Origin of the sequence: Streptomyces sp. NPDC058457 (assembly GCF_042720695.1) — a bacterium.
GTDB lineage: Bacteria > Actinomycetota > Actinomycetes > Streptomycetales > Streptomycetaceae > Streptomyces.
This window is the reverse complement of the sequence record NZ_JBHXLU010000100.1, coordinates 1-42,241: the sequence shown is the minus strand read 5'-3', so window position 1 is coordinate 42,241 and position 42,241 is coordinate 1. Positions and strand designations below refer to the sequence as shown.

The window sequence follows — 42,241 nt, the reverse complement described above, 5'->3', positions numbered from 1 at the left end:
TTCGTCACCGACGGCTACGCCTGGCAGATGGGCCAACAGGCCGCCTCCTACCAGCGCATCCGATCACTGGTTCAGTCCCTGCAGCCGGACTGCGTCATGGTCGACATCGGCGGTCTGTCCGTGCCGTTCCTCAGTGACGCCATCTTCTTCGAGGAGCCGCTGGGCATCACGGCCCCGGCCGGGAACACCTACGCCGGCCTGCAGGGGCAGACGATCAGCGACGGCTGGTTCTGGCACCCCAGCACACCCACGACCGACCCGATGAGCAAGGCGTCGATCCTCTCCCACCTCGCCGACCTCGAACCCAAGTACACCTCCTTCATCCTCAACTGCCCGCCCAACCGCGACGGCCGCCTAGACACCAACATCGTCACCCGCCTCACCGAAGTCGGCGCCGCCTGGAGCCCCAACACCGCCCGCGCCGCCCTGCCCACCCAGCCCCTGCGCGCCGAACACCCCGTCACCCCCGTCAACGCCTACGCCACCGCCTTCCACACCGGCGAAGGCCCCCTCAACGCCATCGACGGACTCAGCGACAAGAACGTCGAAACCTGCTGGTCCACCTGGAGCCTGGCCCTCCCCCAGACCCTCACCATCGACCTCGGCGGCGTCTGGAACAACATCACCACCTTCGAGTACCTGCCCAAGCAGTGGAACCGCACCAACTCCACCGACGGCGACATCACCTCATACACCATCTCCACCAGCACCGACGGCACCACCTTCACCCAGGTCGCCGCCGGCACCTGGGCCGGAGACCGCACCCTCAAGACCGCCGAGTGGGCCGCCCGCGACGCCGGCTTCGTCCGCATCAAGGCCGACGCCGCCACCGGCGACTACGCCAACATCGGCAACCTCCGCATCGGCGGACGCATCCGCACGCCGACGCTCCAACGCACCACTTTCCAGGGGAAGAACACCACCTACCGCATCACCGCCCGCCACAGCGAAAAAGCCCTCACCACCACCGGCACCACCAACGGCACCCCTCTCGCCCAGTCCGCCTGGAGCAAGACAACCGCCCAGAAGTGGACCCTCGTCCCCACCGGGGACGGCTACTACAAGATCCGCAACACCGCCACCCGCACCCTCCTCGAAACCGCCGCCCTGTCCCGTGCCGACGGCGGCCCCACCGACATCTGGACCGACGCAGACGCACCCCAGCAGCACTGGGCCATCACCCCCACCGGCGACGGCCACTACCTCCTCGTCAACCGCTTCAGCGGACTCGCCCTCAATGTGGACGCGGCCTCCACCGGCGACAACGCCACCATCAACCAGTGGACCTATCAGGGCGCCCCACAACAGCAATGGCAGATCACCAAGGTCTGACCCGGCCGTGCACGCGTCACCGTGGAGCACGGCGGGAGGGGGCCGTATACGAGCGACGGGCGCGGTCGAAAGGTGTGCGGCCCGCGTACGTGTACCGACCGAGCCCTTGGGTCGAGGCCCCACGCCCGTGCCGGCGCGGCGGCGCGAGGAGACCGGCGCACGGGAGGGGCGCGTCGGTCCCCGCTCGGGGCGCCCGCCGAAGCTCACCGGGTGCGGATCCAGACCGTCTTCTCCCTGGTCCACTGCGCGAAGGCGTCGGTGGACTTCTCCGCGCCGCCGAACCCGGACTGCTTCCAGCCGCCGAAGGGGGTGGTGATGTCGCCCTCGCTGTAGGCATTGACGGAGATCACGCCCGCCTCGACGCCCCGTGCCAGCCGGAGCGCGCTGTCGAGGTCGCGGGTCCAGACCGAGGCGGCGAGTCCGTACTCGGAGGCGTTCGCCATCCGTACCGCCTCGTCCTCGGAGGTGAAGGTCTGGACGGTGACGACCGGCCCGAAGAGTTCCTTCGTGGGCACGTCGCTCCCCGCCGGCGCACGGCTGATCACAGTGGGCGGGTAGTAGGCGCCACGGGCCGGAAGACCGTGCGGCAGGCCGCCGGTGTGGATCTGGGCCCCGGCGGAGCGGGCCGCGTCCACCGCGGCCGCGACCCGGTCGAAGGCGGGCCGGCCGATGAGCGGTCCGACCTGGGTGCGTGGGTCGGCGGGATCGCCGATGACGAGGCCCTTCGCGGCGGTCGCGAACCGGTGCAGCACCTCCTCGGCGATGGGCTGGTGGACGAGGACGCGGGAGCCCGCCGTGCAGTTCTGACGCATCGCCAGGTACGCGGCCTCGACCATGTCGTCGATGAGTTCGTCGCCGTAGTCGAGTGCGTCGGCCATGAGGATCTGCGGGCTCTTGCCGCCCATCTCCAGCGAGACCCGTTTGAAGTTGGTCTCCGCCGCGTCCGCCAGGATACGGCGACCGGTGGCCGTGGACCCGGTGAACGACAGCGCGCGCACCAGCGGATCGCGGGCCAGCGCGGTGCCGGTGACCGCGCCGTGGCCGGTAAGTACGGTCAGTACGCCGTCCGGCAGGCCCGCCTCCGTGGCCAGTTCGGCCAGCCGCAGGGCGGAGCGCGGAGTGGCCTCGGCGGGTTTGAGCAGCAGGCTGTTCCCCGCGGCCAGGGCGGGTCCCACCTTCCAGGCGGCCATGGCCAGCGGGTAGTTCCACGGCAGGATCGCCGCGGCCACCCCGACCGGCTCCCGGCTCATCAGTCCGAGGCTGCCCCGGCCGGTGGGGGCGACCCGGCCGAAGACCTTGTCCGCCGCCTCCGCGAACCAGCGGACCGACTCGACGGCCGCGGGCACGTCGCCGGTACGGCACTCCGTGATCGGTTTGCCCGCGTCCTCGCTGTCCAGCCGGGCCAGCGACTCGGCGTCGCGTTCCATGAGGTCGGCCAGGCGCAGCAGCACCTCGGCGCGCTCCCTGGGGTCCCGTCCGGACCACACACCGCTCGCGAAGACGCGATGCGCCCGCTCGGCCGCCGCCGCGACCCCCGCCGCGCCGACGGCGGGAACGGTGGTGATCAGCTCGCCGGTCGTCGGATTGACGACCCTGAGCGTGGACGTGCTCGTGGTCATGCTTCCTCCACCAGTTCCCATCGGTCGCCGGTCCGGCGGGCCAGTCCCCTGCGGCGCAGGTCCTCCAGATAGCGGGCCATGCCACGCTCGCCCCGCTTGCGGAACAGGGGGAAGAGCCGGGGCAGGAGGTTCGGCACCAGCATCGCCAGCCGCACGAAACGGGACTCTCCGGGTTTGACGTAGGCCTCCAGACGGGGTCGGTCCAGGAGGCTCACGGCCGCCCTGACGACGTCCGCGGGCTGTTGCGGCCGGTCCTGGAACTGGAGGGAGTTGCCCCCGTCCACGGCTTCCTGCCGCAACATCCTCGTGTCGGTCGCCGAGGGCAGTACGGAACCCGCCCTGATGCCCTTGCTCCGCAGGGCGAGGCCGATGGCGAGCATCGCGCCGCGCAGCCCGAACTTCGACGCGGTGTAGATGGGAGTCTCGCCCAGCGGGAAGATCCCGCCCAGGGAGACCGTGGTGACGACCCGCGGGTCGCCTGACGCCTTCAGCAGTGGGACGGCGAGCCGGGTGGTGACGAGCGGCGAGAGCAGGTTGAGGTCGATCTCCCGCTCGATACTCTCGACGCTGCGCACGTCGAAGCGTTCCGCGCTGGTCATGCCCACGTTGTTGACCAGGACGTCGATCCGGCCGTGGGTGACGGCGACGCGGTCGACCATCCGTTCCACGGCGGCCCGGTCCAGCAGGTCGCAGCCCAGGCCGGTATGTCCACCGCCGGGCAGGCCATCGGCGGTCCGCCGGGCCCGCACCTCGTCGATATCGACCACGACGAGGCGGGCACCGCCGGAGGCGAACCGGTCGCACAGGGCGCTGCCGATGCCACGGGGTGCTGTTCGTCACCGAAGTACCGCTGTGCGACGGGGACCTTGTGGACGTACCCGGTGGCCAGCAGGATCAGGTCGATGTCGTCGCTCGTGCCGTCGGTGAAGTGCACCGTCCGGCCCTCGGTACGGGCGATCGCGGGCCGTGCCGTGATGTCGCCGTGCTGGAGGTGGTGGATCAGCATGGAGTTGAGGGCGGGGTGGGTCTCGAACAGTCGGTGGTCGGGCTTCTGCAGACCGAGCCTGCGCGGGTCGCCGCTGACGAGCCGCAGCAGCGCGCCGAAGAGCCGCTGCTCCAGCCACATCGGCAGATGGGGGCCGCTCGCGGCGATGGTGTCCACAGGGCGGCCGAACAGGTGCTTGGGGATGAACCAGTAACCCCGGCGCATGCTGATCACCGCGTGGTCCGCGGCCCGCGCCGCGTCGCAGGCAATGTCCAGGCCCGAGTTCCCGGCGCCCACCACCAGTACCCGCTTGCCGCGCAGTACGTCGGCGCTGCGGTAGGTGACGGTGTGACGGACCTCGCCCGTGAAGTGACCCGGCAGGTCGGGGACGTTGGGGTGCCACTGTGCCCACGTACACACCACGACCTGCCCGTGCGTGCTCTGCCGCCCGTCGGCCCGGGTGACCGTCCAGGTGCCGTCCGCGTTCTTCATCACCTCGCGGACCTCGGTGCCGAACTCGATCCGTTCCCTCAGCCCGTACGCCTCGGCGAACGACGTCAGGTGGGAGAGGATCTGCCGGTGCGGCGGATAGTCCGCGAAGTGGTCCGGCATGGGGTAGCCGCCGAAGCCGGAGAGCGTCCTGCTGGAGATGAAGTGGGCCGACTCGTACATCGGGCTGCCGGGGTTGTCGATGTCCCAGAGCCCGCCGGGTCCCGTGTGCCGTTCGATGTGGGTGTACGGCAGATCCCGCTCCGCCAGCGCCCTGGCCACCGCGAGGCCCACGGGGCCCGCCCCGATCACACACGTGTCGTACTGGATCCGCTTCACCAGTCCGCCTCCCTTGCAACGACGTCCCAGGTGTTGCAGCGAACCTACGTATCAGCGAACGGGCGGGAACTGACCCGCGCGGCCAGGAAGGGGACCTCAACGGCCAGCCGGCTAGCCGCTCCTGCCCGGCACCCCTGTCGAAACGGAATACGGGCAGTGAAGACTCAGGGATCCCGGCTCGATCCTCGTGGCCCGGCCCGGAGGGCGGAGATCGGTGATCTAGGCTCCGATCGACACCGGGCACGGGGAGAACAAGGACAGCCAAGGCAGAGCACGAGGCTCGGCGGCGCCCGTCACGGAGAAGCGAGGGACGCGCTGCCCCGGGGCACGTCCTGCGACAGCACCGGCGAGCGGCTGTCCGCCGGCCACCCTCCTCGACCTGTGCGTTCCGTTTCCGTCATCGAAGACCGACCGACTGATCCATGTGAAGGAGTGGCTCGTGACCGAGCTGAGCATCTCCACAGACAGGACGTGCGTGGGAACGGCAGATCGAGGCGTTGGCCGCGCAGGGCCACCGTGGCGTGGCACCGGACCAGCGCGGCTGCTCCCCCGGTGTCCGCCCCGAGCGGCCCGAGGACTACCGCATCGACATCCTGGCCGACGACGTGGTCGCGATCACGGAGGAGTTGGGCTGGGCGACGTTCGACCTCCTCGGCCATGACGGGGGAGGCGCGGTCGCGTGGTGGGTCGCCAGTGCCCACCCCGGTCGTGTGCACCCTGACGGTCGTCTCGACCCCGCACCCCGACGCTCTCGCCGAGGCCCTGGGCACCGACGAGGACCAGCGCAAGCGTTCCCAGTACATGATCGACTGGCGGGAGACGCCGACGACCGAGAACCGTATGCTCGCGAACGACGCCGAGGAACTGCGTGCCGCCTACGCGGGCAGGATCCCGCAGGCCAGCGCCGACGCCCACGCCCGGCACCTGTCCGAGCCCGGCGCGCTCATCGCTGCGCTGAACTGGTACCGAGCCGGCCGGCCCGACGGCGCGGTCGGCGTCATCGACCTCCCCACCCTGTACGTCTGGAGCACGGACGACGCCGTGTTCGGCCCGGTGGCCGCACGGGACACCGGGCGGTGGGTCAGCCGGCCGTACCTCTTCGAGACCCTCGAGGGCGTCAGCCACTGGGTCCCCGAGGGGGCTCCCGAGACGCTGAACAGCCTCCTCCTCGAACATCTGAGGTCACACGGCTGACAGGGCGCGGCGCACGCACACCCCGCCGACTGTTTCCCGCGGCGCCGGTACGACAGTCTCGGACCGGACGCAGGACGCGGGGTACTCAGCCGGCGGTGGAGTGCGAGCGCCAGAACGCGACGGCGTGGCCGAGCCAGCCGTCGGCGGGTGTGCCCGTGCCGAGACCGTATCCATGCCCGCCGGCATCGGTTCTGCGATACTCCACGTCGACGCCCTGCGAACGCAGGTCGTCGACGAGGTGGTCGAGCGCGGCCACGGAGATCAGCTCGTCGTCCGCGGCGACAGTGACGAAGTACGGCGGAAAGGACGCTGAGTACGGCCCGAACGGGGTGCCCGGATACGCGGTGATGATGACGGCGGGCGGGTGGAACCCGTGCGCGCGGGCCCCCAACGGTCCGTCGGTGCCCCAGCTCGACACCAGCCGTCCGCCGGCCGAGCTGCCCCAGACCGAGTAGTCGTCCAGGCCGATGTCCCACGCGACCGCACGTTCGGCGAGCAGACTCATGGCCCGGGCCAGGTCCTCGTTCGCGCGTGCCAGCGGCACCGACTTGTCATCGTTCTCGTCATTGCCGTCCTTGCTGATGCGGTACTTGAGGACGGCGACGTTGTATCCGAGCGCGTTCAGGGCCTTGGCGTGGGGGAAGCCCTCCTGGATCGAGGCGACCGAGGTGAAGCCGCCGCCCGCGGCGACCAACGCGAGCGGCCTGCCCGGGACGCCGGGGACGAAGAACAGGCCTGCCGCGGCCTTGTCCGGTTCGGCGGCGATCTCTCCCTCGCTGTAGAGGGGATGGAAGATGGTCCTGCCCTGGTTGACCAGGTCGATGAGGAAGTTGAGACCGTCGACCATGGTCCTGGGGTCCCAGGCTCCCAGGTGCGGCGCGAGGGCCTCGACGGTGAGGGGGCGCGTGATCTCGGCGGTCTCGCCGGACTCCCAGGGCACCATGTAGTCGCCGAAGCCCGCGAACGCCGGGTGGTTCACGATGTCCGCGAAGGTCGAGCCGGTCGACAGGTGCTCGAACGGACGGGCACTCCCGGTGGCGGGTACGAGGTCAGGATCGGTCATCGGGCATCTCCAGTTCGTGGCCGCGGCGTCCAAGCGGCCGGTCATACGGTGGGGGTGCGGGGGGGTGGGTACGGGGGTGGGCCGGGGTGTGATGCCGGAGGTTCCCAGGCCCGGCAGGCTCGGGCTGCGGGGCCATCGCCGGAAGGACACGTTCCCGACGGGCCACGTACCCCACGGAGACCGCTTCGGCTCCGCGACGGCCGGCTTCGGCACCCCGACCGCTCATTCCGGCGAGCGCAACGTCTCGCTCCGACATCCAGAGAAGTCGCCGCCGATCGACACCATGGGCACGGCTTCGGCCGTCGGGCGCCCGGCCGGCTCCGAGCGAAGTGGCACCCGGTCGGCTCCAAGCCCAACGCACGCGGCAGCCCCGCAGGCGCCCCTCCTCCACCGGTGGCGACGCCAGGCGGTCGAGGACACCGGGTTCGCGGTCGATGACGCAGGTCCGACGACCCCACGTTCACGGGCGACGGCACCGCCGCCCGCCTCGAAAGGTCGGCCACGGATGTACCGAGCGGCCTCGCCTCGCAGCGTCACATCCGGTGAGCCGCTCTCACAGAACTTCTTCGAGGCTCGCCGGGCCGCCGAGCAGGGACGCCCCGTCGACGAAGCGGCCGTCGGCGACTCGCCGCACGAACGCGGCGGTACGGGCCACCGCCTCGGTCGCCTCGGGCAGGAACCCGGTCGCCGTCTGCCATACGTGGAACATCTTCGGCCACACCTCCAGGTCGACCTCCACGCCCGCCCGGGCCGCCCGGTCGGCCACCGTCAGCGAGTCGTCCAGAAGGCGCTCGGCGCCGGACACCTGGATGAACAAGGGCGGCAGACCGGTCAGGTCGGCGACGACGGGACTGGCCAGAGGGTCGTCAGCGGGGTGGCCGGCGAGGTAGTCGTCGTGCATGGCCTGCCCGAGTTCGTGCGGCAGCAGCGGGTCGGTGTCCGCGTTGCCGGTCCAGCTCCCCTCGGAGAACCGTTCCTCGCGCAGGTCGAACACACCGGCGTAGAGCACCCCCGCGAGGATGCCGGGGTGCTTCTCCGACAGACGGCGCAGCAGCACCGCGAGCGCGAGGTTGGCACCCGCCGACTCCCCGGCCACCACGACCCTGGGCGCGATCGACGCAGCATGGTCGAACGCGGCCAGGCAGTCGTCGAGTCCCGCCGGGAAAGGATCCTCGGGAGCCAGCCGGTACTCCGGCAGCAGCACCCGCGCCCCGGTCGCCAGGGCGAGGTGCGCACCCAGCCCCCGTGACCCCCTGGCGAGCCCGGAGCGGAACCCACCGCCGTGGATGAACAGGACCACCAGGTCGTCACGAGCCCCGTCCGGAGTCATCAGGTACGAGCCCGCCCTGAGCGCCTCGGCCGGCTCTTCGACGACACCGGGCAGCGGACGGTACATGTCCGCGAGGCCGGCCGCCTGCTCACGGTCCGCCGCGAGGTTCATGGGCCCGCGCTGGGCGGCGGCGTCCTGGAACCAGCCCTCCATCAGGGCATAGGTGGCACTGGGCATGGCGGGCGGCTCCTTGTCGGCACCCCGGACGGGGGATCCCTGTCGTCACGTGGCCGTGACGTCGTACACGAGGGATCGTAGCCTTGAATCCCGAACATTAGTAGGTTTCTATTGCCTGGGAGAACAGCGGTAGCGATGCGGAGATTTGAAATGTTTCAACTCGCCAGCGAGGGGCCGGAACCACTATCATCGACGACCCCCAAGAGGTGAGTGCTCCGCCATCGACGAGCAGGTCGGCACCCCGTCGGCGCACCGGATACACGCCGTTGAAGTGCTGGTACGCCGCAATCTCACGGATCGATCATCGCCGCCCGACGGCGCGACGAGGCCCGGTCAGGCCGTCGGGCGTCGCTTGACGGGAGCCGCCGCAGAGGCTACCTTCCAGCCCGAAAATGAATCGTTTCATCACACTGCCAATCCCGGTCCCGCTCTGGGATTGCTTCGCGACCCGAGGTGGACATGTCTGACATCGCTGCGGTGAAGGCCGCACTCGTCGGCCAGCGGATCGAGACGCCGTCCTGGGGCTACGGCAACTCCGGCACCCGCTTCAAGGTCTTCGCCCAGGACGGCGTACCGCGCACGCCCCACGAGAAGCTGGACGACGCGGCCCAGGTGCACGCGTTCACGGGCGTGGCGCCCAAGGTGTCGCTGCACATCCCCTGGGACAAGGTGGGCGACTACGGCGCCCTGGCCAAGTACGCCGCCGAGCGCGGCCTGGAACTGGGCGCGATCAACTCCAACACCTTCCAGGACGACGACTACAGGCTCGGCAGCGTGTGCCACCCTGACGCCGAGGTGCGCCGGAAGGCCGTGGACCATCTGCTGGAGTGCGTCGACATCATGGACGCCACGGGGTCCACGGACCTGAAGCTGTGGTTCGCCGACGGCACCAACTACCCAGGCCAGGACGACATCCGCGGGCGCCAGGACCGGCTGGCCGAGGCCCTCTCCGAGGTGTACGACCGGCTGGGCGACGGACAGCGGATGCTGCTGGAGTACAAGTTCTTCGAGCCGGCCTTCTACACCACGGACGTGCCGGACTGGGGCACCGCGTACGCCCACTGCCTGAAACTGGGCGAGAAGTCACAGGTCGTGGTCGACACCGGGCACCACGCGCCCGGCACCAACATCGAGTTCATCGTCGCCATCCTGCTGCGCGAGGGCAAGCTCGGCGGATTCGACTTCAACTCCCGCTTCTACGCCGACGACGACCTCATGGTCGGGTCCGCTGACCCGTTCCAGCTGTTCCGCATCCTGTACGAGGTCTCCCGGAACGGCGGTTTCGAGGCGGCGACGAACGTGGCGTTCATGCTCGACCAGTGCCACAACATCGAGGCGAAGATCCCCGCGGTCATCCGGTCGGTCATGAACGTCCAGGAAGCCACCGCCAAGGCACTGCTGGTCGACCGCGAGGCGCTGACGGCCGCCCAGCGCGCGGGCGACGTGCTGGAGGCGAACGCCGTGCTGATGGACGCGTACAACACCGACGTACGACCGCTGCTGCGCGAGGTCCGCGAGGAGATGGGCCTCGGTCCCGACCCGCTCGCCGCCTACCGCGCCTCGGGATGGCAGCAGCGGATCACCACCGAACGTGTCGGTGGCACCCAGGCCGGCTGGGGCGCCTGATCCCGCCTCTCGCACACCCGCAAGGTCCCGACCAAGCAAGGAAGAGATCCGCTCATGGCACCCCATCCCGAAGCCGCCGCCCTCCTCGGCCGTACCCATCGGCTGGGCTCCGATCCCCGTAACACCAACTACGCCGGTGGCAACGCGTCCGCCAAGGGCACCGACACCGATCCCGTCACCGGGGGTGATGTCGAGCTGATGTGGGTCAAGGGGTCCGGGGGTGACCTCGGGACGCTCACCGAGGCCGGGCTGGCCGTGCTGCGGCTGGACCGGATGCGGGCGCTCGTCGACGTGTACCCGGGGGTGGAGCGCGAGGACGAGATGGTCGCCGCGTTCGACTACTGCCTGCACGGCAAGGGCGGGGCCGTGCCATCCATCGACACCGCCATGCACGGGCTCGTCGAGGCCGCGCACGTCGATCATCTGCACCCCGACTCCGGGATCGCGCTCGCCTGTGCCGCCGACGGGGAGAAGCTGACCGTCGAGTGCTTCGGGGACACCGTCGCCTGGGTGCCGTGGCGGCGGCCCGGGTTCCAGCTGGGCCTGGACATCGCCGCCATCAAGGCCGCCAACCCCCAGGCCATCGGTGTCGTCCTCGGCGGGCACGGCATCACCGCCTGGGGCGAGAGTGCCGAGGAGTGCGAGAAGAACTCGCTGCACATCATCCGCACCGCCGAGACGTTCCTTCAGGAACGCGGCAAGGCCGAGCCCTTCGGGCCCGCCATCGACGGGTACGGCGCCCTGTCCGAGGCCGAGCGCCGGGAGCGGGCCGCCGCCCTCGCGCCGTACGTCCGCGCGATCGCCTCCCAGGACAAGCCTCAGGTCGGGCACTTCAACGACGCCGAGCCGGTGCTGGAGTTCCTGGCCCGGGCCGAGCACCCCCGGCTCGCCGCCCTCGGCACCTCCTGCCCCGACCACTTCCTGCGCACCAAGGTCCGCCCGCTCGTCCTCGACCTGCCGCCCACCGCCCCGCTGGACGAGGCGATCGCCCGGCTCGAAGAGCTGCACGCCCAGTACCGGGAGGAGTACGCCGCCTACTACCAGCGGCACGCCCTGCCCGACTCCCCCGCCGTGCGCGGCGCCGACCCGGCGATCGTGCTGATCCCGGGTGTCGGGATGTTCTCCTTCGGCAAGGACAAGCAGACCGCCCGGGTCGCCGGCGAGTTCTACGTCAACGCGATCAACGTGATGCGGGGCGCCGAGGCCGTGTCCTCGTACGCGCCGATCGAGGAGTCCGAGAAGTTCCGCATCGAGTACTGGGCCCTGGAGGAGGCCAAGCTCCAACGGATGCCCAAGCCCAAGCCGCTCGCCACGCGGGTCGCGCTGGTCACCGGCGCGGGCAGCGGAATCGGCAAGGCCATCGCCCAGCGGCTGGTCGCCGAGGGCGCATGTGTCGTCGTCGCCGACCTCAACGGCGAGAACGCCGACGCCGTCGCCGAGGAGCTCGGCGGGCCCGACAAGGCCGTCGCTGTGACCGTAGACGTCACCGACGAGGAGCAGATCACCTCGGCCTTCAAGGCCGCCCTGCTCGCCTTCGGCGGTGTCGATCTCGTCGTCAACAACGCCGGTATCTCCATCTCCAAGCCGCTCCTGGAGACCTCCGCCAAGGACTGGGACCTCCAGCACGACATCATGGCGCGCGGTTCCTTCCTGGTGTCCCGCGAGGCGGCCCGGGTGATGATCGCGCAGAAGCTGGGCGGCGACGTCGTCTACATCGCCTCCAAAAACGCCGTCTTCGCCGGCCCCAACAACATCGCCTACTCCGCCACCAAGGCCGACCAGGCCCACCAAGTCCGTCTGCTCGCCGCCGAGCTGGGCGAGCACGGCATTCGCGTCAACGGCGTCAACCCCGACGGCGTGGTGCGCGGGTCGGGCATCTTCGCCGGTGGCTGGGGCGCCCAGCGCGCCGCGACCTACGGCATCGAGGAGGCCAAGCTTGGCGAGTTCTACGCCCAGCGGACCATCCTCAAGCGCGAGGTGCTCCCCGAGCACGTCGCGAACGCCGTGTTCGCGCTCACCGGTGGGGAGCTGACCCACACCACCGGCCTGCACATCCCCGTCGACGCCGGCGTCGCGGCCGCCTTCCTCCGCTGACGGTCACTGCTCCGCGAGCGCGCCCGGGTCCGCCGTGTCGATACGGCGGACCCGGGGGCGGTCCCGGCGGGAGACCTCCGCCGACACTTCCACCTCGCCCTGCGCTCCGGCCCTGTTCTCGCAGCCTCTCCCCGAGCTGCTCGCTCCACTCCTTGTCCTGCTTCAGCCGACCGTGCACACCGCGGAGGTACCCCACGTGAGCACCATCCCGCCGTCCTCCGCCTTCCCCTCCACGTTCGCGGCCGTCGACCTCGGCGCGACCAGCGGACGCGTCATCCTCGGCCGGGTCGGACCGGACAACCTCGACCTCACCGAGGCCCACCGGTTCGCCAACACCCCCGTCGAGCTGCCCGACGGGCTGCGCTGGGACGTCCTCGCCCTCTTCCAGGGCATGCTCGACGGGCTGCGCGAGGCCGCCCGTGCCGGCGGCGTCAGCTCCGTCGGGGTGGACACCTGGGCTGTGGACTACGGGCTCCTCGATGCCTTCGGTTCGCCGGTCGGCCACCCCTTCCACTACCGCGACAGCCGCACCGACGGAGTCGCCGAACGCGTCTGGTCCCAGGTCGGGCCCGCGGAACTGTACGAGATCACCGGTCTGCAGCATCTGCCGTTCAACACCGTCTTCCAGCTCGCCGCGGAAGCGGGCGGCGCACGTCTCGCCTCGGCCCGCTCCCTGTTGCTCATACCGGATCTGTTGATCCACTGGCTGACGGGATCCATCGGTGCCGAGGAGACCAACGCCTCCACCACCGGCCTCTTCGACGCCGGAGCCGGAACCTGGTCGAAGGACCTGCTGGAACGTCTCTCCATCGACCCCGGTCTGCTGCCGCCGCTGCGGGCCCCGGGCGACCCGGCCGGGGCCGTCCTGCCGCACGTCGCCTCCTACACCGGTCTCGCCGCGGGCACGCCCGTCACCACCGTCGCCTCGCACGACACCGCGTCCGCGGTCGTCGCCGTGCCGGCCACGGAGCCCCACTTCGCCTACATCTCGTGCGGCACTTGGTCGTTGGCCGGCCTCGAACTGGACCGTCCGGTCTTGACCGAGGCGTCCCGGGCCGCGAACTTCACCAACGAGCGCGGAGTAGACGGGACCATCCGCTACCTGCGCAACATCATGGGGATGTGGCTGTTGGAGGAGTGCCGCCGCACCTGGACCGCCAAAGGCCTGCCCGCGCACATCCCGAGTCTGCTCGCCGACGCGGCCCGCGCCGAGCCGTTCGCGGCGGTCATCGATCCCGACTTCCCCGGGTTCCTCCCTCCCGGCGACATGCCGGAACGCATCCGGGAGTACTGCCGTCGCACGGGCCAACGAGTCCCCGGCAGTCGGGGAGCCGTGGTCCGCTGCATCCTGGAGAGCCTGGCCCTGGCCCATCGCCGCACGCTCCGTCAGGCCGCCGAACTCGCCGACCGCGACATCACCCACGTCCACCTCGTGGGCGGTGCCTCCCGCAACGACCTGCTCTGCCAGCTGACCGCCGACGCCACCGGCCTGCCCGTGATCGCCGGCCCGACCGAGGCCACCGCGATGGGCAACATCCTCGTGCAGGCCAGGACCGCCGGCCTGGTCGGCGACCTGCCCGCGATGCGCCGGCTCGTCGCCGACACCCAGCACCTGCGGCGGTACGCCCCTCGCGGCGACACGGCCGCCTGGGATGCCGCCGAGGCCAGGATCTCGCCGACCGGAAAGGACGCGTGATGCGCGTCGCGCTCTTCGCCACCTGCGTCAACGACGCCGTCTACCCGTCCACCGCCATCGCCACCGTCAGGCTGCTCGAACGCCTCGGCGTGGAAGTGGACTTCCCCGCCGCGCAGACCTGCTGCGGCCAGCCGCAGTTGAACACCGGCTACCGCCGGGAGACCGAACCGCTGGTCCGCCGCATGGCCCGCGCGTTCGAGGGTTACGACCATGTCGTCACCCCGTCGGGGTCGTGTGCCGCGATGGTGCGGGACAACTACCCGCGTATCGGCGCCAGGGCCGCCGCGGAAGGACGCGGCGCCGAACTGGCGGACGCCGCCGCGTCGCTCGTACCGAGGACCTACGAACTGACCGAGTTCCTGGTGGACGTGCTGGGGGTGACGGATGTCGGGGCGTACTTCCCGCACACGGTGACGTACCACCCCTCCTGCCACGGCCTGCGCATGCTGGGCCTGGGCGACAGACCCCGCCGGCTCCTCCAGGCGGTCAAGGGCCTGGAACTGGTCGAGCTGCCGGGCGCGGAGGAGTGCTGCGGCTTCGGCGGGACGTTCGCCGTGAAGAACGCGGACGTCTCGACGGCGATGGGCGCCGACAAGGTGCGCAACTCGCTGTCGACGGGCGCGGAGGTGCTGTGCGGCGCCGACAACTCGTGTCTGATGCACATCGGCGGCATGCTGCGCCGCCAGAACGCCCCGCAGCGCCCGCTGCACCTCGCGGAGATCCTCGCGAGCACGGAAGAGGAGCCCCTGAAGTGAGCGGAACCTTCGTCGGCATGCCGGCCTTCCCGAAGGCCGCGCACGAGGCCGTCAACAACCAGACCCTGCGCGGCAATCTGCGCCACGCCACGCACACGATCCGCGCCAAGCGGGCGAAGGCCGTCGCCGAGGTCACCGACTGGGCGGAGCTGCGCGAGGCGGGCAAGCGGATCAAGGACCACACGCTGGCTCATCTCGACCGCTATCTCGTGCAGTTGGAGGAGTCGGTCATGGCGGCGGGCGGCACCGTGCACTGGGCGGCCGACGCCGACGAGGCCAACGAGATCGTGACCCAACTCGTCAAGATGACGGGCGAGTCGGAGGTCGTGAAGGTCAAGTCGATGGCCACTCAGGAGATCGGGCTCAACGAGGCTCTGGAGGCCGAGGGCATCCGGGCCTACGAGACCGATCTCGCCGAGCTGATCGTGCAATTGAGCAAGGACCGGCCCTCGCACATCCTGGTCCCGGCGATCCACCGCAACCGGGGCGAGATCCGGGACATCTTCGAGCGCGAGATGAGCGAGTGGGGCCGCCCCGCCCCCGAAGGGCTCACCGACAGTCCCGCCGAACTCGCCGAAGCCGCTCGCCTGCACCTGCGGGAGAAGTTCCTGCACGCCAAAGTCGGCATCTCCGGCGCCAACTTCATGATCGCCGACACCGGCACCCTGGTCGTCGTCGAGTCCGAGGGCAACGGACGCATGTGCCTGACCCTGCCCGAGACGCTGATCTCGGTCGTCGGCATCGAGAAGATCCTGCCGACCTGGCAGGACCTGGAGGTCTTCCTCCAGACCCTCCCCCGCTCCTCCACCGCCGAACGCATGAACCCCTACACGTCCACCTGGACCGGCACCACCGACGAGGACGGCCCACAGAACTTCCACCTCGTCCTGCTCGACAACGGCCGCACCGACACCCTCGCCGACGAGGTCGGCCGCCAGGCCCTGCGCTGCATCCGCTGCTCCGCCTGCCTCAACGTCTGCCCCGTGTACGAGCGGGCCGGCGGACACGCCTACGGCTCGGTCTACCCGGGCCCGATCGGCGCGATCCTCTGCCCCCAACTGAGGGGCACGGCAAGCGAGATCGACGCCTCACTGCCGTACGCGTCCTCGCTCTGCGGTGCCTGTTACGAGGTCTGCCCGGTCGCCATCGACATCCCCGAGGTCCTCGTGCACCTGCGGGAACGCGTCGCCGACCAGGGCGGGGCCGGGCACAGGCTGGAGAAGGCCGCGATCAAGGCGGCGGGCTGGGTACTGGACCGTCCGGCCGCACTCGCGGCGGGTGAACGGCTCGCGTCCAGGACCCGCGGGCTGCATCCCAACCGCCTGCCAGGTCCCGGTGCCCGGCAGTGGACCGAGAGCCGCGACCTGCCGAAGATGCCCGCCGAACCGTTCCGCGACTGGTGGAGGAAGAACCGCCGATGACCGCCACCTCCCGTGACCGGGTTCTGACCCGGGTACGACGCGCGCTGGCCGACGCGCCCGACGTCCCCGAGGTCTCCCGCGACTACCTCGTCAGCCATACACCCGACGTGCCGGACACGGTCCTCGACCTCCTGCACGAGAACCTCGCCGACTACCGGGCCGTCGTCCACCGTGCCACGGAGGACGAACTCCCGGCCCTGATCGGTCGCCTCCTCGCGGAACACGGTGCCGGCGGTGTCGCCGTCCCGCCGGGACTGCCCACCGCGTGGCTGGCCATGACCGACGCCGAACAGCTTCCCGACGACGGTCCGTTGTCCCCGTACCAACTCGACGGCGTCGACGCCGTGGTCACCGGCTGCACCCTGGCGATCGCCGAGACCGGCACCATCGTCCTGGACGGCGGCCCCGGGCAGGGCCGCCGTGCCCTGACCCTCGTCCCCGACCTGCATGTCTGCGTCGTCCGCGCGGCCGACCAGATCGTGGCCTCCGTGCCCCAGGCCCTGCCCCGGCTCGATCCGGTCCGCCCGCTGACATGGATCTCCGGCCCGTCGGCGACCAGTGACATCGAACTCGACCGGGTCGAAGGCGTGCACGGCCCACGAACCCTGCAAGTGGTCATCGTGGTCGGCTGAGGGCCGGCCCAGAGGTCCTCACACCGTGGGCGCCCCGGGCGGGCACGGTACGAGGACCCCGTCAGCGGCCTTCGGCCCGCGCTCCTGAGCGCCCCATGCTCCCGCGAGGCCGACCCGCCGTGTCCGAGAAGGGAGCAAGACCGGTGTTCAGGGTCAGAGGACGTCGGCTACACGCCGCCCCACCGGAGCGGACCGCGATCCGCTCCGTGCCCGACTGCCCCGGCGGCGCGACCGCGGCCGAGGTGGCGCCGGCCATCCTGCGGGTCAGGCGCTCCCCTCGATGTCCACGTCCGGCAGGACCCTCCGCAGGAACCGCGGCAGCCACCACGCCCGGTCGCCGAGGACGGCCATCACCGCGGGTACCAGCGCCATGCGGACGACGAACGCGTCCAGCAGCACACCGATACCGAGGGCGAATCCCATCCCCTTGATGACCTGCATGTCGGCGAAGACGACGGACCCGAAGACAGCGATCATGATCAGGACGGCGGCGGTGACGACCTTGGAGCCGTGCCCGAACCCCCGGATCATGGCATCGGCGGCCGTCCGTCCGTGGGCGTACTCCTCACGCATCCGCGAGACGAGGAACACCTCGTAGTCCATCGCCAGGCCGAAGAGGATGCCGACGAGCAGCATCGGCAGGAAGCTCAGCACCGGTCCGGTCTCCTTGATCCCGAGCAGGCCGGAGAGCCAGCCCCACTGGAACACCGCCACCATGGCGCCCAGGGAGGCACCCGGCGACAGGAGGAAGCCCAGGGCCGCCTTCAGCGGTACGGCGACCGCGCGGAAGACCACGATCAGCAGGACGAGTGCCAGGCCGCGGAGGTGTCGGGGTCCTGGGTGCCGCCGAGACCGAGCCGGAGGTCGGCCGCCGGTACGGCGAGGACGCCCAGGCCGAGCAGGGACACGACGAGCACGGTCCAGCGGCGCCGCGCCACCAGGGCGGCCCAGCGCACACCCGTGGCCGGGTGACCCGTCCGACGGGCGGCGCGTTCCGTGGAGCGGCGCAGCACCGGCACCGAACTGGTGGCGATCCGCCTGCCCATCAGGCCCAGCACGGCGGGGAGCAGGGTGACGGCGATCAGTACGGAGACCACCACGGTGGCGGCGGCGCCGAGGCCCATCACCGTGAGGAACGGGATGTTCACCAGGGACAGCGCGGCCAGCGCTATCACGACCGTCGCGCCGGCGAACACGACCGCGCCGCCCGCCGTGCCGGTCGCGAGCCCGGCCGACTCCTCGGGGTCCATGCCGTCCCTGACCTGGGTCTGGTGGCGGGAGACGATGAAGAGGGCGTAGTCGATGCCGACGGCGAGGCCGAGCATCACGGCGAGGATGACCGAGGTGCTGTCCATCGTGACGACGCTGGTCAGGGACAGCAGGCCCAGGACGCCGACGGCCACGCCGACGAGCGCGGTGGCCACCGGGACGACCGCGGCGCGCAGGGAACGGAAGACGAGGACCAGGACGCCCAGGGCGATCAGCACGCCCACCGCTTCCCCGGGCCCCATCACCTCGACCTTGGCCTGGGAGAACGCGTCACCGCCGAGTTCCACGGTCAGCCCGGCCCGACGGGCCCCGGCGGCGGCCTCCTCGACGCCTGTCCTGGTGGCCTCGGGGAGGGTGTCGCCCTTCTTGGCGGAGAAGGTCAGCTGGGCGATGCCCGTCCTGCCGTCGGCCGACACCGTTGCGGCCTTCACCTCCGGGGCGGTGGCGGCGATCACACCCGGGACACCGGCCACCTCGTCGACGGTCCGGCGTACGGTCTTCGCGCTGGCACCGGCGCTGACGGTCTCGCCGTCCGGCGCCCGGAAGACGATCTTCCCGGTGGTGTGCGTGTCGTCCGTGGGGAACTTCGCCCGCACCACGTCAAGCGTGCGCTGGGCCTCGGTGCCCGGAATGGTGGTGGCAGAGGCGAACGGCCTCATCAGACCGAGCGCGGCCACGACCGCCACGAGCAGCAGGACGGACCAGGCGCCGATGACGGACCATTTGCGCCAGTAGGCGAAACGGCCCAGGCGGTACAGAAGCGTGGACACGCGAGAACTCCCCGATACCAGAGACGGGGAAGGGATCTGTGTGATCCACGCTAGGAACCCGGCGCCCGTCTCCCCGCCGGAACGGCCTCCTGGAGCCGGTCTTGACACACAACTCCCATGGAGCGGGGGCTCGGCGATCCGACATGATCGAACGACACCATGGGGGCGCGGTACGCACGACGGGAGAACCACACGACATGAGTGACCAGAACCCCGGCGGCGCGGCGGGGCCGCCGCGGCTCGGACGGCTTCTGGTGGTCGACGACGAACCGGCGATCCTGGACACCGTCGAACGGTTCCTGCGGTTCATCGGATACGACGTCCGCACCGCCGCCACGGCGAAGGAGGCCCTGACGGCGGCGCGGGACTTCCTGCCCGAACTGATCCTGCTCGACGTGATGCTGCCGGACGGCGACGGCTTCGAGGTGATGCGGCGCCTGCGCGCGGACGGTCTGCCGCACGCCGTCGTCTTCCCCACCGCCCGCGACACCCGGCAGGACCTGGTCAGGGAGCTCACCGCGGGCGGTGACGACTACATCACCAAACCCTTCGGCCTCGACGAGGTGGCCGCCCGGATCGATGCCTGCCGTACTGCGCCGTGCCGGGACCGCCGTCGACCTGTCCCCCACGGAGTTCCGGCTGCTGCGCTATCTGATGCTGCACAGCGGATGGGTGGTCCCCCGCGCCCAGCTCCTCGACCATGTCTGGTCGTACGACTTCAACGGTGACGACACGGTGGTTGCTACCTACGTCAGTTATCTGCGCCGCAAGCTGGACCCGCTGGGCCTCCCGCTGATCCACACGCAGCGCGGCGTCGGCTACGGCGTCCGGGAGCCGGGGTGCTGAACCGGATCCGGAGGTGGCCGCTGCGGACCAGGCTCGGCGCGCTCGTCACCGCCCTGTGCGCGTGCGCCATGGCGGCCACCGCGTTTACCTGGGTCGTGAGCGAGGACCCGGCCGTCATCGTGACCGTCGAACTGGCCGGACTGACCGGCGTGGCGGTGGTCAGCACCGCGGTGGTGCGCCGCGAGCTGCACCCCCTGGAGCGGGCCGCGGACACCGCCGACGCGATCGCGGCCGACGAGTTCCGTCACCGGCTCACCGTGGCCGCCACCGCCCCGACCACCGAGGTCGGCCGGCTCGCCGAGGCGCTGAACCGCATGCTCGACCAGATCCAGACCACTCTCGGCGCACGTGAGCGGTCGGAGGAGAGGATGCGCCAGTTCGTGGCCGACGCCTCGCACGAGCTGCGCACCCCGCTCCAGTCCCTGCGGGGCTACGCCGAGCTCTACCAGCGGGGCGCGTTGCCGGAAACGGCCGCGGTCGACGAGGCCGTGGACCGCATGCTGTCCGAGATCCACCGGATGACGCGGCTGGTCGAGTCGCTGCTGACACTGGCCCGGTTCGGCGAGGAGGACGAGGCGGGCCTGGAGCCGGTCGACCTCAGCCGGATCGCCCGCGACTCCTGCCGTGACGCCGCCACGGTCGAGCCGGAGCGCCCGTTCCGACCGGACATCAAGGCCGGGGTGGTCGTCCTGGGCGACGAGGCCCAGCTGCGGAGCCTGCTGGCCAACCTCCTCGGCAACGTCCGTATGCACACCCCCGCGGGCGCGCCCTGCCGTGTCGAGGTGCATACGACGGGAGACGAGGCGCTGCTCCGGGTCGAGGACGAGGGGCCGGGCATCTCCGGGGACGCCGTCGCCCACGTCTTCGACCGCTTCTACCGAGCCGGCAAGGGGCGCAGCCGCGCCCGCGGGGGCAGCGGACTGGGGCTCGCCATCGTCGCCGCCGTGTCGGAGCTGCACGGCGGCCGGATCCGTCTCGACAGCGCCCCTGGCCGCGGCACCCGGGTGGACGTGATCCTGCCTCTCCCGCACCGGTCGGCTCGAAAGGCTGTGTGAACGGGGCTAATGACCGACACTTCACCATGAACCCCGTCCCAGCGACCGAAGGAGCAGCATGGCCTGATGGGCCTTCCACGTCAGGCCCCCTACTCTGCGGCGAAGGCCGCCGCGCGCACTCTTCTCGACGCGGCGCGGGTCGAACTGGCGCCCCGGGGCATCCGGTTCACCTCGATCCACCCCGGCTTCGTCGCCACCGACCGGATCAGCGAGGACGGTCTGCCGAAGCCCTTCCAGATCAGCCAGGAGCACGCGGCCCAACACGTCGTACGGGCCCTGGATAGGAAACCGGCGAAGGCGTACTTCCCCAGGCCCACGGCGGCCTTGGTACGCACGCTGCGGCCCTGCCCCTCCTGCTCAGGAGGCTGGCCTCCGGTTAGGAAGGCGGGCTCCGTCAGGCGCGGCCCTCCGGTCAGGAAGGCGGCACCCGTCAGGCGCGGCCCTCCAGTTCGGCGAACTTCGCCTCCAGGTCGGCGAGGAACTTCTCGGTGTTCGGGATCATCCCCGCGATCGTGCGGACCGTGGTCCCGGTGGGGGCGGCCCCCGACCCGCTCTCGATGAACTCGGCTGCCTCCGGGATGTAGGAGATCAGCAGGTCCTTGAAGACGCGGGCGGCCTCCTCGCGGTCCAGCAGGGCGTCGATGCTCATGTCCACCGACAGCGGGGGCAGTTCGGCCTCCTCGGCACCGAGCGTCACCGTCCAGCTGTGGCGGCCCGATCCGACCCCGACGATCTCGTCGCCGTCGGGGAGGAGGACCTCGGCGGTGGTGTTGGGCGGCACGAGCGCCTCAACCGTCAGCTGCGTCCCGGTCAGGTTCCAGGAGACCGCCGCCTCGCCGTACGGGGTGCGCAGCCTCGCGCCGGCGTGGGTGAGGCCGCCGCCGGGGCGTGGCTGGATGCGCAGGCGCCGGTAGCCCGGGGCGGCGGGGGCCAGACCGGCAACAGTGCGGTGCAGCCAGTCAGCGACGGCACCCAGGGCGTAGTGGTTGAACGAGGTCATCCCGCTGGGGTTGACCGTGCCGTCGGGCAGCAGGCTGTCCCAGCGCTCCCAGATCGTGGTCGCGCCCATGGTGACCGGGTAGAGCCAGGACGGGCACTCCTTCTGCAGGAGCAGCCGGTACGCGGTCTCCGCATGGCCGGTGCGGGTCAGGGCGTCGCAGACCAGCGGCGTGCCGACGAAGCCCGTGGCGATCTTGTGGCCGTTGCCGCGGACCAGCTTCGCGAGTCGCTCGCCGGCGCGGGCGCGCTGGGCCTCGGAGTCCAGCAGATCGAAGCAGATCGCCAGGGCGTACGCGGTCGGCGCGTCGGACATCATCCGGCCCGCGTCGGTGACGTACTCCCGCTGGAACGCCGTCCTCACCTCGGCGGACAGGACGCGGTAGCGTTCGGCGTCCTCGGTGTGGCCCAGGATTCCGGCGGTGCGGGCGAGGAGTTCGGTGGAGCGGGCGAAGTACGCCGTGGCGACCAGTTCGCCCGGGGTGGCGGCGCCGTCGGGTCGCCCGGCGGGGGCCGTCGGGTCGAGCCAGTCACCGAACTGGAAGCCGCTGTCCCACAGCCTGCTCTCGCCGGCGAGCGAGGCCACGTGTTCCACCCAGGCCCGCATCGAGCCGTACTGGGCGGCCAGGACCCCGGTGTCGCCGTAGCGCTCGTGGAGCACCCAGGGCACGAACACGGCCGCGTCGCCCCAGGCCGCGGTCGGGGTGTCGGCACCGGCCACCCCCACCCGGGGCACCACGAACGGCACCACACCGTCCGCGCCCTGCTCGACGGCGAGGTCGGCGAGCCAGGAGCCGAGGAAACCGGCGCTGTCGTACAGGTACGAGGCGGTCGGCGAGAAGACCTGAATGTCACCGGTCCAGCCCAGCCGTTCGTCACGCTGCGGACAGTCGGTGGGAACGTCCAGGAAGTTGCCCCGCATGCCCCACAGCACGTTCTCGTGCAGGCGGTCGACGAGTTCGTCGGAGCACTCGAACGATCCCGTGCGCTCCAGGTCGGAGTGCAGGACCACGGCACGCACCGTCGTCGGGTCGAAGTCGTCCGGCTGTCCCGTGATCTCGGCGTACCGGAAGCCGTGGAAGGTGAAACGGGGTTCGAAGACCTCCTCGCCCTCCCCGCGCAGGATGTAGCTGTCGGTCGCGGCGGCCGTGCGCAGCGGTCTGGTGCACAGTTCCCCGTCCTCCAGGATCTCGGCGTGCCGCAGGGTGACACGGGTGCCGCCCGCTCCGGTCACGGTCAGGCGCAGTCGGCCCACGAGGTTCTGGCCGAAGTCGAGGAGCGTCCTGCCGGAGCGGGTGGTGGTCACGGAGACCGGGGCGATCTCCTCGATTCGCCGCACCGGGGGGCCGTCGGGCGCCACGAGGGTGCCGAGGTCGCGTTCCAGGACGCGCACCCCGCGCCAGCCGGACTCGTCGTGGCCGGGCCGCGACCAGCCGGACCGCTCCAGTCGGGCGTCGTAGGCCTCGCCGTCGTAGATGCTGGAGGAGAGGACCGGCCCGGTCGCCGCACGCCACGACCCGTCGGTGGTGACACGCTCGGTCGTGCCGTCGGCGTACTCCACCTCCAGTTGGGCCAGCAGGGCGAGCCGGTCGCCGTAGACCGCGCGGGTCTTGCCGTCGAAGCCGATGCGCCCGCGGAACCACCCCTCGCCGAGGACCGCGCCGATGGTGTTCCGCCCCGGCCGGAGCAGATCGGTGACGTCGTGGGTCCGGTAGCGCAGGCGCTTGTCGTACGCCGTCCAGCCCGGGGCCAGGACCTCGTCGCCGACGCGGACGCCGTTGATCTCCGCCTCGTACACGCCGAGCGCGGTGGCGTACAGGCGTGCCCCGCGCACGGGTCCGCGCAATTCGAACTCACGGCGCAGGTACGGCGAAGGCTGGTCCGCCTGCGGGTCCTCGTCCCAGTCCGGCGTGACGAAGACGGCCGTCCAGTCGTCCGGAGCGAGCAGCCCCGCCTCCACCGGCGTCGGCTCGCTCCACGGGGAGAGCGCGCCGTCTGCCCCGGTGACGCGGACCCGGACTGCGGCCCTGCCGCGCGCCGACAGCGGGTCGAACGGCCAGGGCACGAGGACCGAGTCGGCCGACTCCACCCGCGCAGTAGCGGGATCGTCGCCGTCCTGCACGGTCAGTTCGATCTCGTACGCCGTCTGGGTCCAGTCCCGCGCCTCGGTGAGCGTGGTCCACGACAGCCGCGGGCGACCGGTTCCGAGTCCGAGCGCATCACGCACGTGCTCGAACCGGACATCGCTCACGACACCCGTTCCGTCAAGGGTTTCCTGACTCACCTGTGGTCCTCGCTCTCGTGCCGGCACGACTGCGTGCCTGTGTACATCATGAGTCACCGATTCGAGCTGAATCGATTCAGAATTTGGGGATGAAGGCCCGCCCAACCCGAGAGGGTGGCCGTAAAGATCCAGCCGGTGACTCAAAAAAGTTATGAACGAAACCCTAGCCACGAATCCCGAACATAGCTAGGTTTCCGCCATGTGAACTTCCCGTTCACTCCGGATCCAACCGGTTCAGAGGCCTACGGGAGCCGCACTCCGCACCTCGTCAGCCCCGCTCACGCACCCACGGCAGAACGGCCGGTACGAGACGGATTGACAGACCGGATCGCGACTCCCACCATGACCGCCACGGAATTGAAAGGTTCCAACCAGCGGGCACCGCCTCTCCCGGCGCCCACCCCTCGGACGCGTCGTTCGTCCCGTACGAACCTCCCCCACCGCCCCGATGAGGTCTCCCAGGCCCCAACCGCCGCTCACCACCCTCCCTCCGAAGAGAGGCCACATCGCCGTGTCTTCCTCCACCACGCCCTCGCCATCGCCCGCGACCACACCGGTGCCGGCGGCCAAAGCCCCCCGAGCCGGCATGGGGGCCCGTCTCGCCCTCGTCGCCCTCGCCCTGATGTGGCCCACCCAGCTGCTGTCGCTGGCCGGCCTGCTGGGCGGCAACGCCCAGGCCTCCGTGGCGATACACTTCCGCACCACCGAAATCGGCTGGTTCATCCTGGTCAATGCGCTGGTCGGCACCGTGATCGCGCCGTTCGTCGTGAAGCTCTCCGACTTCTACGGCAAGCGCAACGTCATGATCGCCATCACCGTTGTCGGTCTCGCCGGCGACATCATCGCGGCGCTGGCCAACAACTACACCACCCTGCTGGTCGGCCGCGGCATCGCCGGCTTCTACGCACCCATCGCGGCCCTGGCCTACGCGTCCGTCCGTGAGCTCTTCCCGCCCAAGCACGTGGGTGCGGCCAGCGGCATGATCGGCAGCGGCATCGCCTTCGTCGCCATCGGCGGCCCCTTCCTCACCGGTTGGGTCATCGACAGCTTCGGGTGGCGGGGTGTGATGTGGTCGCTGGCCATCTCCACGGCCATCGGCCTGCTGCTCCTGATCACTGTGGTCCCGGAGACCCCGCACCGCGCGGAGCGGACCAAGGTGAACTGGCTGGGCGGCGTCCTCCTCGGCGGCGGCGCTGCGGCCCTCACCTACGGCATCGGCAAGGGTGGCGAGTGGGGCTGGACCGATGCGAGCACCCTGGCCTACATGTTCGGCGGCGTCGCGGCGATCCTGCTCTACATCGTCACCGACCTCAAGGTCGCCCATCCGCTCTTCGACCTGACGATGGCCTCCCGTCGTGCCGTCTGGTCCGTCTTCCTGGCCACCGCGCTGATCGGCGCGACCATCTTCGGCACCGGCATCATCGGCCAGCTGCTGGTGCTCTACCCGAAGATCCCCATGGTCTCCGACGGCCTCGGCATGACCGCCACGCACTACGCGGTCATCGGCATCCCGGCCAGCATCCTGATCCTGGTCGTCGGCTTCGGCACCGGTGTCGCACTGCGCAAGATCGACGCCCGCCTGCCGCTGGCACTCGGTGCCGCGTTCGCCGCCGTAGGGTTCCTGCTCCAGCGGAGTTGGCACTACAACAGCACCCAGCTCATGCTGCTGGGCGTCTTCTCCGCGATCGCCATGGGCCTGATGGTCTCCTCCATCCCGGTCCTGGTCATCGAGGCGGTCAGCCCCGAGGAGCAGGCGACCGCCAACGGACTGCAGACCATGGCCCAAGGCGTGTTGACGACCATCGTCACCCAGGTCGTCTACGTGATCCTCGCCAAGGACAGCACGGTGGCCCAGGGAACCCGCTTCTACCACGACGCCGGCTACAAGAACGCGATGCTGTTCGCCGCCGCCCTGGCCGTGGTCGGACTGCTCGCCGTCGCCCTGGTCCCGAAGCTCAGGCGCGCCGATGAGGTCGAGGCGGGCGAGGCCGTGGCCGCCGCCTGAGCACTCCCCAGCTCCGGGGCCGCCGCCCGACCACTGCCCCGTCGCGGCGGCCCCGGCTCCCCAACATGCCAGAAAGACAGGACCGGCCCATGACCCGTCGACAGACGGTGGACGAAGCGGACCTCACCCGGCGCCTCGACGCCATGTCCCTCAAAGAGAAGGTGACCCTGCTCACCGGCGGCGACGCCTGGACCCTGACACCGGTCGTCGCCGCCGGCCTCGCTTCCCTCGCCTTGTCCGACGGGCCCGCGGGCCCTCGTGGCACCGCTTTCGGCGACGCCGTGACCCCCTCGCTCCTCTTCCCCAGCCCCACCTCCCTCTCCGCCGCCTGGGACGAGGAGACCGCGTACGAGGCCGGCCGCCTCATGGGGCTCAAAGCCCGGCAGATGGGCATCCACGTCCTGCTCACCCCCACCGTCAACCTGCACCGCTCGCCCCTGGGCGGACGGCACTTCGAGAGTTACTCCGAGGACCCGCTCCTCACTGCCCGCACCGCGGTGGGCTTCGTCAAGGGCGTGCAGTCGACCGGAGTGGCCGCCACCGTCAAGCACTTCGTGGGCAACGACTCCGAGACCGAGCGGACGACGTATGACGCCCGGATCGACGAGAAGACCTTGCGCGAGACGTATCTGCCCCCCTTCGAGGCCGCCGTGAAGGAGGCCGGCGCGTGGATGGTGATGGCTGCCTACAACGCGGTCAACGGCACGACGATGACCGAGAACGAGAAGCTGCTGAACGGCCTGCTGAAGGAGGAGTGGGGCTTCGATGGCGTCGTCGTCTCCGACTGGCAGGCCACCGGCTCCACCGAAGCCTCGGCCCTGGCCGGCCTCGACCTGGTCATGCCGGGACCCGATGGACCCTGGGGCACCGCGCTGCTTGCCGCCGTGGAGGACGGCCGGGTTACCGAAGCCGTGATCGACGACAAGGTCCGCCGCGTCCTGCGGCTGGCCGCCCGGGTCGGCGCACTGGACGGCGTGGACGCGCCGGAGGCGGCACCCGTGCCCGGGGATGTCCGCTCCCGCATACGGGAACTGGCGGTCCGCGGTTCCGTGCTGCTGCGCAACGACGGGCTGCTGCCTCTGCGTCCGGACGCCCTGCGCAAGGTCGCCCTCATCGGCCCAAACGCCGTCCGCTTCGCGGCGCAGGGCGGCGGGAGCGCCCACGTGATTCCCGAACGTGTCGTCACCCCGCTCGAAGGGCTGCGCCGTGCGCTGGGTGACGGCGTCGAGATCACCGTCCACCAGGGCGCGTTCCCGCACGCGAGGCTCCTGCCGCTGGAGGGTGGCACCGCCACCGACCCGGTGACCGGCGAGCCCGGTGTACGGCTGGAGTACCGGTCGGCCGACGGGACCGTTCTGTCCGAGGAGCACAAGGCTCCGGCAGCCAACTGGTTCCCGCTTCTACTCGCCGACGAGGTGGCGGAACTGTTCGTACGGACCCGGCTCATGCTCCGGGAATCCGGCGTCCACCGGCTGTCGGTCGTCGGCCCCGGGCACATCACGCTGCACGTCCCGGGGCACGCACCGCAGACCCTGGAACAGCTCCAGGAGGACGACGACATCGTCTCGCTGGCGCTCCGTCCGCCGGCTCACACCTTCACCTTTCCCGCGGGCAGGGGCGAGACCGAGATCCTGGTGCGCTTCAGGCCACAGCGTCACCTGCCGTACCCGATCACCCTGCTGGGTCTCGGATACGACACACCTCGCGGAACCGACGAGGAGGAACTGGACGCGGCGGTCGCCGCGGCCGCCGCGGCCGATACCGTCATCCTGATGGTCGGCAGTGACGCCGACACCGAGACCGAGAGCGTCGATCGCGCGACCCTCGCCCTGCGCGGTCGGCAGAACGAGCTCGTGGAACGGGTCTGCGCCGCCAACCCGCGCACCGCTGTCGTCGTGAACGCCGGCGCCCCCTTCCTGCTCCCGTGGGCCGACCGGCCCGCCGCCCTGCTCTGGTCCTGGTTCCCCGGCCAGGAGGGCGGGGACGCCATCGCCGACGTCCTCACCGGCGCCGAGCCCGGTGGCCGCCTGCCCACCACCTTCCCCGCCGCCGAAGCGGACGTACCGGTCCTGTCCACGCGGCCGGTGGACGGAACACTGGAGTACTCGGAAGCGGACCTGATCGGCTACCGCGCCTACGCCGCGCGCGACACCACGCCCCTGTTCCCCTTCGGACACGGTCTGTCGTACACGACCTGGGACTACCAGGACTTCGTCGTGACCGGAGACATGGAACGCGGCCTCTCGATACGCGTCACGCTCCGCAACACCGGGACGCGTGCGGGCCGCGAGGTCGTCCAGGCGTACCTGGACCCGGCCGGCGACGAACCGCACCGTCTCATCGGTTTCGCCGCGGTCGAGGCGGCGGCGAGCGAGGCCGTGATCGCCACGATCACCGTGCCGGCCAGGGCCCTCACCGTCTGGAGCGCGGCCGGCCCGGTTCCGCGTTCCGGGCCGCACCGGCTGCGGGTGGGGCGCTCGGCGGCCGACCTGCGGCTGGCCGCCGCCGTACCCCGCGCGTCATGATCACGACTGGCGCCCCGGGCGAACCCACACACCCATGAGTGAAGTACGGTCTGACCGTGAGCACACCACGCAAACCCAGGGGCCCGTACCGCAAGGGGTTGGAGCGCCGAAAGCAGATTCTGCGTGCGGCCCTGGAGGTCTACAGCGAGCAGGGCGAGCGCGGCTCGTCGCTCAAGGAGATCGCCGATCGCGTGGGCATGTCCCAGGCAGGTGTGCTGCACTACTTCGACTCCCGGGAGGACCTGCTGCTGGCCGTGCTCGCCGAGCGGGACGCCCTGGACACCGAAGCGGTCGTCGATGTGATGACGCCGGGCGAGGCGGTGGCCCGGACCGTCGGGCACAACGCACGGCAACCAGGTCTGGTCGACCTGTTCGTGACCCTGTCGGCCGCCGCGTCGGACCCGGAGCATCCCGCCCACGCGTTCTTCAAGCGGCGGTACACAGAGCTGAGTGCCCAGATCCAGAACGGTCTGGACCACGGGCAGCAGCAGCGGCGCATCCGCGCGGACGTCGACGCCGAGCTCATGGCACGACTGCTGCTCGCGGTGTCCGACGGCATCCAGCTGCAGTGGCTGCTGGACCCGAGCGTGGACATGACCGTGCTGGTCGAGGCGTTCAACCGGATGTGCGCCCCCGACGTGGGCGAGAGGGCAGACGGCACGCCCACCGGCGAGGACGACTGACACGCACGGCCGGACGGCCAGGGCGGTCAGCCGCGCCGACGTTCCGCTCAGCGTGCAGTTCCGGGTCGCGCCCTCCACTCCGCCGAGTGTGGTCATGCCACGTCCAGCACCCCTTACTCGGGCATCCGACGCGAGCGAAGGACAGGGCCTCCACCGTGATCACATGTCTGACACGGACCTGCTCTTCCTCTCCGCGGCCGAGGTAACGGTCGTCTGCGGACCCGCCACAAGACGAGGAACCATGAGTTCACACTTCCGCCATGTCGCAGCTGTAGGGAGCTCGTTCGCCGCAGGCCCCGGCATCGAGCCGATCGCGAACCGAGCGGCAGGGCGCTCGGCTCGGAACTATCCGAACCTGGTCGCCCGGCGACTCGATGCCGAGCTGACCGACCTGACGGTGTCGGGAGCGACGACCCAAACCGTCCTGGACACTCCGCAGCGCCGCATGCGGACGGAATTCCCGCCGCAGATCGAGGGGGTACCCTCCCGCACGGATCTGGTGACGATCACGGTGGGCGGCAACGACCTGAACTACATCGGCAGCATGTTCGCTCTCGGCATCGCGGGCCGGCTCAAGTCCTCGCCCTGGGCCCGACCGCTACGGGCGCTGCTGCCCAGGACCCAGGTTCCGAATCCGACGGCCGAGACGGTGGAGCGGGCGACCGTCGGCCTATGCCACGTGGTCGACACAGTGCGCGGCCGGGCACCCGGCGCACGGATCCTCCTCGTCGACTACCTGACCGTCATCGGGCCTGGCACCCGTCCCAGCCGTGCGGCGCCGTTCGACGAGGCAGACATCGACGCACTGAGGCAACTGGGAGAGACGGTCTCCCAGGTCTTCGAGGCCGCCGCGTCCCGGTCGGGTGCGGAGCTCGTGCGCATGAGGGAACGCAGCGGTGAGCACGCGCTGGGGTCGGCGCATCCATGGGTGGGCGGCCTGCCGGACCGACTCCGCGATCTCGGGAAAGTTACGCCGTTCCACCCGACCGCGGAGGGAATGCGCGCTGTCGCGAACGCCGTTGTCGAACAGCTCAAGACATGAACAGCGTCCCTCGGTGATCCGCAATCAGCGGGGACGTGCCGTTCAGGTATACCCGCCGCACTGCGGCGACGGTCGGACGCAGGCTGCCGCCGCGGGATGGTCCGGCCTCACCGCATCATGGCAGCCGCATGGGTGGGCGGCCGTCCCGGCCCACGGCGTCGCCCGGAATAGTCCCAGCGGCGGGCGATGAGCTTGCGGTGCCAGGCCAGAAGCGTGCTGGGCGTGACCGGGAAGACCTCGGCCCAGCGGCGGCGCGAGATCAGCGAGGACAGGGTCACGAACCAGAGGCGGTCCGCAGACTCGTACCGTATTGGTCTTATTGCAGCTGGCGTCGTAGCACGGCGTTCTCGTGCCGCAGGACCAGCAGTTCCGCCTCCTTCGCGGTGTGGCGCCGCAGCAGCACCGCTGGAACAGACAGAAGATGCCGAGTGACCTGGTACACGAGCGACACGATCACTTGAACATGGCCGCAGACCAACACCCGGGGCGTGGCGCTTTGACCAGCAGCAATGAATAACCGAGCCCCACAGCCACCTCCGTGGTAGCGCACAGCATCGCCGAACTGCACCAGGGCAGCGGATGGGAGTGTGCCTGCACCGAGGTCGAAGGACACCAATGTCGCTGGCGCTGTCCCTTCGATCGCACTCAGCTCTGCTGCGGCCAACGGCTACGGCTCTGGAAGTACTCGAGAGCCGCGGGTTCCTCCGTGAATTCGAGCAGGCCGCCTACCTTGTCTGCCAATAGTGCTCGCACCTCGGATGGTGTGGCGAAGAAGAACTCGCGTCGTTCGTTGACAAAGTTGACGCGGCGAGTAGCGAACGCCTTGTGGAGTTCGGACTCCAGTGTCACGGCGTCTTCGGAGAAGAACATGGCGTGGACGTCGTAGCGGAACGGCACTGAAGCGTCGCCGAGCTCCCGGACACGGTCCATCGGCTCGAGGCGGCGGGTCATGCCGATCTTGACGATGTTCGGGCCGAAAGCACCCAGGTTGGAGATGACGTATACGTAGCCGGCGCGGATGTTCGCGATGCGGTAGTCGTTGGCTGCGATGGCTTTTTCGATGTCAGCGAGGCGGAGCGAGAGCTCAGCGACAGCAGTGTCGTCGCCTTGGGCCCTCAGGGAGTCCAGGACGCTGATGTAGTGGGCTCGTTCCTTCTCGAGTCGCTCTTTCTCGGCGGCCAGCTCCTGTTCAGCTCGGCGCTGTTCGCGAAGGAGCTGGCGTTCCTGGCGGGCGCGTTCGCGCTCTTCTTGTGCCTTCATCTGAAAGTCTGCAGTGAGTTCGAGCTCAGTGATGCGCAGGGCGTGATACTCGGGGCTGATCCGCATCTCCATGATCACGCCCAGCTTCTCGATCGCGGTGACCGCCGACTCCAGGCGCTTCCGCGCGGCGCGCACGTTTCCCGATCGCAGCGAGCGCACGCAGTTGTCGGCCTCCGCGTTGTAGGCCCGCAGCATCAGTTTGGACAGGTCACCGACAAGCTTTCGCCCTCGGGCCAGGGATCCGTCGAAGGTGAACATGTCGGCAGCGAGGATCGCGCGGCCGCTCTTGATGATCTCGTCGATCTGGCCTTCGAGGCTGTGGAGGCGCTCCTTGTAGGCTGCAGCGTTCTCCAGAGGGTGGTGGTAGCGATAGATGCCGACGTCCTGTAGTGCGCGCTGGTCGCTGAGATCGATCGCCTGGGCACCGCCGTGTGCGGTGGCGAGCTCGGCTTCAAGGGCGGCAATACGGGCCAGCAACGGCGCGGGGTCAACTCCGTTCACCGGCTGCGCAGTCGGAGGATCAGCAGATGTCTGGTCCTGCCTGGACTGAAGTGTTCCCGGCGTCGGGCCGGCGGGATCCTCGGCGGTCGACACGGTGATGCACACATCGATGCTGTTGTCCGATGCGGACGCGTCGTCGGTGACGAATAGCTGCCAGCCGGGTGGTGGGGCCGGCCAGGCCGGGTCGGGTTTCCATCCCTGTGGAGGTGTCCAGCCCTTGGGCGGCGTGGGCCACCCTGGTGGCGGGTTGAATCGCATCGTCACTGCCCTCGAACCCGGATGCCACGGCTGGTGTCTGCCGCTACCAGGTCGAAAGGCGACTTCGACAGCGCGGCACCAAGGTGCTGCAACGTGGCCTGCGGGACAACTCTGGCCAGGTCGAACCCGTTGAACGTCTCACGGTCCGCGGCAACGACAGCCAGAGGAACTGTGGCCGGGCGTCCCGTGGCCGGATCAATCGTGTCGACGCCGACCGTCAGGGCAATCGAGTGGATCTTTCCGGCACGGTCGGCCTCGAAGACCTCGTGGAGGCTGCGGACGGCGACCTGCCAGACCGCGTTCGCGTACCGCTCTTTCTGCTCGCGGACCGGCAGACTGCTTGACGCTATCTCGTCTTTCGTCTTCACGTACCGGTAGCCCTTGACGGAGGGCACAGTTGAGGGCTCTGGAACGCTGACCGTGAGCGTGAGTTCCCGCGACGCGAGACGGAACGCATGGTCGTGCTCGACCGGGAAGACCTCGGGGTAGACCGAGTTGGACAGGACGATGCCGACGTACTCCTCGATCGCGGACTCCACATCGAAGGCAAGATCATTGATGAGCTTGGAGAGCTCGGCGTTGCGAGCAGACGCTTCTGCCTCGCGCCTCTCGCATTCCTGCCGGTACTTCTCCTCGGCGGCAGCCAGCTGGGCCACACGCTTGGCTTCCTTCTTCTCCCGCCGGGCCACTGCCTCGGCGTGGCGCTGGTGGAGAGCGTCCCTGGCACGCTCCCAGTCGCCATGCGCCTCCTCGAAGGCGGCCCTGGCCCTCTCGACAGCCTGCTGGTACCGCTTCTTCCCGCCGAGCACAGCAGAGAGTCCCGTGGGTACAGCCGGCTCCTGATACACCGGCTCAGGGCCATACTCCGGCTCCGCAACCACAGCCGCAGGAACAGCCAGGCCACCAGGCTCGAACGGAGGATGCTCGACCTGCGAGATCTTCAGCGCTTCGAGATCGACGTAGTCGTCCACATCCAGAGTCCAGGCGAGCAGCCCGTCGATGTCGGCAAGATCGCTGGCCAGATCCGTATTCAGGGACTCGACCTCGGCCAGCCGGGACTCCACCAGGAGCCGCGCAGCCTCACGCTCCGCGGCCTTCTTCTCCGCGGCCGACGCTCTCACCGCCGCCGCCTGTGCACGCTGATGCGCCTTCAAGGCCTGTTCGGCTTGGCGCAGCGCTGCAACATGGGCACGATGCGTGGCAGCCTCCTGCTGTCGTCGACGCTTCTCCGCCTGCTGCGCCTGATAGTTCAGCTCTGCGAAGAAACCACGACGTCTGCCCATAACATCCCCCCAGAAGACCCGGTACCGAGAACTCCCGGTGCCGAGAACTCAAGCTCTCTGTGTCACCGTAGCGACGATCACTGCCACCGGGAAGTTGATCCACCATTTGCGCGGGCCAGGCCAAACACCTGCCACGAACCGCTTCTCCCCAACGGCCGGAGCAGTGCACGTCGCGCCGTACCAGCGTCTGCCCCGTCTTGAAACCGTGCACCACCCGCTCCTCCTTCACCCCGGCACGGTTGTTCGCCGCCGGGGTCCAGCCCAGCCCCGAACGACCTGGGCAAGCCCCTGCTCGGAGGAGAATTTTACCCAAGGGCCCTCGGTTTGCCCGGCCAGGCCCGACGACGGGAGACCGCGGAGCTCCACGTTCGAATCCTTAAGTTTGAGGGGGATGCGACGCTGACCACCCCGCTTCTACACAGTGCTCTTCCAACACCCCAGGCCGCGCCTTACCGTCAGTTCCATGGCCAACGGGGTGTTTCACACCAGGCACGGCATAGAGATCAACCTGACGTACGAGGACCTCGACAACCCGGGCTGCACCGGGCTACTGGAAGAGATCACGCAGCCTGTAGGGCAGCGGCCGCGGGACCTGCTGCAGTGCCTGAAGGACTACAAGGGCGAGGACTGCCAGTGCGCCCTGGCCGGCAAGTCGCCGTGGATGTTCGTACGTCGCCAGCGCAGCAACGGCCAGGTGACGTGGGTCGCGGCGCATCTGCCGCTCACCCACGCCGCGACACCGCAGGAGAGCGACAAGCACAAGGCGATGAAGGAACGGATCGCGCGGACGGCAGAGCGGCACGGACTGGGCGTGGAGACCGAGGCCCGGTCCCAGGACGGGCGCATCATCACCGATGTGCTGGTGACCGGAGCAGGCGCCCGCGTGGGATGGGAGGCCCAGTACTCCCCCATCACCGCCAACACCGTACGCCGGCGCTCCGCCACAGCCCGCGAGCGCAACATCGCGCCCCTGTGGGTGACAGCCGATGCCACGTCCGCCCTGATAGACCGCGCTCCCTGGACCCGTGTCGACGACGTGCCCTGGCAGCGCATCGCCTCCCCGCTCACCCTCATGATCCGTGCCGGCGTCCGGCACCTGCAGATCTGGAAATGCACTCCCAGCAGCGAACGTCCCTGCCCCGCAACCGGTGACGCCTGCGGAATGTGGCACAGCGGCTGGTTCCTGCCCGCCCTGTGCATCCCCCAGGAACGCGCCACGCCACTGGACGAACTCGTCGTCACCAGCGCCGACGGCGAGCACCTGCCGGTGCGCTCCCGCGACCCGCACGATGCCCGGCGCGCCTCCTATCTGTGGGCCCTGGCACGCGACGTCAGACGCTGGCACGAGATCACCGGCGAGACCAATATCCCGCCCGAGTCCGGGCCGACCGACGACGAACCGGTCACCTACACCGAACAAGAACTCGACAGCTCCTGCCACTACGGAGAAGAAGGCCCCCACACCAGCAGTCCGCGCCCGCAACGCGAAAGGACCTCAGCCGTCGGGCTGTACACCTTCGACCACGCCCCCGACGACGCCCTCCTGCAGCCCACGAGACCCATCGCCCTGCGCCTTTCCCCACGCGAACGCCTCGTCGTCGCAGCAGAACTGAAGTGCCCGCCCTGGGAAATCGGACCCTGCATGCTGTGTGCCACCCCCATCCACCGCTACGGACCCCGAAGCCCCAAAGCCTGCCCCTCCTGCCGCCTCACCGCCAACCACCCGTAAGGGCACCACCCGCCTCAGCGCCCACTCCGCACGAACTCAAGCGGAGGGTGAGTCCGGCGGTGACGGAGCCAAGGCCGCAGGCGAAGCCGGACAGCCCTGGCAGAGCAAGGACGGAGCCGTCGGCACGGCAGCAAAGCCGAAGACGCCACACCCGTTCCCACCAGCAGAGCACCACAACGGGTGAACTCTCGCAGTCTCATCCCAGAGGGGAACCGCGCTGCCTACTCTCATCGCCGTGGAAGCCGAATTTCTGCGCCACGGTGTGCCGTTGGCGGACTACCAGCTGACCAAGGCCGACCACCGCCGGCAGCAAGAGGCCGTACAGCTTCACGGGTGGGTGGAACGCCAGCTTGCCAACGTACCTCCCTGGTCGGAGGAGAAGCGGGAGCAGATGGTCGAACTCCTGGGGTCTCCGCTGCCTCCATGGGAGTTCCAGCGGTGGCGGCTTCGCTTGTACTGCGGACACATCATCGAAGCAGCCCGCAGCCGGAAGAGCCCTCGGCCCGACGGAGGAGTCCATGCCAAGGAGACCTGCCCACAGTGCGGTCTGGACCCGTCTGTGATCGTCGCCTTCGAGCCCCTGGGGCCCCTCCGCAGATCCCCCACCGAACAAGTGCCCGCAAAGGCCCGAGCGCTCCGTACAAGAACCGCCCGCTGATCAACGCAGCAAAGCCGAACTGACAGCTGAAAACGCTGCGCTGCGTGCAGAACTGCAAGCCCTACGCGATCATGCACGTCAGCTGTCGATGTCGCCGTTGGCAAGGGTCCACCCTCCAGATCTGTCGAACGGCCACGGGTGTGCGTAGAGGTCACCGCGGAAGTGCTCGCGCAGGTCGTACTGGCCGGCAGGTGGATCGGACGGCATGTTGAGGGGCGTAGTGAGCGGGTCGACGGATGCTGCATAGCTCTCAGCCCATTCCATCCAGTCGGTTGCTGCGCCGGACTGACGGGCTGCGGTGCAGAAGGCTCGGATGTCTTCTGCCAGGCGCCAGTGCTCTACCTGGCCGGCAAGGACGGCACTGCGGTGCTCGGTGATCTGGGCTGAGCGGGCCTGCCGCAAGGTCCTGTACCAGTTGCGTTGGCGGGCCAGTTCTTCGCGCTCGCTCGCGATGCGCTGTTCCTCGGCGCGGGCAGCACGTTCCTCCAGGTCGTGCAGGAAGTGACCGAGGCGGTCTTCCAGTTTCCATCGCGCACCGTCGGAGTGGCTGTAGGAGGGGCTGCCGTAGGGGCTCTGGCAGGGCGAAGCGATCATGAGGCGGCCGTCGGGGTGGTGGTCGTACTTCGGGGGCTCTGGGGCCCAGAGGTTCTTCTCGATGTTCCGGAGCTCCTGGGGTGTCGGCTCGTGGGGCACTTTGGCAGTGCGCTCCGTGATCTCCCAGGGGTAAGTGTGGGCGCCGATGCGGATCACGAGGCGATGGGTTGCTTCGCCGCGGTGGAGGCTGCTGTCGGTGGTGACCTCGTAGCCGCGTCGTTCGGCTTCGGTGATGAGGGCGTGGGCAATGCGCATGGCCCGTTCGGCGAGGTGACGGGAGACGCTGATCGGAACGATGTCGGGCCGGTCTCGGGTGTCCACGGTGGTCTTCGAACGTCCCAGCGCTTTACTCGTGCGTGCGACCAGGGCATGGGGTTTCAACGGGAGGTCGTCTGGAACCTCGACTGCGGGGATGGCAGGTGGTTCGGCAACTTTCAGGGCTGCTTCGTCCAGGAGTTTCAGCACAACGTCGCACTTGGCCCGGCCGCTGAAGCGCAGCTTGCAGCCGTCCGGGATGTGTCCGTGGTGCAGAGCGTGGTAGTACGCGGCACGCCAGCGGGAGCGGGTTTGGGGGCCGGGGTTGGGCACGGTGACCGTTCCCTGACCCGCACGGAGCCTGGCCACGAGCTCGGCCCCGTCTGCCGGCGCGAGAGCAGCCTGAGCCGGGTCGTCCTTCAGCCGCTGCTTATCCGCTTCCGCCTCTTTGGGATGCTTCCCGTGCTTGAGGTAGAAGCGGCCGCTGGCTGTCAGCACCACTACCTCGCGCCCTGCCGGCCCACGGCCCCTCTGAACCAGTCCCCGCTGCTGCAGCGCCCACAGAACACCGCTGTGCGCATTGGCCGCCTCGTACGCTTTCGGTGCCGCCGCAACCTGCTTCAACAGCTCCCGCTGCTTCTCAGTCAGCGCGTACTTCACTGCCGCCTCCCCTCCAATCTGCGGAACGACCGAACCATCACTGAGTGGGAGTAAGGCGCACTAACCATCTCAGGATGGCCGGAATCAGGAAGACTTCACCCGCGCGGGTCCCTGATGCGCACGCTGTCCGGCCACACAGGCAAGGCACCGATTCGCGCTTCACTCCTTCAGGTGCGGTGAGGCCGCGCCGGCTTCCGCGTACAGGGCCCGGACGTCGTCGGCGAGGTCGGCGTGGTCGTGCAGGTCGATGTCCAGAGCGTGCCCGATGAGGCCGAACAGGTCGTACACCAGCCGGTCGTACATCACAGGCAGGAGTAGCCCCTGAGGCGGCCGGGCGTCCTCGCCGAGCGCGGTGCTGAGCGTTGCGGGCCGGGACCGGTACTCGGCCAGGGCGCTTTGGTGTGTGCGGTAGGTGGCCGCCGCCGCGTGCAGCCGGTCCGGCCACGGCATGCGGATCGGGGGCGGGGCGGGCCGCCCTTCGAAGACGATGCCGGCGTTGACGATCTGGTGGGCTCTGCGGGCGGCTTCGGAGGCGTCGGCGCGCCGCTGCAGTCCGTCCACCGCGTCCAGACGCAGTGCCAGGCAGAGGATCGGAGCAGCATGCGAGACGGCCCAGGCGTACTCGGTCCGGCGGGCGCGCCGCGCGCGGGCCGCCTCCACCCGTTCGGCCTGGGTCCGCTCCTGGTCGTCGGGAACGACGCCGCCGAGATCGTCTCGCAGTTGGAGATAGCGGCGTTCAGCGGCTTGCCTGCTCTTCAACTCCAGGGCGTCGGCGATACGCCGCCAGGTGACGTTGAGTGTGCGGGCCGCGCCGATCAGGTGCCGTTCGTCCAGGAGGAGCTTGTCCCGCAGGGCGCGGATGACGAGGAGGGCTGCTAGGGCACCTTTAGCGAGCCCCTGATGGGCCTTCACACAGACAGGAACCCCAGCGGACGCTGGGGTTCCTTTGCGTCTCAGAGAGCCGTACAGAGCCTCTGCGGCTACCGACCAGCCCACCGGCCATAGCCGGTAGCGGGATGCTCGGCAAGCCGTTCCCGCAGATATCCGGTTGTCTGTTCGATTTCGAGGGGACACCCGTCCAGCGTGCCGCGGAGCGCGAGTGCCGCGTGCGTGGCCCGTTCGCTCACGATCCGGTCGTGCGCCTCGCGATCCCCTGCGGTCGCAGGGCGGGGGATGTCGAGAGCTTCCGGAACAGCCCGCACCAGGTCACGCACGGCGCTTGAGGGAACAGCCTCTTCGGGGGTGTTGTAGGAACCCTCCAAACTGATCCACTGGCCCTTGCGTCTCACACATGACTCTCACCAAATCGGCGGCGGGATGCGGACTTGGGGCCTCTGACCTGGTCTTCCGTGCTCTCTGTAGACCCTACGCACGGGGGTGGGCATGTTACATACCCCACACGTCGAACTGACAGGGTTGTGCAAACTCTCCTTGGCCCGGAGCAGCCTCGTAGTACAGGATCGGCTCTCATGGACCTGCTGAACACGCTGGTGGACAAGGGGCTTCGGCGCGAGCTGCCGACCCGCGAGGAAGCGCTCGCCGTGCTGGCGACCTCCGACGACGACGTGCTCGATGTGGTGGCCGCGGCCGGCAAGGTGCGCCGGCAGTGGTTCGGCCGGCGCGTGAAACTCAACTACCTGGTCAACCTCAAGTCGGGCCTGTGTCCGGAGGACTGCTCCTACTGCTCGCAGCGGCTGGGCTCCTCCACCGGGATCCTGAAGTACACCTGGCTGAAACCCGACGAGGCCTCCAGGGCGGCCGCCGCGGGCCTGGCCGGGGGCGCCAAGCGGGTCTGCCTGGTGGCCAGCGGGCGCGGTCCGACCGACCGGGACGTGGACCGGGTCGCGGGCACCATCAAGGCCATCAAGGAGCAGAACGAGGGCGTCGAGGTGTGCGCCTGCCTCGGCCTGCTCTCCGACGGCCAGGCGGAGCGGCTGCGCGAGGCGGGCGCGGACGCCTACAACCACAACCTCAACACGTCCGAGGGAACGTACGGGGACATCACGACCACGCACACGTACGCCGACCGGGTGGACACGGTCAACAAGGCGCACGCGGCGGGGCTGTCGGCCTGCTCCGGTCTGATCGCCGGCATGGGCGAGACCGACGCGGACCTGGTCGACGTGGTCTTCTCGCTGCGCGAGCTGGACCCGGACTCCGTTCCGGTGAACTTCCTGATCCCGGTCGAGGGCACCCCGCTGGCCAAGGAGTGGAACCTCACCCCGCAGCGCTGCCTGCGCATCCTGGCGATGGTCCGGTTCGTCTGCCCGGACGTGGAGGTCCGGATCGCGGGCGGTCGCGAGGTCCATCTGCGCACCATGCAGCCGCTCGCGCTGCACCTGGCCAACTCGATCTTCCTCGGCGACTACCTGACCACCGAGGGCCAGGCCGGCCAGGCCGACCTGGAGATGATCGCGGACGCCGGGTTCACGGTGGAGGGCGCGGACGAGGTGACGCTGCCGCAGCACCGGGCCGATGTCGCCGGCTGCGGGCCGCACGCGGCCGAGGGCGCCGGATGCGGATCGCACGCGGCCGACGGCACGGGCTGCGGATCACACGCGGCCGACGGCGCGGGCTGTGGGTCGCACGCGGGTGAGGGCGCCGGGTGCGGGTCGGTGTGCGGTTCCCACGAGAATGACCACGAGAGCGTGGCCGTCCCCGCCAACGAGCCGCGCACCGACCTGGTCGCCGTCCGCCGCCGGGGTGCCGGAACGGACCTCGCACCCAATGCCTGACCTGAGCGTCCCCGAACTGCTGGACCTCGACCGCCGGCACGTCTGGCATCCGTACGGTCCGATGCCCGGCCGGGCCGAACCGCTCGTCGTGGAGTCGGCGAGCGGGGTCCGGCTAAGGTTGGCGGACGGCTCGGGCGATCTTGTCGACGGCATGTCGTCCTGGTGGTCGGCGATCCACGGCTACAACCACCCGGTGCTCAACGAGGCCGCGCGCGACCAGCTCGGCCGCATGAGCCATGTGATGTTCGGCGGGCTCACCCACGAGCCCGCCGTCCGCCTGGCGAAGCTCCTCGTCGACATCACACCCGCTGGCCTGGAGCATGTCTTCCTCGCCGACTCGGGGTCGGTGTCGGTCGAGGTCGCGGTGAAGATGTGCCTGCAGTACTGGCGCTCCCTCGGCCGCCCCGCGAAGCAGCGCCTGCTGACCTGGCGCGGCGGCTACCACGGCGACACCTGGCAGCCGATGTCCGTCTGCGACCCCGAGGGCGGGATGCACGAGCTCTGGTCCGGGGTGCTGCCCCGCCAGGTGTTCGCCGACGCACCGCCGGCGGAGTACGACGAGTCGTACGCCGAGCATCTGCGTTCGACGGTCGAGCGGCACGCGCACGAGCTGGCCGCGGTGATCGTGGAGCCGGTGGTGCAGGGCGCCGGCGGGATGCGCTTCCACTCCCCCGCCTACCTGCGGGTGCTGCGCGAGGCCTGCGACGCGCACGACGTGCTGCTGGTGTTCGACGAGATCGCGACCGGCTTCGGGCGTACCGGCGCGCTGTTCGCGGCGGACCACGCGGCCGTCACCCCGGACGTGATGTGCGTCGGCAAGGCGCTGACCGGCGGCTATCTGACGATGGCGGCGACCCTGTGCACACCCCGGGTCGCCGAGGGGATCTCGCGCGGCGAGGTGCCGGTGCTGGCGCACGGGCCGACGTTCATGGCCAACCCGCTCGCGGCCTCTGTCGCCTGCGCCTCGCTCGGGCTCCTGCTGGGCCAGGACTGGCTCGCGGAGGTCAAGCGGATCGAGGCGGGGCTGCGGGAGGGCCTGGCGCCCGCCCGGGAGATTCCCGGCGTCCAGGACGTGCGGGTCCTCGGCGCCATCGGGGTGGTCCAGCTCGACCACGAGGTCGACATGTCGGCCGCGACGGCCGCCGCGGTGCGCGAGGGCGTGTGGCTGCGGCCGTTCCGCGACCTGGTGTACACGATGCCGCCGTACGTCACGGGTGACGCGGACGTGGCTCGGATCGCGCGCGCGGTGTGCGCCGCCGCGCGGGAGGGATGAGCATGCCGATCCTGGTGATCACAGGGACGGGCACGGAGGTCGGCAAGACGGTCACCACGGCCGCGGTCGCCGCCGCCGCGGTCGCGGCGGGCCGCTCGGTGGCGGTCCTGAAGGCCGCGCAGACGGGGGTACGACCGGACGAGCGCGGGGACGCCGACGAGGTCGCGCGGCTCGCGGGTGCCGTGACGGCGTCCGAAGTGGCGCGCTTCCCCGAGCCGTTGGCGCCGGGCACGGCGGCCCGCAGGGCGGGGATGGCCCCCGTGCATCCGCAGGACGTGGCGGAGGCCGCCGCCAAGCTGGCCACCGAGCACGAGTTGGTGCTGGTCGAGGGCGCGGGCGGGCTGCTGGTCCGGTTCGACGAGGCGGGCGGCACGCTGGCGGACGCGGCCCGGCTGCTGAACGCACCGGTGCTGCTGGTGGCGTCGGCCGGGCTCGGCACCCTGAACACGACCGAGCTGACGGCCCGTGAACTGCGGGCGCGAGAGCTGGAGTTGCTGGGTGTGGTGATCGGCAGCTGGCCCGGTTCCCCCGATCTGGCGTCGCGTTGCAATGTCGCCGACCTTCCGGAGGTGGCCGGGGCGCCGCTGCTGGGTGCGCTGCCGGCCGGGGCCGGGGCGCTGGCACCCGCGGAGTTCCGTGCGGTTGCGCCGAGTTGGCTGTCGGCGCGGCTGGACGGGAGCTGGGACGCGGAGGCGTTCCGGGGGCAGGTAGCGCCTTAGCCGCTTCGGTCGGGTGCGGCCGTGTGGGGGCTGGTCGCGCAGTTCCCCGCGCCCCTAAAAGGGGCGCTCCACTGGCGCCCCCGAAGGGG

General features: G+C 70.1%; 28 protein-coding genes and 5 pseudogenes. 20 read left to right on the top strand and 13 right to left on the bottom strand.

Annotation, left to right across the window (positions count from 1 at the left end; all coding sequences use genetic code 11):
- On the top strand, window positions 1–1,332 hold a 1,332-nt coding region (locus ACFWPS_RS45360; protein ID WP_383717738.1), incomplete at its 5' end, for an RICIN domain-containing protein.
- Between the two features lie 203 nt (window positions 1,333–1,535).
- On the opposite strand, the gene ACFWPS_RS45355 is transcribed toward ACFWPS_RS45360, so the two are convergent.
- The 3 genes and pseudogenes from ACFWPS_RS45355 to ACFWPS_RS45345 form a co-directional block, all read right to left on the bottom strand.
- Window positions 1,536–2,951, bottom strand: a complete 1,416-nt coding sequence (locus ACFWPS_RS45355) for an aldehyde dehydrogenase family protein (RefSeq protein WP_383717735.1) — start codon at window positions 2,949–2,951, stop codon at window positions 1,536–1,538.
- Window positions 2,948–3,769 (bottom strand): SDR family NAD(P)-dependent oxidoreductase, encoded by an 822-nt coding sequence (locus ACFWPS_RS45350; RefSeq protein WP_383717745.1) that lies wholly within the window; start codon window positions 3,767–3,769, stop codon window positions 2,948–2,950. The genes ACFWPS_RS45355 and ACFWPS_RS45350 overlap by 4 nt, the downstream gene beginning before the upstream one ends.
- A gap of 5 nt (window positions 3,770–3,774) precedes the next feature.
- Window positions 3,775–4,764 (bottom strand): annotated as a pseudogene (locus ACFWPS_RS45345) (flavin-containing monooxygenase); the annotation flags it as partial.
- A gap of 521 nt (window positions 4,765–5,285) precedes the next feature.
- On the opposite strand from ACFWPS_RS45345, the pseudogene ACFWPS_RS45340 reads away from it, so the two are divergent.
- Together ACFWPS_RS45340 and ACFWPS_RS45335 are read left to right on the top strand one after the other, a co-directional pair.
- A pseudogene (locus tag ACFWPS_RS45340) lies at window positions 5,286–5,417 on the top strand (alpha/beta hydrolase); the annotation flags it as partial.
- Between the two features lie 40 nt (window positions 5,418–5,457).
- Window positions 5,458–5,958: an alpha/beta fold hydrolase gene (locus tag ACFWPS_RS45335; RefSeq protein WP_383717732.1), complete on the top strand. Its 501-nt coding sequence runs from the start codon at window positions 5,458–5,460 to the stop codon at window positions 5,956–5,958.
- Between the two features lie 85 nt (window positions 5,959–6,043).
- Here ACFWPS_RS45335 and ACFWPS_RS45330 read toward each other — a convergent pair whose 3' ends face one another.
- Together ACFWPS_RS45330 and ACFWPS_RS45325 are read right to left on the bottom strand one after the other, a co-directional pair.
- Window positions 6,044–7,021 (bottom strand): alpha/beta hydrolase, encoded by a 978-nt coding sequence (locus tag ACFWPS_RS45330; RefSeq protein WP_383717729.1) that lies wholly within the window; start codon window positions 7,019–7,021, stop codon window positions 6,044–6,046.
- Window positions 7,022–7,574: 553 nt separating this feature from the next.
- Window positions 7,575–8,528, bottom strand: coding sequence for an alpha/beta hydrolase (locus ACFWPS_RS45325; protein ID WP_383717726.1), 954 nt, complete (start codon window positions 8,526–8,528; stop codon window positions 7,575–7,577).
- A 459-nt stretch (window positions 8,529–8,987) separates the two neighbouring features.
- Here ACFWPS_RS45325 and rhaI point away from each other — a divergent pair, with 459 nt between their 5' ends.
- The 6 genes from rhaI to ACFWPS_RS45295 all read left to right on the top strand — a co-directional run bounded on the left by rhaI (window position 8,988) and on the right by ACFWPS_RS45295 (window position 16,752).
- Window positions 8,988–10,154 carry an L-rhamnose isomerase gene (gene rhaI / locus ACFWPS_RS45320; RefSeq protein ID WP_383717723.1) on the top strand — a complete coding sequence of 389 codons (1,167 nt, stop codon included), beginning with the start codon at window positions 8,988–8,990 and terminating at the stop codon, window positions 10,152–10,154.
- A gap of 54 nt (window positions 10,155–10,208) precedes the next feature.
- Window positions 10,209–12,248, top strand: a complete 2,040-nt coding sequence (locus ACFWPS_RS45315) for a bifunctional aldolase/short-chain dehydrogenase (RefSeq protein ID WP_383717721.1) — start codon at window positions 10,209–10,211, stop codon at window positions 12,246–12,248.
- Between the two features lie 205 nt (window positions 12,249–12,453).
- Complete coding sequence (locus ACFWPS_RS45310; RefSeq protein WP_383717743.1) at window positions 12,454–13,944, top strand: rhamnulokinase family protein; 1,491 nt, start codon at window positions 12,454–12,456, stop codon at window positions 13,942–13,944.
- Window positions 13,944–14,699 (top strand): (Fe-S)-binding protein, encoded by a 756-nt coding sequence (locus tag ACFWPS_RS45305; RefSeq protein WP_383717720.1) that lies wholly within the window; start codon window positions 13,944–13,946, stop codon window positions 14,697–14,699. The genes ACFWPS_RS45310 and ACFWPS_RS45305 overlap by 1 nt, the downstream gene beginning before the upstream one ends.
- Window positions 14,696–16,120, top strand: coding sequence for a LutB/LldF family L-lactate oxidation iron-sulfur protein (locus ACFWPS_RS45300; RefSeq protein ID WP_383717718.1), 1,425 nt, complete (start codon window positions 14,696–14,698; stop codon window positions 16,118–16,120). Before ACFWPS_RS45305 ends, ACFWPS_RS45300 begins: the two co-directional genes overlap by 4 nt.
- Entirely contained in the window at window positions 16,117–16,752 is a 636-nt protein-coding gene (locus tag ACFWPS_RS45295; protein WP_383717715.1) for a lactate utilization protein C, read from the top strand. Before ACFWPS_RS45300 ends, ACFWPS_RS45295 begins: the two co-directional genes overlap by 4 nt.
- A gap of 264 nt (window positions 16,753–17,016) precedes the next feature.
- Here the strand turns inward: ACFWPS_RS45295 and ACFWPS_RS45290 are convergent, their stop codons facing one another.
- Together ACFWPS_RS45290 and ACFWPS_RS45285 are read right to left on the bottom strand one after the other, a co-directional pair.
- Complete coding sequence (locus ACFWPS_RS45290; protein ID WP_383717713.1) at window positions 17,017–17,547, bottom strand: MMPL family transporter; 531 nt, start codon at window positions 17,545–17,547, stop codon at window positions 17,017–17,019.
- A 2-nt stretch (window positions 17,548–17,549) separates the two neighbouring features.
- Window positions 17,550–18,791 (bottom strand): MMPL family transporter, encoded by a 1,242-nt coding sequence (locus tag ACFWPS_RS45285; RefSeq protein WP_383717710.1) that lies wholly within the window; start codon window positions 18,789–18,791, stop codon window positions 17,550–17,552.
- Window positions 18,792–18,988: 197 nt separating this feature from the next.
- On the opposite strand from ACFWPS_RS45285, the pseudogene ACFWPS_RS45280 reads away from it, so the two are divergent.
- From ACFWPS_RS45280 to ACFWPS_RS45270, 3 genes and pseudogenes are all read left to right on the top strand, one after another.
- Window positions 18,989–19,637 (top strand): annotated as a pseudogene (locus tag ACFWPS_RS45280) (response regulator transcription factor).
- Window positions 19,631–20,692 (top strand): sensor histidine kinase, encoded by a 1,062-nt coding sequence (locus ACFWPS_RS45275; protein WP_383717708.1) that lies wholly within the window; start codon window positions 19,631–19,633, stop codon window positions 20,690–20,692. The pseudogene ACFWPS_RS45280 and the gene ACFWPS_RS45275 overlap by 7 nt, the downstream one beginning before the upstream one ends.
- A 66-nt stretch (window positions 20,693–20,758) precedes the next feature.
- Window positions 20,759–20,902: pseudogene (locus ACFWPS_RS45270) on the top strand (SDR family NAD(P)-dependent oxidoreductase); the annotation flags it as partial.
- Between the two features lie 220 nt (window positions 20,903–21,122).
- On the opposite strand, the gene ACFWPS_RS45265 reads toward ACFWPS_RS45270, so the two are convergent.
- A complete protein-coding gene (locus tag ACFWPS_RS45265) occupies window positions 21,123–23,939 on the bottom strand; it encodes a glycoside hydrolase family 78 protein (protein ID WP_383717706.1) in 2,817 nt (938 codons plus the stop codon).
- A 619-nt stretch (window positions 23,940–24,558) separates the two neighbouring features.
- Between ACFWPS_RS45265 and ACFWPS_RS45260 the strand changes: the two genes are divergently transcribed.
- The 4 genes from ACFWPS_RS45260 to ACFWPS_RS45245 all read left to right on the top strand — a co-directional run bounded on the left by ACFWPS_RS45260 (window position 24,559) and on the right by ACFWPS_RS45245 (window position 30,227).
- Window positions 24,559–25,977 (top strand): MFS transporter, encoded by a 1,419-nt coding sequence (locus ACFWPS_RS45260; protein ID WP_383717703.1) that lies wholly within the window; start codon window positions 24,559–24,561, stop codon window positions 25,975–25,977.
- An 89-nt stretch (window positions 25,978–26,066) separates the two neighbouring features.
- The gene (locus ACFWPS_RS45255) at window positions 26,067–28,502 is read left to right on the top strand and encodes a glycoside hydrolase family 3 protein (RefSeq protein ID WP_383717701.1); all 2,436 of its coding nucleotides are present in this window, start codon (window positions 26,067–26,069) and stop codon (window positions 28,500–28,502) included.
- A gap of 56 nt (window positions 28,503–28,558) precedes the next feature.
- Window positions 28,559–29,185: a TetR/AcrR family transcriptional regulator gene (locus tag ACFWPS_RS45250; RefSeq protein ID WP_383717698.1), complete on the top strand. Its 627-nt coding sequence runs from the start codon at window positions 28,559–28,561 to the stop codon at window positions 29,183–29,185.
- A 163-nt stretch (window positions 29,186–29,348) separates the two neighbouring features.
- Entirely contained in the window at window positions 29,349–30,227 is an 879-nt protein-coding gene (locus tag ACFWPS_RS45245; protein WP_383717695.1) for an SGNH/GDSL hydrolase family protein, read from the top strand.
- A gap of 122 nt (window positions 30,228–30,349) precedes the next feature.
- On the opposite strand, the pseudogene ACFWPS_RS45240 reads toward ACFWPS_RS45245, so the two are convergent.
- The 3 genes and pseudogenes from ACFWPS_RS45240 to ACFWPS_RS45230 form a co-directional block, all read right to left on the bottom strand.
- Window positions 30,350–30,684 (bottom strand): annotated as a pseudogene (locus ACFWPS_RS45240) (integrase); the annotation flags it as partial.
- A 188-nt stretch (window positions 30,685–30,872) separates the two neighbouring features.
- A complete protein-coding gene (locus ACFWPS_RS45235; RefSeq protein WP_383717692.1) occupies window positions 30,873–32,246 on the bottom strand; it encodes a DUF4041 domain-containing protein in 1,374 nt (457 codons plus the stop codon).
- Between the two features lie 2 nt (window positions 32,247–32,248).
- Window positions 32,249–33,529, bottom strand: a complete 1,281-nt coding sequence (locus ACFWPS_RS45230) for a hypothetical protein (protein ID WP_383717690.1) — start codon at window positions 33,527–33,529, stop codon at window positions 32,249–32,251.
- A gap of 463 nt (window positions 33,530–33,992) precedes the next feature.
- On the opposite strand from ACFWPS_RS45230, the gene ACFWPS_RS45225 reads away from it, so the two are divergent.
- On the top strand, window positions 33,993–35,258 hold the full coding sequence (locus ACFWPS_RS45225) for a hypothetical protein (RefSeq protein WP_383717687.1): 1,266 nt from the start codon (window positions 33,993–33,995) through the stop codon (window positions 35,256–35,258).
- A gap of 736 nt (window positions 35,259–35,994) precedes the next feature.
- Here ACFWPS_RS45225 and ACFWPS_RS45220 read toward each other — a convergent pair.
- Both ACFWPS_RS45220 and ACFWPS_RS45215 read right to left on the bottom strand, forming a co-directional pair.
- Window positions 35,995–37,425 (bottom strand): hypothetical protein, encoded by a 1,431-nt coding sequence (locus tag ACFWPS_RS45220; RefSeq protein ID WP_383717684.1) that lies wholly within the window; start codon window positions 37,423–37,425, stop codon window positions 35,995–35,997.
- A gap of 159 nt (window positions 37,426–37,584) precedes the next feature.
- Window positions 37,585–38,337, bottom strand: a complete 753-nt coding sequence (locus ACFWPS_RS45215) for a hypothetical protein (RefSeq protein WP_383717682.1) — start codon at window positions 38,335–38,337, stop codon at window positions 37,585–37,587.
- A 557-nt stretch (window positions 38,338–38,894) separates the two neighbouring features.
- On the opposite strand from ACFWPS_RS45215, the gene bioB reads away from it, so the two are divergent.
- From bioB to bioD, 3 genes are read left to right on the top strand one after another with little or no spacing between them, the layout of a single operon-like run.
- Window positions 38,895–40,160, top strand: a complete 1,266-nt coding sequence (gene bioB / locus ACFWPS_RS45210) for a biotin synthase BioB (RefSeq protein WP_383717680.1) — start codon at window positions 38,895–38,897, stop codon at window positions 40,158–40,160.
- Window positions 40,153–41,433 (top strand): adenosylmethionine--8-amino-7-oxononanoate transaminase, encoded by a 1,281-nt coding sequence (locus ACFWPS_RS45205; protein ID WP_383717677.1) that lies wholly within the window; start codon window positions 40,153–40,155, stop codon window positions 41,431–41,433. The genes bioB and ACFWPS_RS45205 overlap by 8 nt, the downstream gene beginning before the upstream one ends.
- A gap of 2 nt (window positions 41,434–41,435) precedes the next feature.
- Window positions 41,436–42,152, top strand: coding sequence for a dethiobiotin synthase (gene bioD / locus ACFWPS_RS45200; RefSeq protein ID WP_383717740.1), 717 nt, complete (start codon window positions 41,436–41,438; stop codon window positions 42,150–42,152).
- The last annotated feature ends 89 nt before the right edge of the window (window positions 42,153–42,241 follow it).

Excerpts from the sequence above, each read along its gene's own strand:
- ACFWPS_RS45225 (WP_383717687.1), top strand. The coding sequence starts at position 33,993 with ATGGCCAACGGGGTGTTTCACACCAGGCACGGCATAGAGATCAACCTG.
- ACFWPS_RS45315 (WP_383717721.1), top strand. The coding sequence starts at position 10,209 with ATGGCACCCCATCCCGAAGCCGCCGCCCTCCTCGGCCGTACCCATCGG.
- ACFWPS_RS45330 (WP_383717729.1), bottom strand. The coding sequence starts at position 7,021 with ATGACCGATCCTGACCTCGTACCCGCCACCGGGAGTGCCCGTCCGTTC.
- ACFWPS_RS45355 (WP_383717735.1), bottom strand. The coding sequence starts at position 2,951 with ATGACCACGAGCACGTCCACGCTCAGGGTCGTCAATCCGACGACCGGC.
- bioD (WP_383717740.1), top strand. The coding sequence starts at position 41,436 with ATGCCGATCCTGGTGATCACAGGGACGGGCACGGAGGTCGGCAAGACG.
- ACFWPS_RS45245 (WP_383717695.1), top strand. The coding sequence starts at position 29,349 with ATGTCTGACACGGACCTGCTCTTCCTCTCCGCGGCCGAGGTAACGGTC.
- ACFWPS_RS45295 (WP_383717715.1), top strand. The coding sequence starts at position 16,117 with ATGACCGCCACCTCCCGTGACCGGGTTCTGACCCGGGTACGACGCGCG.
- rhaI (WP_383717723.1), top strand. The coding sequence starts at position 8,988 with ATGTCTGACATCGCTGCGGTGAAGGCCGCACTCGTCGGCCAGCGGATC.
- ACFWPS_RS45230 (WP_383717690.1), bottom strand. The coding sequence starts at position 33,529 with ATGGGCAGACGTCGTGGTTTCTTCGCAGAGCTGAACTATCAGGCGCAG.
- ACFWPS_RS45255 (WP_383717701.1), top strand. The coding sequence starts at position 26,067 with ATGACCCGTCGACAGACGGTGGACGAAGCGGACCTCACCCGGCGCCTC.
- ACFWPS_RS45235 (WP_383717692.1), bottom strand. The coding sequence starts at position 32,246 with ATGCGATTCAACCCGCCACCAGGGTGGCCCACGCCGCCCAAGGGCTGG.
- ACFWPS_RS45325 (WP_383717726.1), bottom strand. The coding sequence starts at position 8,528 with ATGCCCAGTGCCACCTATGCCCTGATGGAGGGCTGGTTCCAGGACGCC.
- ACFWPS_RS45205 (WP_383717677.1), top strand. The coding sequence starts at position 40,153 with ATGCCTGACCTGAGCGTCCCCGAACTGCTGGACCTCGACCGCCGGCAC.
- ACFWPS_RS45260 (WP_383717703.1), top strand. The coding sequence starts at position 24,559 with ATGGGGGCCCGTCTCGCCCTCGTCGCCCTCGCCCTGATGTGGCCCACC.
- ACFWPS_RS45305 (WP_383717720.1), top strand. The coding sequence starts at position 13,944 with ATGCGCGTCGCGCTCTTCGCCACCTGCGTCAACGACGCCGTCTACCCG.
- bioB (WP_383717680.1), top strand. The coding sequence starts at position 38,895 with ATGGACCTGCTGAACACGCTGGTGGACAAGGGGCTTCGGCGCGAGCTG.